47 protein-coding genes, 3 pseudogenes and 1 riboswitch (1 of these 51 running past the window's edge) are annotated in these 57,671 nt (G+C 70.3%); of the genes and pseudogenes, 28 read left to right on the top strand and 22 right to left on the bottom strand.

Translation table 11 applies throughout. The features are described from left to right. The 3 genes in view from nuoL to nuoN are tightly spaced (at most 5 nt apart) and all read left to right on the top strand, a layout consistent with a single transcriptional unit that may run on beyond the window. On the top strand, positions 1-1,644 hold the 3' portion of the coding sequence (gene nuoL, locus AAW13_RS07765; protein WP_046726438.1) for an NADH-quinone oxidoreductase subunit L. Its footprint begins 309 nt before the window's first position; 1,644 of the gene's 1,953 nt are visible here — the last part of the coding sequence; the start codon falls outside the window, past its left edge; its stop codon occupies positions 1,642-1,644. 5 nt (positions 1,645-1,649) lie between these two features. Further along, positions 1,650-3,221, top strand: a complete 1,572-nt coding sequence (locus AAW13_RS07760) for an NADH-quinone oxidoreductase subunit M (protein WP_046726437.1) — start codon at positions 1,650-1,652, stop codon at positions 3,219-3,221. Next, positions 3,218-4,867: an NADH-quinone oxidoreductase subunit NuoN gene (nuoN, locus tag AAW13_RS07755; protein ID WP_046726436.1), complete on the top strand. Its 1,650-nt coding sequence runs from the start codon at positions 3,218-3,220 to the stop codon at positions 4,865-4,867. Before AAW13_RS07760 ends, nuoN begins: the two co-directional genes overlap by 4 nt. A 114-nt stretch (positions 4,868-4,981) precedes the next feature. Here the strand turns inward: nuoN and AAW13_RS07750 are convergent, their stop codons facing one another. Next, the gene (locus AAW13_RS07750; protein ID WP_046726435.1) at positions 4,982-5,503 is read right to left on the bottom strand and encodes a hypothetical protein; all 522 of its coding nucleotides are present in this window, start codon (positions 5,501-5,503) and stop codon (positions 4,982-4,984) included. 316 nt (positions 5,504-5,819) lie between these two features. Here AAW13_RS07750 and recQ point away from each other — a divergent pair, with 316 nt between their 5' ends. Further along, a complete protein-coding gene (gene recQ / locus AAW13_RS07745; protein ID WP_206306174.1) occupies positions 5,820-7,841 on the top strand; it encodes a DNA helicase RecQ in 2,022 nt (673 codons plus the stop codon). A 114-nt stretch (positions 7,842-7,955) separates the two neighbouring features. On the opposite strand, the gene AAW13_RS07740 is transcribed toward recQ, so the two are convergent. From AAW13_RS07740 to fahA, 8 genes are all read right to left on the bottom strand, one after another. Next, positions 7,956-10,730, bottom strand: coding sequence for a fumarate reductase/succinate dehydrogenase flavoprotein subunit (locus AAW13_RS07740; protein ID WP_046726433.1), 2,775 nt, complete (start codon positions 10,728-10,730; stop codon positions 7,956-7,958). A gap of 11 nt (positions 10,731-10,741) precedes the next feature. Next, positions 10,742-11,530, bottom strand: a complete 789-nt coding sequence (locus tag AAW13_RS07735) for an ABC transporter ATP-binding protein (protein ID WP_046726432.1) — start codon at positions 11,528-11,530, stop codon at positions 10,742-10,744. Beyond that, on the bottom strand, positions 11,514-12,425 hold the full coding sequence (locus AAW13_RS07730; RefSeq protein ID WP_046726431.1) for an ABC transporter permease: 912 nt from the start codon (positions 12,423-12,425) through the stop codon (positions 11,514-11,516). Before AAW13_RS07730 ends, AAW13_RS07735 begins: the two co-directional genes overlap by 17 nt. Continuing rightward, positions 12,422-13,771 (bottom strand): ABC transporter substrate-binding protein, encoded by a 1,350-nt coding sequence (locus AAW13_RS07725; RefSeq protein ID WP_046726430.1) that lies wholly within the window; start codon positions 13,769-13,771, stop codon positions 12,422-12,424. Before AAW13_RS07725 ends, AAW13_RS07730 begins: the two co-directional genes overlap by 4 nt. A 16-nt stretch (positions 13,772-13,787) precedes the next feature. Then, positions 13,788-14,015 (bottom strand): 4Fe-4S dicluster domain-containing protein, encoded by a 228-nt coding sequence (locus AAW13_RS07720; protein WP_010986276.1) that lies wholly within the window; start codon positions 14,013-14,015, stop codon positions 13,788-13,790. Between the two features lie 31 nt (positions 14,016-14,046). Then, positions 14,047-14,838: a GntR family transcriptional regulator gene (locus AAW13_RS07715; protein WP_046726429.1), complete on the bottom strand. Its 792-nt coding sequence runs from the start codon at positions 14,836-14,838 to the stop codon at positions 14,047-14,049. 149 nt (positions 14,839-14,987) lie between these two features. After that, positions 14,988-15,926 carry a M56 family metallopeptidase gene (locus AAW13_RS07710; protein ID WP_046726428.1) on the bottom strand — a complete coding sequence of 313 codons (939 nt, stop codon included), beginning with the start codon at positions 15,924-15,926 and terminating at the stop codon, positions 14,988-14,990. Positions 15,927-16,295: 369 nt separating this feature from the next. Then, positions 16,296-17,507 (bottom strand): fumarylacetoacetase, encoded by a 1,212-nt coding sequence (gene fahA / locus AAW13_RS07705; protein ID WP_046726532.1) that lies wholly within the window; start codon positions 17,505-17,507, stop codon positions 16,296-16,298. Between the two features lie 275 nt (positions 17,508-17,782). On the opposite strand from fahA, the gene AAW13_RS07700 reads away from it, so the two are divergent. After that, complete coding sequence (locus tag AAW13_RS07700) at positions 17,783-19,027, top strand: carboxylate--amine ligase (protein ID WP_046726427.1); 1,245 nt, start codon at positions 17,783-17,785, stop codon at positions 19,025-19,027. A gap of 116 nt (positions 19,028-19,143) precedes the next feature. Here AAW13_RS07700 and AAW13_RS46580 read toward each other — a convergent pair whose 3' ends face one another. Then, positions 19,144-19,734, bottom strand: coding sequence for a hypothetical protein (locus AAW13_RS46580; protein WP_240528558.1), 591 nt, complete (start codon positions 19,732-19,734; stop codon positions 19,144-19,146). 145 nt (positions 19,735-19,879) lie between these two features. Here AAW13_RS46580 and AAW13_RS07690 point away from each other — a divergent pair, with 145 nt between their 5' ends. Next, a complete protein-coding gene (locus tag AAW13_RS07690) occupies positions 19,880-20,686 on the top strand; it encodes an HAD family hydrolase (RefSeq protein ID WP_046726426.1) in 807 nt (268 codons plus the stop codon). 13 nt (positions 20,687-20,699) lie between these two features. Here the strand turns inward: AAW13_RS07690 and AAW13_RS07685 are convergent, their stop codons facing one another. Continuing rightward, positions 20,700-21,182, bottom strand: a complete 483-nt coding sequence (locus AAW13_RS07685) for a transglycosylase SLT domain-containing protein (protein WP_046726425.1) — start codon at positions 21,180-21,182, stop codon at positions 20,700-20,702. Positions 21,183-21,185: 3 nt separating this feature from the next. Further along, a riboswitch (cyclic di-AMP (ydaO/yuaA leader) is annotated at positions 21,186-21,384 on the bottom strand. Between the two features lie 1,005 nt (positions 21,385-22,389). On the opposite strand from AAW13_RS07685, the gene AAW13_RS07680 reads away from it, so the two are divergent. The 5 genes from AAW13_RS07680 to AAW13_RS07660 all read left to right on the top strand — a co-directional run bounded on the left by AAW13_RS07680 (position 22,390) and on the right by AAW13_RS07660 (position 28,147). Further along, on the top strand, positions 22,390-23,400 hold the full coding sequence (locus AAW13_RS07680) for a polyprenyl synthetase family protein (protein ID WP_046726424.1): 1,011 nt from the start codon (positions 22,390-22,392) through the stop codon (positions 23,398-23,400). Between the two features lie 153 nt (positions 23,401-23,553). Beyond that, positions 23,554-24,483 (top strand): CHRD domain-containing protein, encoded by a 930-nt coding sequence (locus AAW13_RS07675; RefSeq protein WP_046726423.1) that lies wholly within the window; start codon positions 23,554-23,556, stop codon positions 24,481-24,483. A gap of 319 nt (positions 24,484-24,802) precedes the next feature. Beyond that, positions 24,803-26,053 (top strand): LolA family protein, encoded by a 1,251-nt coding sequence (locus AAW13_RS07670; protein WP_046726422.1) that lies wholly within the window; start codon positions 24,803-24,805, stop codon positions 26,051-26,053. Between the two features lie 131 nt (positions 26,054-26,184). Further along, positions 26,185-27,243 carry an ABC transporter ATP-binding protein gene (locus AAW13_RS07665; RefSeq protein WP_107483270.1) on the top strand — a complete coding sequence of 353 codons (1,059 nt, stop codon included), beginning with the start codon at positions 26,185-26,187 and terminating at the stop codon, positions 27,241-27,243. Further along, positions 27,230-28,147 carry an ABC transporter permease gene (locus AAW13_RS07660; RefSeq protein WP_046726421.1) on the top strand — a complete coding sequence of 306 codons (918 nt, stop codon included), beginning with the start codon at positions 27,230-27,232 and terminating at the stop codon, positions 28,145-28,147. Before AAW13_RS07665 ends, AAW13_RS07660 begins: the two co-directional genes overlap by 14 nt. Before the next feature lie 54 nt (positions 28,148-28,201). On the opposite strand, the gene AAW13_RS07655 is transcribed toward AAW13_RS07660, so the two are convergent. Next, positions 28,202-28,789 (bottom strand): flavodoxin family protein, encoded by a 588-nt coding sequence (locus AAW13_RS07655; protein WP_046726420.1) that lies wholly within the window; start codon positions 28,787-28,789, stop codon positions 28,202-28,204. Positions 28,790-29,097: 308 nt separating this feature from the next. On the opposite strand from AAW13_RS07655, the gene AAW13_RS07650 reads away from it, so the two are divergent. Further along, complete coding sequence (locus tag AAW13_RS07650) at positions 29,098-30,357, top strand: hypothetical protein (RefSeq protein ID WP_046726419.1); 1,260 nt, start codon at positions 29,098-29,100, stop codon at positions 30,355-30,357. Positions 30,358-30,468: 111 nt separating this feature from the next. On the opposite strand, the gene AAW13_RS07645 is transcribed toward AAW13_RS07650, so the two are convergent. The 3 genes from AAW13_RS07645 to AAW13_RS07635 form a co-directional block, all read right to left on the bottom strand. Beyond that, positions 30,469-30,933 (bottom strand): VOC family protein, encoded by a 465-nt coding sequence (locus AAW13_RS07645; RefSeq protein ID WP_046726418.1) that lies wholly within the window; start codon positions 30,931-30,933, stop codon positions 30,469-30,471. Between the two features lie 31 nt (positions 30,934-30,964). Next, positions 30,965-31,870, bottom strand: a complete 906-nt coding sequence (rarD, locus tag AAW13_RS07640; RefSeq protein ID WP_107483271.1) for an EamA family transporter RarD — start codon at positions 31,868-31,870, stop codon at positions 30,965-30,967. A 224-nt stretch (positions 31,871-32,094) separates the two neighbouring features. After that, positions 32,095-32,949, bottom strand: a complete 855-nt coding sequence (locus tag AAW13_RS07635; protein WP_046726417.1) for an SDR family oxidoreductase — start codon at positions 32,947-32,949, stop codon at positions 32,095-32,097. A gap of 92 nt (positions 32,950-33,041) precedes the next feature. Between AAW13_RS07635 and AAW13_RS07630 the strand changes: the two genes are divergently transcribed. Beyond that, positions 33,042-33,440: a winged helix-turn-helix transcriptional regulator gene (locus tag AAW13_RS07630; protein WP_046726416.1), complete on the top strand. Its 399-nt coding sequence runs from the start codon at positions 33,042-33,044 to the stop codon at positions 33,438-33,440. A 141-nt stretch (positions 33,441-33,581) separates the two neighbouring features. On the opposite strand, the gene AAW13_RS07625 is transcribed toward AAW13_RS07630, so the two are convergent. The 5 genes from AAW13_RS07625 to AAW13_RS07605 all read right to left on the bottom strand — a co-directional run bounded on the left by AAW13_RS07625 (position 33,582) and on the right by AAW13_RS07605 (position 40,377). Continuing rightward, complete coding sequence (locus AAW13_RS07625) at positions 33,582-34,652, bottom strand: 2-oxoacid:ferredoxin oxidoreductase subunit beta (RefSeq protein WP_046726415.1); 1,071 nt, start codon at positions 34,650-34,652, stop codon at positions 33,582-33,584. Further along, complete coding sequence (locus AAW13_RS07620; RefSeq protein WP_046726414.1) at positions 34,645-36,585, bottom strand: 2-oxoacid:acceptor oxidoreductase subunit alpha; 1,941 nt, start codon at positions 36,583-36,585, stop codon at positions 34,645-34,647. The genes AAW13_RS07625 and AAW13_RS07620 overlap by 8 nt, the downstream gene beginning before the upstream one ends. A gap of 199 nt (positions 36,586-36,784) precedes the next feature. Further along, positions 36,785-37,492, bottom strand: a complete 708-nt coding sequence (locus tag AAW13_RS07615; protein ID WP_276207586.1) for a response regulator transcription factor — start codon at positions 37,490-37,492, stop codon at positions 36,785-36,787. A gap of 127 nt (positions 37,493-37,619) precedes the next feature. Continuing rightward, positions 37,620-39,020 (bottom strand): sensor histidine kinase, encoded by a 1,401-nt coding sequence (locus AAW13_RS07610; RefSeq protein ID WP_046726413.1) that lies wholly within the window; start codon positions 39,018-39,020, stop codon positions 37,620-37,622. Positions 39,021-39,186: 166 nt separating this feature from the next. After that, positions 39,187-40,377 (bottom strand): sensor histidine kinase, encoded by a 1,191-nt coding sequence (locus AAW13_RS07605; protein WP_046726412.1) that lies wholly within the window; start codon positions 40,375-40,377, stop codon positions 39,187-39,189. Positions 40,378-40,629: 252 nt separating this feature from the next. Between AAW13_RS07605 and AAW13_RS07600 the strand changes: the two genes are divergently transcribed. The 12 genes and pseudogenes from AAW13_RS07600 to AAW13_RS47370 form a co-directional block, all read left to right on the top strand. Further along, positions 40,630-41,040, top strand: coding sequence for an NADH-quinone oxidoreductase subunit A (locus AAW13_RS07600; RefSeq protein WP_046726411.1), 411 nt, complete (start codon positions 40,630-40,632; stop codon positions 41,038-41,040). Beyond that, entirely contained in the window at positions 41,031-41,627 is a 597-nt protein-coding gene (locus tag AAW13_RS07595; protein ID WP_046726410.1) for an NADH-quinone oxidoreductase subunit B, read from the top strand. Before AAW13_RS07600 ends, AAW13_RS07595 begins: the two co-directional genes overlap by 10 nt. Next, entirely contained in the window at positions 41,624-43,396 is a 1,773-nt protein-coding gene (locus tag AAW13_RS07590; RefSeq protein ID WP_063777033.1) for an NADH-quinone oxidoreductase subunit C, read from the top strand. Before AAW13_RS07595 ends, AAW13_RS07590 begins: the two co-directional genes overlap by 4 nt. After that, entirely contained in the window at positions 43,393-44,361 is a 969-nt protein-coding gene (locus AAW13_RS07585) for a complex I subunit 1/NuoH family protein (protein ID WP_046726409.1), read from the top strand. Before AAW13_RS07590 ends, AAW13_RS07585 begins: the two co-directional genes overlap by 4 nt. Then, positions 44,361-44,933 (top strand): NuoI/complex I 23 kDa subunit family protein, encoded by a 573-nt coding sequence (locus tag AAW13_RS07580; RefSeq protein ID WP_046726408.1) that lies wholly within the window; start codon positions 44,361-44,363, stop codon positions 44,931-44,933. The genes AAW13_RS07585 and AAW13_RS07580 overlap by 1 nt, the downstream gene beginning before the upstream one ends. A gap of 5 nt (positions 44,934-44,938) precedes the next feature. After that, the gene (locus AAW13_RS07575; protein WP_046726526.1) at positions 44,939-45,571 is read left to right on the top strand and encodes an NADH-quinone oxidoreductase subunit J family protein; all 633 of its coding nucleotides are present in this window, start codon (positions 44,939-44,941) and stop codon (positions 45,569-45,571) included. Beyond that, positions 45,571-45,957: an NADH-quinone oxidoreductase subunit NuoK gene (nuoK, locus tag AAW13_RS07570; RefSeq protein WP_046726407.1), complete on the top strand. Its 387-nt coding sequence runs from the start codon at positions 45,571-45,573 to the stop codon at positions 45,955-45,957. The genes AAW13_RS07575 and nuoK overlap by 1 nt, the downstream gene beginning before the upstream one ends. Continuing rightward, positions 45,954-47,948, top strand: a complete 1,995-nt coding sequence (locus tag AAW13_RS07565) for an NADH-quinone oxidoreductase subunit 5 family protein (protein ID WP_046726406.1) — start codon at positions 45,954-45,956, stop codon at positions 47,946-47,948. Before nuoK ends, AAW13_RS07565 begins: the two co-directional genes overlap by 4 nt. 6 nt (positions 47,949-47,954) lie before the next feature. Then, positions 47,955-49,529, top strand: coding sequence for an NADH-quinone oxidoreductase subunit M (locus AAW13_RS07560; protein ID WP_046726405.1), 1,575 nt, complete (start codon positions 47,955-47,957; stop codon positions 49,527-49,529). Continuing rightward, positions 49,526-51,052: an NADH-quinone oxidoreductase subunit N gene (locus AAW13_RS07555; protein ID WP_046726404.1), complete on the top strand. Its 1,527-nt coding sequence runs from the start codon at positions 49,526-49,528 to the stop codon at positions 51,050-51,052. The genes AAW13_RS07560 and AAW13_RS07555 overlap by 4 nt, the downstream gene beginning before the upstream one ends. Positions 51,053-51,278: 226 nt before the next feature. Then, entirely contained in the window at positions 51,279-52,142 is an 864-nt protein-coding gene (gene htpX, locus AAW13_RS07550; protein WP_046726403.1) for a zinc metalloprotease HtpX, read from the top strand. Next, positions 52,139-52,297, top strand: a pseudogene (locus AAW13_RS47370) (YccF domain-containing protein); the annotation flags it as partial. The gene htpX and the pseudogene AAW13_RS47370, both read left to right, overlap by 4 nt. Here AAW13_RS47370 and AAW13_RS07540 read toward each other — a convergent pair. Further along, a complete protein-coding gene (locus AAW13_RS07540; RefSeq protein ID WP_240528557.1) occupies positions 52,233-54,149 on the bottom strand; it encodes a recombinase family protein in 1,917 nt (638 codons plus the stop codon). The pseudogene AAW13_RS47370 and the gene AAW13_RS07540 overlap by 65 nt on opposite strands. Before the next feature lie 252 nt (positions 54,150-54,401). Between AAW13_RS07540 and AAW13_RS44750 the strand changes: the two genes are divergently transcribed. Together AAW13_RS44750 and AAW13_RS07535 are read left to right on the top strand one after the other, a co-directional pair. Next, entirely contained in the window at positions 54,402-54,590 is a 189-nt protein-coding gene (locus AAW13_RS44750; protein WP_167391690.1) for an IS3 family transposase, read from the top strand. Next, positions 54,569-55,132: pseudogene (locus AAW13_RS07535) on the top strand (IS3 family transposase); the annotation flags it as partial. The gene AAW13_RS44750 and the pseudogene AAW13_RS07535, both read left to right, overlap by 22 nt. Positions 55,133-55,232: 100 nt before the next feature. On the opposite strand, the gene AAW13_RS07530 reads toward AAW13_RS07535, so the two are convergent. Then, the gene (locus AAW13_RS07530; RefSeq protein ID WP_046726401.1) at positions 55,233-55,727 is read right to left on the bottom strand and encodes an ATP-binding protein; all 495 of its coding nucleotides are present in this window, start codon (positions 55,725-55,727) and stop codon (positions 55,233-55,235) included. Between the two features lie 1,345 nt (positions 55,728-57,072). On the opposite strand from AAW13_RS07530, the pseudogene AAW13_RS07525 reads away from it, so the two are divergent. Then, positions 57,073-57,671, top strand: a pseudogene (locus tag AAW13_RS07525) (IS5 family transposase); the annotation flags it as partial.

Here is a 57,671-nt window from a genome sequence, read left to right as displayed (position 1 = left end):
CACGTGTACTCGATCGGGTACATGGAGCACGACGAGCGCCGCCGCCGCTTCTTCGGTTACCTCAACCTGTTCCTCGCGGCGATGCTGCTGCTCGTCCTCGCCGACAACTACCTGCTGCTGTACGTCGGCTGGGAGGGCGTCGGTCTCGCCTCCTACCTGCTGATCGGCTTCTGGCAGCACAAGCCCAGCGCGGCGACCGCGGCGAAGAAGGCCTTCCTGGTCAACCGCGTCGGCGACATGGGCCTGTCGATCGCGATCATGCTGATGTTCACGACGTTCGGCACCTTCGCCTTCGGGCCGGTGTTCAGCCACGTCGGCGACGCCTCCGAGGGCAAGCTCACCGCGATCGGCCTGATGCTGCTGCTCGCCGCGTGCGGCAAGTCCGCCCAGGTCCCGTTGCAGTCCTGGCTCGGGGACGCCATGGAGGGCCCCACCCCGGTCTCCGCCCTCATCCACGCGGCGACCATGGTGACCGCCGGCGTCTACCTGATCGTCCGCTCGGGCGACGTCTTCAACGCGGCCCCCGACGCCCAGCTCGTCGTCACCGTCGTCGGCGCCGTCACGCTGCTCTTCGGTGCGATCGTCGGTTGCGCCAAGGACGACATCAAGAAGGCGCTCGCCGGCTCGACCATGTCGCAGATCGGCTACATGGTCCTCGCCGCCGGCCTCGGCCCCATCGGCTACGTCTTCGCCATCATGCACCTGGTGACGCACGGCTTCTTCAAGGCCGGGCTCTTCCTCGGCGCCGGCTCCGTCATGCACGGCATGAACGACGAGGTCGACATGCGCAAGTACGGGGGCCTGCGCAAGTACATGCCGGTCACCTTCATCACCTTCGGCCTCGGCTACCTCGCGATCATCGGCTTCCCGGGCCTGTCCGGCTTCTTCTCCAAGGACAAGATCATCGAGGCGGCGTTCGCCAAGGGCGGCACCGAGGGCTGGATCCTCGGCGCCTGCGCCCTGCTGGGTGCCGCGATCACCGCCTTCTACATGACGCGCGTGATGCTGATGACGTTCTTCGGCGAGGAGCGCTGGCGCAACCAGCCCACCCGCTCCCCGCAGGCGCCCAGCGCCGAACCGGCCGCCGAACACCACGGCGAGCACGCGGAACCGCACCCGCACGAGTCCCCGAAGGTCATGACCATCCCCATGATCGTGCTGGCGGTCGGCTCCGTGTTCGGAGGTGCCTTCTTCAGCATCGGCGACCGCTTCCTGCACTGGCTGGAGCCGGTCACCGGCCACAGCGAGGGCGACTCCCCGCTCAGCGCGGCCACCGTCACCGGCGCCACCATGGTCTGCCTGGTCATCGGCGTCGGCATCGCCTACGTGCAGTACGGCCGCCGGCCCGTCCCGGCCGTCGCCCCGCGCGGCTCGCTGCTCACCCGCGCGGCCCGCCGCGACCTCCTCCAGGACGACTTCAACCACGTCGTCCTGGTCCGCGGCGGCGAACACCTCACACGCTCCCTGGTGTACGTCGACCACACCCTGGTCGACGGGGTCGTCAACGGCACGGCGGCGGGCTTCGGCGGACTCTCCGGCCGGCTGCGCAAGCTCCAGAACGGCTACGCGCGCTCGTACGCGGTCTCGATGTTCGGCGGCGCGGCCCTGCTGGTCGCCGCGACCCTGCTGATGAGGGCGGTCTGATACCGATGTCCTTTCCTCTGCTGACAGCGACGGCGGCCCTCCCGGCCGTCGGAGCGATCGCCACGGCCGCCGTACCGGCCGCCCGGCGCACCGCCGCCAAATGGCTCGCGCTGGTGGTCTCGCTGGCCACGCTGGTGCTGGCAGTCGTCGTCCTGGTCCGCTTCGACCCGGACGGCGCCCGCTACCAGCTCACCGAATCCCACCCCTGGATCGCGGACTTCGGGGTCAGGTACGACCTGGGTGTGGACGGCATCGCCGCCGTCCTCATCGCCCTGACCGCCCTGCTGATCCCGTTCATCGTCCTGGCGGGCTGGCACGACGCCGACCCGCTGGAGACCGGCAGCAAGCGGTGGCGGCCCACTCAGGGCTTCTTCGCCCTGATCCTGGCCGTCGAGGCGATGGTGATCATCTCCTTCGAGTCCACCGACGTCTTCCTGTTCTACATCTTCTTCGAAGCCATGCTGATCCCGATGTACTTCCTCATCGGCGGCTTCGGCGACCGCGCCCATGAGCACGGCGAGGAAGCGGCGTCCACGCAACGGTCGTACGCCGCCGTGAAGTTCCTCCTCTACAACCTGGTCGGCGGACTGATCATGCTGGCCGCGGTCATCGGCCTCTACGTGGTCGCCGGGAACTTCTCCCTCACGGAGATCGCCCAGGCCCGTGCGAACGGCTCGCTGCACATGGCGACCAGCACCGAACGCTGGCTGTTCCTCGGTTTCTTCTTCGCCTTCGCGGTGAAGGCGCCGCTGTGGCCGCTGCACACCTGGCTGCCCAACGCCATGCAGGAGTCCACGGCCCCCGTCGCCGTCCTCATCACCGCCGTGGTCGACAAGGTCGGCACGTTCGCGATGCTCCGCTACTGCCTCCAGCTGTTCCCGGAGGCGTCGAAGTGGGCGACACCCGTCATCCTCGTCCTCGCCGTGATCGGCATCATCTACGGCGCGCTGCTCGCCGTCGGCCAGCGCGACATCAAGCGCCTGGTCGCCTACGCGTCGATCTCGCACTTCGGCTTCATCATCCTGGGCATCTTCGCGATGACCAGCCAGGGCCAGTCCGGCGCCACCCTCTACATGGTCAACCACGGCATCTCCACGGCCGCCCTGATGCTGGTCGCCGGCTTCCTGATCTCCCGCCGCGGCTCGCGCCTCATCGCGGACTACGGCGGCGTGCAGAAGGTCGCCCCGGTGCTCGCCGGCACCTTCCTGATCGGCGGCCTGGCCACACTGTCCCTGCCGGGACTCGCCCCCTTCGTGAGTGAGTTCCTCGTCCTGGTCGGCACGTTCACGCGCTACCCGGCCATCGGGATCGTCGCCACCTTCGGCATCGTCCTCGCCGCGCTCTACACCCTCGTCCTCTACCAGCGGACGATGACGGGCCCGGTGAAACCGGAGGTCTCCGCAATGCCTGACCTGCGCGCGCGTGAACTCGTGGTCGTCGCCCCGCTGATCGTTCTGCTGATCTTCCTGGGCGTCTACCCGAAGCCCGTCACGGACATCGTCAACCCGGCGGTCAAGCAGACCATGTCGGACGTACACAAGACCGACCCCAAGCCCGAGGCGGAGGCGGCCAAGTGAGCGCAGCAGCCGTCCACAGCCTGTGGACAACCGCGGCCGACCCGATCACCAAGATCGACGCGCCGAAGATCGAGTACGGACAGTTGTCACCCACCCTGATCGTCGTCGGCGCGGCGATCGTCGGGGTGCTCATCGAAGCGTTCGTCCCGCGCAAATCCCGCTACTACGCACAGGTGTTCGTCTCCGCCGTAGCCCTGTGCGCGGGCTTCGCGGCCGTCGTCGCCCTCGCCGCGGACGGCTACGGCACCACGAAGGCGCACATCGCCGCCATGGGCGCGATCGCCGTCGACGGACCGTCCCTGTTCCTCCAGGGCACCATCCTGCTGGCCGGACTCGTCGGCCTGTTCACCTTCGCCGAACGCCGGCTCGACCCCGCCGCCCACGGCAACCGCGTCGACTCCTTCGCCGCCCAGGCCGCGTCGGTCCCCGGCAGCGACAGCGAACAGGCCGCCGTCAAAGCCGGGTTCACCACCACCGAGGTCTTCCCGCTGCTCCTCTTCGCGGTCGCCGGCATGCTGGTGTTCCCCTCGGCCAACGACCTGCTGACGCTCTTCGTGGCCCTGGAGGTCTTCTCCCTCCCGCTCTACCTGATGTGCGCCCTGGCCCGCCGCAAGCGCCTCATGTCACAGGAAGCCGCCGTCAAGTACTTCCTCCTCGGCGCCTTCGCCTCCGCGTTCACCCTGTTCGGCATCGCCCTGCTCTACGGCTACGCCGGCTCCGTGTCGTACGCCACCATCGCCCAGGTCGTCGACGGCACCGTCACCAACGTCGACCCCGCCCTCGCCGGCACCATGGGCAACGACTCGCTGCTCCTCATCGGCGCCGCGATGGTCGTCATGGGCCTGCTCTTCAAGGTCGGCGCCGTCCCCTTCCACATGTGGACGCCCGACGTCTACCAGGGCGCACCCACCCCGGTGACCGGCTTCATGGCCGCCGCCACCAAGGTCGCCGCGTTCGGCGCGCTGCTGCGCCTGCTGTACGTCGTGCTCCCCGGCATGCGCTGGGACTGGCGGCCGGTCATGTGGGGCGTCTCGATCATCACCATGCTGGGCGGCGCGATCGTCGCGATCACCCAGACCGACATCAAGCGACTCCTCGCCTACTCGTCGATCGCCCACGCCGGATTCATCCTCGCCGGTGTCATCGCGACCTCGAAGGACGGCGTGTCGTCCGTCCTCTTCTACCTCGCCGCGTACTCCTTCGTCACCATCGGCGCCTTCGCCGTGGTCACCCTGGTGCGCGACGCGGGCGGCGAGGCGACACACCTGTCCAAGTGGGCGGGGCTCGGCCGACGGTCGCCCCTGGTGGCCGCCGTCTTCGCCGTCTTCCTGCTGGCCTTCGCCGGCATCCCGCTGACCTCCGGCTTCGCCGGAAAGTTCGCCGTGTTCAAGGCGGCGGCCGAAGGCGGCGCGGTCCCACTGGTCGTCATCGGTGTGATCTCGTCGGCGATCGCCGCGTTCTTCTACATCCGCGTGATCGTCCTCATGTTCTTCAGCGAACCGAGGCCCGAAGGCCCCACCGTCGCCGTACCGTCACCGCTCACCATGGCCGCCATCGGCCTGGGCGTCGCCGTCACCCTCGTGCTCGGCGTGGCACCGCAGTACTTCCTGGACCTGGCCAACCAGGCGGGAGTCTTCGTGCGCTGACACATCCGGTACCACCGTGGGCCCCGGTTCCCCGCACAGGAACCGGGGCCCACGCGCGCGTGCCCGACCGACACCACGGTCGTACGCCGTCGGCCGGGCACCCGCCGGGCACGACTACGTGCACGCCACCGTCGGATTCCAGGGCGCGAACAACCCGCTCGGGTTGTCCTTCCAGATCCACGCCCGCAGCGTGTACACCGGACCCGTGACCCCCGGAACCGTCGTCGGCCCCCGGAACGTCTGACCGAACAGCGTCGGCGCGGTCGTGCCGGTGCCGGCCCGCACGATCCACTCCACCCCGACCAGCGCACGCCCGCCGTCACCGTCCGCCTCGTACAGCAGGCCCGCCGGCCCGGCCGGGTCCAGACCGCCGACGTTGTCGGACTTCACGTAGTGGTAGCCCGCGCCTCCCAAGCCGGTCCGGGCGTCGCAGCCGGCAGCCCGGGCGTACCCGTCCGTGACGGCGAACGGCTCGTACTCGTAGTCCGCCGTCGCCGTGTACACCGGAGTCAGATCCGTCCACCCGAACGGATCGGCGGCGGCCGGGACGGGCGCCGCGCCGGCGGGAACCGCGGCCAGAGCGAACGGCACGGCCAACGCCAGAGCGACGCCGCCGACGCGGGACCTGAGAGACATCCTGAAGCTCCTCGGGGCGGAAGAGGCACGCGGGCCGCGGCGCCTCCGTACGACGCGGGCCTCCCCGGTCCCGCCCGTGCAGCATCGCCCGCGCCGCCGCCGGGCCGCCACGCGGACGCGGCCAAAGGACTGAGGACACCGCCGGACCGGGCGGCCCCGGCTCCCCACAGCCGCTCCGGCATCGCACCCGTACCCGCTCCCGCGGCACCCCCGCCGCCCTTCCCGGGCGGCCGGCCTGTGGATAACTCCGGCGCTGTCGGTCCTGACCCCTATCGTGGAGGCAGTGGTCGAGGGACGACGTACGGGGGACACGACGATGGGCGGGACAGGCGGAACCGACGAGATGCCAGGGACGACCGAGACGCCGGAGGCGCCTCAGAGGCCCGGACCGGCGGACAGCGAGGCACTGGCCACGCTGCACCGGGTCTTCGGGTACGACGCCTTCCGAGGCGAACAGGAAGCGATCATCGAGCATGTGGTGGCGGGCGGCGACGCCGTCGTCCTCATGCCCACCGGCGGCGGAAAGTCGCTGTGCTACCAGATCCCCGCCCTGGTCAGACCAGGTACGGGCATCGTGGTCTCACCCCTCATCGCCCTCATGCAGGACCAGGTGGACGCCCTGCGCGCCCTCGGCGTGAACGCGGGGTTCATCAACTCCACCCAGGACTTCGACGAGCGACGCGTGGTCGAGGCCCAGTTCCTCGCCGGTGAACTCGACCTGCTCTACCTGGCGCCCGAACGGCTCCGCCTGGACTCCACGCTGGACCTGCTCGCCCGCGGCAAGATCGCCGTCTTCGCGATCGACGAGGCGCACTGCGTCTCCCAGTGGGGCCACGACTTCCGCCCCGACTACCTCGCCCTCTCCCTGCTCGGCGAGCGCTGGCCGGACGTCCCCCGCATCGCGCTCACGGCCACCGCCACCCGCGCCACCCACCAGGAGATCACCCAGCGGCTCCACATGCCGGCCGCCCGGCACTTCGAAGCCAGCTTCGACCGACCCAACATCCAGTACCGGATCGTCCCCAAGGCCGACCCGAAGAAACAGCTCCTCGCCTTCCTGCGCCAGGAACACGAAGGCGACGCCGGCATCGTCTACTGCCTCTCCCGCAAATCCGTCGAGACCACCGCGGAATTCCTCAGCCGCAACGGCATCGAGGCCGTGCCCTACCACGCCGGCCTCGACGCCGGCACCCGCGCCGCACACCAGTCCCGCTTCCTGCGCGAAGAAGGCCTGACCGTGGTCGCCACCATCGCCTTCGGCATGGGCATCGACAAACCCGACGTCCGCTTCGTCGCCCACCTCGACCTGCCCAAGTCCGTCGAGGGCTACTACCAGGAGACCGGCCGCGCCGGCCGCGACGGACTGCCCTCCACCGCCTGGATGGCCTACGGGCTCAACGACGTCATACAGCAGCGCAAACTCATCCAGTCCGGCGACGGCGACGAGGCCTTCCGCCGCCGCGCCCAGGCCCACCTCGACTCGATGCTCGCCCTGTGCGAGACCGCCCAGTGCCGCCGAGGGCAGCTCCTGAACTACTTCGGCCAGGCCCCCGACCCGGCGGGCTGCGGCAACTGCGACACCTGCCTCACCCCTCCGGAGACCTGGGACGGCACCGTCGCCGCCCAGAAAGTCCTCTCCACAGTGGTACGACTTCAGCGCGAACGCGGGCAGAAGTTCGGCGCCGTCCAGATCGTCGACATCCTGCTCGGCAAGCGCACCGCGAAGGTCATCCAGTTCGACCACGACCAGCTGTCCGTCTTCGGTATCGGCACCGACCTCGAAGAAGGCGAATGGCGCGGTGTCGTCCGGCAACTGCTCGCCCAGGGACTCCTCGCGGTCGAGGGCGAGTACGGCACGCTGGTGCTCACCGAGGCCAGCGGAGCCGTACTGCGACGGGAATGCGAAGTCCCGCTGCGCAAGGAACCGAAGAAGCCGGTGGTCTCGCGTGCCGCGTCCGCCGGGACGTCCGGATCCTCGAGCAAGGGCAAGGCGAAGGCAGCTGTGGCAGAGCTGCCCGAGAACCTGCTCCCCGCCTTCGAGGCACTCCGCGCCTGGCGCGCCGAGCAGGCCCGGGAACAGGGCGTACCGGCATACGTGATCTTCCACGACGCCACTCTGCGGGAGATCGTCAGCCGCTGGCCCGAGTCCGTCGCCGAACTCGCCACCGTCGGCGGTGTCGGCGAGAAGAAGCTGATGACGTACGGCGAAGGCGTACTCGGCGTGCTGGCCGCCCTGAACACGCCGGCGCCCCCGGCTCCCGCGGCGGCCGAAACCGGGGGCGACGACCACTGGCCCGAGATGGACGCGGAACCGGAGCCGGAAGACGACTGGATATAGGCCCGCGCCGGCCACCCAGGCCACGGACGCCGTGAAGGTCACGGGGGCCGCGGGTGCTGTGGACGCCGCGGATGGTGCGGACGCCGCGGACGGTGCGGATGCCGGCGGGGTGGCTTACAGGCCCCTCGCCGCATACGCCCTGACATCCGCGTCCGAGTCCGCCGTCGCCGTGGCCAGCGCCGCCCGGGCCGCCTCCTCGACGGCGGCATGCCGGGTCAGGGCGAGGACGGCCGCTTTACGGACGTCGGCGTTCGGGTCGGCGAGGGACTTCGCGAGGGCCGGCACCGCCACCCCGGCAGCGGCGGCGCCCAGCGCCTTGGCGGCGCCGACCCGTACCTGCCAGGCAGGGTCGGCCAAGGCGGCCACCGCCGTCTCGGCCGCCGGCACCGGACAGCCGACACCGGCGAAGGCTTCGTAGGCCGCGCCCCGGACCAGCACATCGGTATCGCCGGTGAGCGTGACGAGGGCGTCCAGGACACCGTCCCGCTGCGGGGCCGCTCCGGCCGCCCCCACCGTCCCGAGGGCCTTCGCCACCGTCACCCGCACCTCACGGGACGGGTCGGCCACGGCACGGGCCAACGCCTCGGCGGCGTCCACCGAGACCAGCGCCCGCACCGCCTCGATCCGCACCGCCGGATCCGCGTCGCGGAGGGACACGGCGAACAGGTCGGCGTCACCCAGACGCAGCGCCCGCAGCACGTCCAGCGCGGCGGCCCGGACGACAGGGTCCGCCACGGTCAGCGCGCCGGCGAGGGCGTCGCGCAGCGCGGGTTCGGCCGGGAGCGTCTCGACCAGTTCCCGAAGCGAGGCGGCGGCCGCCGAACGCACCCCGGCATCGGGATCGGCCAGCGCACCGGCCAGCGACTGCCCGGTCCCCGCCGGAGCCGTCTCCGTGAGCACCGAGACGGCGGTACGGCGGACAGAGGCGTCGTCGTCCGCCAAATAGGGCGCCAGAGCAGCCAGTTCGGGTTCCTCCTCGGCGAGGGCGAGGAGCTCCAGCAGACGCGGGGACGCCGGCTCCGCCCGGTCCGGCTCCACGGTCCGCGCGGCCAGGCCGGCCACCGGCCCGGTCGCCACCGGCGGCACGTCACGTGCGCCCGCCGTGGCCACGTCCAGCGCCCGCACCTCGCCGATGAACCGGGACGGACCGCCGACCGGGGTGAACTCCTCGACCGGCACCAGATACGGAGCCACGGGACGAGCCGTGAACTCCATCGCACCAGAGGGGGACTTGTGCAGATCGAGATGATGGAACCAGGAGGCGTCGTCACGCTCGGGGTGATCGATCCGGTCGTGGTAGAGACCCCAGCGGGACTCCGTACGGGCCAGGGAGGCACGAGCGGCCATCTCCGCGCAGTCGCGGATGAAACTGACCTCGGCACACCGCATCAGCTCGTGCGGGGTCCGAGCACCCATGGCGGCGATGTCGTCCCGCATCCGCTCGAAGGACTCCAGGGCGAGGGAGAGCCGGGCCCCGGACTTCGGCGGAGCCACGTAGTCGTTCACGAAGCGGCGCAACTTGTACTCGACCTGGGGCTGCGGCGGGCCGTCGGGATTGCGCAGCGGGCGGTAGATCAACTCGTGCGCCTCACGCACCTGGCCGGCCGGCAACTCCCCTGTGTACGCCGAGTACTGGGAGGCGTCCGCACCCGCGAGGTCACCGAAGACGAAGGCGCCGATCATGTAGTTGTGCGGGACGCAGGCCAGGTCACCGGCGGCGTACAGCCGGGGGACGGTCGTCCGGGCGTGGTCGTCGACCCGGACCCCGGAAGCGGAATGACCGCCGCACAGCCCGATCTCGGAGATGTGCATCTCGACGTCATGGGTCCGGTAGTCGTGCCCCCGCCCGGAATGGAAGGTGCCGCGGGTGGGCCGCTCGGTGGAGTGCAGGATCGACTCCAGAGCGGAGACCGACTCCTCGGGGAGATGGCTCAGCTTCAGGTAGACCGGACCACGGTCGGACGCCACCTCGGCGGCGAACTCCGCCATCATCTGCCCCGACCAGTAGTCGGAGTCGACGAACCGCTCACCGTGCCGGTTGACCTGGTAACCCCCGAACGGATTGGCGACGTACGCGCAGGCAGGCCCGTTGTAGTCCTTGATCAGGGGATTGATCTGAAAACACTCGATCCCCGTCAGTTCCGCCCCGGCGTGGTAGGCCATGGCGTAACCGTCACCGGCGTTGGTCGGGTTCTCGTACGTCCCGTACAGGTACCCGGAGGCGGGCAGCCCCAGCCGTCCGGCCGCACCGGTCGCAAGGATCACCGCCCCCGCGCGGACGACCACGAACGCCCCCGTCCGGGTGTTGAAACCCGCCGCGCCCACCGTGCGCCCACCCGCCGTCAGCACCCGAACCGGCATCACCCGGTTCTCGATACGGATCCGCTCCCGCATCTCACGACGCCGCAACTGCCGGTACAGGACCTTCTTGACATCCTTGCCTTCCGGCATCGGCAGTACGTACGAACCGGAGCGATGCACCTGGCGGACCGCGTACGCGCCATGCTCGTCCTTCTCGAACTTGACCCCGTACGACTCCAGGCGCTGGACCATGGCGAAGCCGCGCGTCGCCGTCTGCCGGACCGTGGACTGGTCGACGATCCCGTCGTTCGCGCGCGTGATCTCGGCGACGTAGTCGTCGGGCTCTGCCCGGCCCGGGACGACCGCGTTGTTGACACCGTCCATGCCCATGGCGAGCGCCCCGGAGTGCCGGACATGGGCCTTCTCCAGGAGCAGCACGCTCGCGCCGTGCTCGGCGGCGGTCAGGGCGGCCATGGTTCCGGCGGTGCCACCGCCGACGACAAGGACGTCGCAGATCAGCTCCTCGGCGTCGGCGACGGCGGGAACGTCCAGAGGGGCGGGCGCGGGGGCGTCAGCGGGGGTGGTCACCGGGATGCCTTTCAGATGCCGAACGAAGACAGGACGGTACGGCGCAGGGCCGCGCGAGCAGGGTCGTCGAGGGCGCCGCGCTCACGCGGACGCGGCACGTCCCGTACGGACGCCACCCGGCCGGCGGCGAGCAGGGCGACCCGGTCACCGAGGAACAGCGCCTCGTCCACGTCATGGGTGACGAAGACGACGGTCGCCCCCGTGCCGCGCAACACCTCCACCAGCAGGTCCTGCATGCCGGAACGGGTCTGGGCGTCCAGCGCCCCGAACGGCTCGTCCATGAGCACCGCCCGCGGCGAGCCGGCCAGCGCCCGCGCCAACTGCGCACGCTGGCGCTGCCCGCCGGACACCCGGTGCGGCAACTGCCCCGCCTGCTCGGACAGCCCGACCCGCGCCAGCCAGGACGCGGCCTGGGCACGGCGTTCGGAACGTGACACCCCCTTGATGGCGAGGGGCAGTTCCACATTGCCGCGCAGCGTGCGCCAGGGCAGCAGCGCGTCCTCCTGGAAGACCAGCGCCCGGTCGGCCGAAGGACCCGTCAACGGGCTCCCGTCCTGCGCGACCGTCCCGGCCAGCGGTGCCAACAGCCCCGCGAACGTGCGCAACAGCGTCGACTTGCCGCACCCCGAGGGCCCGACGACCGTGAGGATCTCGCCGGGGCGTACATCCAGCGCCACATCGTGCAGCACCGGGGCGTCCGGCCGGCCGAGCACGGCCGCGCCGAGCGTCAGGCGGGCACCACGTGCCACCTCCGGCGCCGAAGCGGCCGCCGCTACCGCGACCTCAGACGAAGTGCTCATCGCGCGCCTCCTGATCGGTGCCGTCGCGGTCCTGCTGCTCGGCATCGGACTGCTTCTGGGACTCGCCGTCGGCCTGCACCGCGACCGTGACGACGGCCGCGGGCACCACAGCGCGGGGACGGCCGCCGGGGACGTACGAGGTACGGGGCAGCCAGCGGGTCAGACGCCTGCCGAGGAGTTCGACGGCCGTCGAGGTGACCCAGCCGAGCACCCCGATCGTGACCATCCCGACGAACACCCCCGGGTAGTTGACGACCGTGTAGTCCTGCCAGGTGCGGTAGCCGACGCCGTACTGACCGGAGATCATCTCCGCGGAGATCACACAGATCCACGACACACCGATACCGACCGACAGCCCGCCGAAGATGCCGGGCAGCGCGCCCGGCAGCACCACCGAACCCAGGATCCGCCACCTCCCGCCGCCCATCGTGCGCACCGCCTCCTCCCACACCGGAGTGAGGGCGCGCACCGCGTGCCGGGTGGAGACCATCACGGGGAAGAAGGCCGCGGTGCAGGTGATGAAGACGATGCCCTGCTCATTGGAGGGGAACAGGAGGATCGCCACCGGCACCAGGGCGATCGCCGGGATCGGCCGGATCACCTCCAGGACGGGCCCGAGCAGGTCCTCGGCGAGCCGGGAACGGGCCACGAGCACACCGGTCGCCACCCCCAGCACGGCCGCCAGCGCGAAGCCGGTGAGGATACGGGTCAGGCTCTCGGTGAGGTTCGTCCAGTAGTCGGCGCCGGAGACCCGGTCGGCGAAGGCACGGGCGACGTCGGTGACCGTCGGGAACTGCGAGAAACGCAGCCACAGGTCGACCTTCAAGCTGGTCAGCGCCTGCCACAGCCCCAGGGCGGCGGCCAGCGACGCCGCCCGCAGGACATACCGGCTCACGACGCGGCCCGCCGCAACGCGTCGCTGTAACCGACGACCTGCGCACCGGCGTGCGCGCCGACGTACGCCTGCGCGGTTGCCTGCGTCACGAACGGCAGCAACTGCTCACCGTCGGCGACCCACACCGCCTTGTCGGCGAACCAGAGGGTGCCGGTGGTGGCGTCGGGAACATATGCGGCGCGGATGCCCCCGCTGTGCTTGCCGACGTACGCGAGCAGTTCCTTGGGGGAGCCGAAGCTGGTGGTCTTCTCGGCTCCCTTGGGCCATACCTCGCTCGCGGAGGCCGCGGGGCCGACGGCGAGCCGCTTGGTGTAGTCGGCACCGCCCAGAGCCTTCTTCACGTACTGGTCGTCGACGAACGAGTCCACGTCGACGTCACCGGTCAGCTTCGCCGCCTTCAGAACCGACACGTCCTCTTTCAACGCGGAGACGAGCGCCGGCTTCACCGCGGGGTCGAAGGTGGCGATGCCGTGGGCGCCGTTGTACAGGTAGACGACCTCGGCGGGCAGGCCGGTCGCCTTGGCGACCTTCTCCGCGGCGGTCACCGGGTGGGCGTTGAGGTAGTCGGTCGCCTCGGCCTGGGCCTTCAGGAAGGCCTCCAGGACGGTGGGCCGCTGCTTGGCGAACGCCTCGCGGGCGGTGACGCCGTGGAACGTGGGGAGGTTCAGCTCAGCGCCGTCGTACAGGGCCTTCGCCTTGCCCTGGTAGGCGAGCAGGCCCGGCCAGGCCACGAACTGGGACAGCGCGTCCACGCTGCCCGCCGACAGGGCCGACGCGCCCACCGCGGGCTGCTGGTTGAGCTTCGAGATGCCCTTGTCCGGGTCGATCCCGGCCCGCTGGAGGGCGCGTACGAGCGTGCCGTCGGCAGCCGAGCCGATACTCGTGGAGACCTTCTTGCCCTTGAGGTCCGTCAAGGACGTCAGTGTGGAGCCGGGCGCGGTGACCACCGTGTTGAGGCCACCGCGGAGGTTGTAGCCGGTGACGGAGACCAGGTGCGTGGGCTGACCGAGTTGCTTGCCGCGGGCCGCGTTCAGCAGCAGCGGGAAGTCACCCATCGAACCGATGTCGATCTTCCCGGCGGTCATCTGCGCGGTGATCGGGGCGCCCGTGGCGTAGTCCTGCCAGTCGACCTTGTACGTGTGACCGTCGTGGAGGGCGTCGAGCTGCCGCTCGAAGTAACCGAGGGAGCGCAGCAGGGTGCCGGCCGTGACGGTGTTGATGGTCTTGGACTGGTAGCCGACGGTGATGGTGACCGTGTTGCCGTCGCCGGCCTGGGCGCTGCCGCCGCAGGCCGACAGGGGCAGCAGAAGGAGGGCAGCGGCGACGGCGATCGCTTTGTGTTTCATCGGGGTTCTGGGCCTCTCACCGGAGCAGATAGGGCATGTTGACCGTCACGGCTCCGGTGGGACAGCGGGCCGCGCACGGGCCGCAGTACCAGCACTCGTCGACGTGCATGTAGGCCTTGCCGTTGCTCTCGTCGATGGCGAGGGAGTCCAGCGGGCACATGTCCACGCAGAGCGTGCAGCCGTCGATGCACTTGGACTCGTCGATGGTCACGGGCACATCGGCCCGCTGGGGCGCCAGAGGCATGGCTGTCTCCAGGAAACGGGTCAGCGAGGGGTCAGAGGGAGCGGCGCAGGAGGCCGCTCATGGTGATGCGGTCGCCGCGGAAGCGGATGAACTCGAGGTCGACGGGGCGGCCGTCGGCGAGGTGCGTGAGCCGTTCCAGCATCAGTACGGCCGCGCCGCGCGGGGCCTGGAGCACGGCGGCGGAGTGGGCGTCCGCGTTCACCGCTTCCAGGGTGATCTCGGCATGCCCCAGGGGCTGACCGGTGATCGATTCCAGGAGCCTGAAGACGTCGTTGTTCTCCAGGTCGGCACCGAGGAGCGCGGTGCCGATGTCCAGGGGGATGTAGGTGAGGTCGAGGGAGAGGGGGAGACCGTTCAGGTGGCGCAGGCGTTCGATGTAGAGGACGTCTGCGCCAGCCGGAACGCCGAGGCGTCCGGCGACGGGGGCGGGTGCCGGGGCGGGGCCCACGGTGCGGACCTCGTTGGTGACTTGGCCGTGCTCGTGGAGGGTTTCCGCGAGGCCCATCAGGCGGTCGAGTCCGTGCGGGTACTTCTGGGCGACGACCACGGTGCCCACGCCGGGGAGCCGGTCCACCAGGCCCTCCGCCCGGAGCAGGTCCAGAGCCTGACGGACGGTGTTGCGGGTGGCTCGGTAGTCGGTGGCGAGGGTGGTCTCGTGGGGAAGGGTGCCGTCCGGGCAGGCGCCGGTGAGGATCTGGTGACGCAGCAGGTCGGCGAGTTGCCTGGCCTGGTCCGCACGCAGCCGGCGACGCGCCCGGTGGGCGGCGACCGTGGTCGCGGCGCCCTGACCGGCGTGGTCTCGGATGCGGTCGGTGGGTGGCATGGCTGGAACCATACCGATGCGGTAGGGAATGGGGTGTTGCGGAAATGTTGCGCCACCTGAGGCCTCGTCGGACACGCCGTTGAGCTGCGGTTTTGTGGCGGTGTGAGGAAGATCTGCCACTGGGGCGCCGGTGTGCGCAGGAACATGTCCTAGCCGAGTGCCGTCAGCCCCGGTGCGAACGTGATCAGGAGGGGCAGCAGGGGGATCAGCGCGGCCACCGTCGTCGTCAGGGCCCGCTGGCGGCGCAGCAGCCGTGGAGGTGGCTCCAGGAGGCGGTCGACCCGCTCGCCCAGCAGCCGGCGGCTCGACGCGCAGGAGAGGACTCCGCGGTGCTGGTTGAGTTCGATCAGGGCCAGCGCGGTGGTGAGGTGGCCGCAGCGGCGGGACGCGGTGTCGTCGGCGGCCAGTTCGACCAGCCGGTGGGTCTGGTCGCAGAAGTGGGAGAAGAGCGGCACCCGCGGGAAGCCCGTGGCGAGAGCGCTGGACAGGTGGAGCAGCCAGTCGTGGTGGGCGCGGGCGTGTCCCCGTTCGTGGGTGAGGACCGCGTCCAGCTGGTGGTCGGTGAGGCGGTGCAGCGCTCCTGTCGTGACGACCAGCTGCGGCGGGTGCCCGGGCATCCACCAGGCGTCCGGGTACTCGTCCTCCAGCACCAGCATCGGCCCACGTGCCGCCGGCAGGCCCGCGGGCAGTTCCGGCGCCCGCTCGCGCAGGTGGGCGCGGGTACGGTCGCGGCCCCGGCGGGCCTCGACGAGCTCGCGGGCGAGCATCGCCGTCGTCCATGCCGCCCCGCACGCCAGCAGCACCGTCAGGACGACCGCCCACAGGGGCGCCACGGAGAGGTCGTACGCCGCGGTGACCGCCGGTGGCGCCGGGGCAAACACCCTGTCGCGCACGGTGTGGAAGACCGCCGCGGCACCCAGGACCAGCGCGGCCAGGCAGCACATCAGCACCGTGGCGACCAGGCACTGCCACACCCAGAGCGCGACCACCGGTTCGCGCTCCGGCCACAGGGCCCGCACCAGTGCACGCGGCACCGGAACCGCGGCCGTCAGAGCGACGGTGGTCAGCAGGAGCAGGCAGACGGTCATGCCGGGGCTCCGTTTCCTGATCGGAGAGGTGCGCGGGAGGCTGGGCGGGTGGTGCGGGGGGACAGGCCGTTGTGCGACAGGCTGCGTACGCCGGTGCGTTTCGTGGCCCGCGCGCCGCCGCCTCGCACCGTGCGCGTACGAGCGCGTCGCATGGTGCGTGTTACGCCAGTATGACGGTGAGAGGCGCCTGGAGTCAGGTGCCGACGAGGATCCGGGCTCGAGGATCCGCGCTCTCTCCTCCATCCGGGAATCGTCTCCATGGTCCCGCCACGCCCGCCGTACGCACCCGTCCTCGATGCCCCTTCCGCGCGCACCGTGCCACCGTGCCAGCGCGCCCCGCCGCCCCGGATCAGGTGCGCCGGCCGCCCGTCACCCCGCCACGATCCGCCCGCTGACGTCTCCGAGCCCGACCCGGCTCCCGCCCGGCCCCGGAGCCCACGCCGACAGGGTCACCACGTCACCGTCCTCCAGGTAGGTCCGCTTCCCGTCGGGGAGTTCGAGCGGGTCCTGTCCGTTCCAGGTCAGCTCCAGCAGCGAGCCGCGTTCCCCGGGCTCCGTGCCGCTCACCGTGCCGGAGCCGTACAGGTCGCCGGTGCGCAGCGAGGCGCCGTTGACGGTCAGGTGGGCGAGTTGCTGGGCGGCGGTCCAGTACATGGTGGAGAACGGTGGCTCGGACACCGTCTGCCCGTTGATGGCGATCGAGATCCGCAGGTCGTAGCCGGTGGGTTCCTCGGTGGAGTCGTCGAGGTACGGCAGCAGCGGATGCGTCCGCCGGGGCGGGGCCACCCGTGCCTCCTCCAGTGCCTCCAGCGGGGTGATCCACGCCGAGATCGAGGTGGCGAACGACTTGCCGAGGAACGGGCCGAGCGGGACGTACTCCCAGGCCTGGATGTCACGTGCCGACCAGTCGTTCAGGAGCGTGAGTCCGAACACGTGGTCCCGGAAGTCGCCCAGCGCGACGGGTTCGCCGTGCCGCGACGGCGCGCCGACGACGAAGCCCACCTCGGCCTCGATGTCCAGCCGTACCGACGGTCCGAACACCGGTGCCGGGTCCGAGGGCGCCTTCCGCTGGCCCGACGGTCGCACGACGTCCGTTCCCGACACCACGACCGTGCCCGCGCGGCCGTGGTAACCGATCGGCAGGTGCTTCCAGTTGGGGGTGAGCGGCTCGGCGGCGTCGGGGCGGAAGATGCGGCCGGCGTTCCGGGCGTGGTTCTCGGAGGCGTAGAAGTCGACGTAGTCGGCGACCTCGAAGGGCAGGTGGAGAGTCACCTCGGACAGCGGGTGGAAGAGGGGTTCGAGCGTCGCGCGGTGCGCGGGGACGCTCACCCACGCGGTCACTGCGCGCCGTACGTCCGACCAGGTGGTGCGGCCCGCCGCCAGCAGCGGGTTCAGGGTCGGGCGGGCGAGCAGGGAGGCGTACGGGGAGCCGAGGGCCAGGGCCGCGGCTCCGGCGTCCAGGACGTGGTCACCGAGCCGGACGCCGACCCTCCGGTCCGTGCTCCCAGAGGTCGAGAACACGCCATACGGAAGGTTGTGCGGGCCGAAGGGGTCACCCTCGGGGACCTCGAAGGGGGGCAAGGGGGGCATGGGGTGGCTGCCTCGCTCTCATCCGTGCCGCTTGGGATTGGCCATGTGGGGACACGGCCAGGGCGTTGCGCGGCATTCCATGTGGTCGCGCCACACGTTACGGGTGAGTTGGCTGTCGTGGCAGTGTCTAAAGAGTTCGCAATGTCCGAATAGACCTTGTCGGAGGGTGCAATTCCGGCTTAGCGTCCTTTGGGGGACACGGACGGGGTGGGTCCGGTCTGTAGGGGGGACACGTGGGGGGACCCGTGGCCAGGAATGCCGTCGGCGTGCCGTTCGAGGCGGACCGCGACGTGCCGGGCCTGATCGTCAAGTTCGGCGACTATCCGCTGCACCACGGCGGAGTCGGCGCGATTCGCAGTCTGGGGCGCCTCGGCGTGCCCATGTACGCGATCACGGAGGACGCGTACACACCGGCGGCCTCGTCCCGTTATCTGGAACGGGCGTTCGTGTGGCCTACGACAGGCGCCGAGGAACCGGACCGTCTCGTCGAGGGACTGCTGCGCGTCGGCCGCCGTATCGGCCGGCCGGCCGTGCTGATCCCCACCGACGAGGAGGCCGCCGTCCTGATCGCCGAGCATCAGGACGCACTCGGCGAGCGTTTCCTCTTCCCGCGCGTGGAGCCCGGGCTGCCGCGTCGGCTGGCCAGCAAGCAGGGGCTGCACGAACTGTGCGTGGAACACGGCATCCCCAGTCCGGAAGCAGCGTTCCCGCAGTCGTACGAGGAGATCGTCGACTTCGCGGAGAAGGCGCGCTTCCCGATCGTGGCCAAGAACCGAGAGGCGTTCGTCCGGCGCGAACGGCCCGCCGTCAACGGAACGACGCGGATCGCCACCCGGGAGGGTCTGCTCACCCTCGCCCGCGACTGGGGCACCCCTCCGGGCGTCATCCTCCAGGAGTACCTGCCGCGAGAGGAGGCGGAGGACTGGATCGTGCACGCCTACTTCGACGCCGACTCCACCCCGCGCGCCCTGTTCACCGGAGTGAAGGTCCGGTCGTGGCCGCCGCACGCGGGCATGACCGCGAACGCGTACGTCGTCGACAATCCGGAACTCGCCGACCTCGCCGCGCGTTTCATCAAGCAGATCGGCTTCACCGGCATCATCGACCTGGACCTGCGCTTCGACCGGCGTGACGGGCGCTACAAGCTGCTCGACTTCAACCCGCGCATGGGCGCCCAGTTCCGGCTCTTCGAAAGCGAGTCGGGTGTGGACGTGGTCCGTGCCATGCACCTGGACCTGACCGGACGCCGAGTTCCGGAGGGGGAACAGCGAGCCGGCCACCGGTACGTCGTGGAGAACATCGACCTGCCCGCCCTCCTGGCGTACCGCCGCAGCGGCTACACGACACCGCACGCGCCCGGGCGGCCGAGCGGGACCGAACTGGCCTGGTTCGCGGGTGACGACCCGATGCCGTTCGTCACGATGCTCGCGCGCTTCGTGCGACCGGGCGCGAAGCACCTCTACCAGCTCTGGCGCACCAACCGCCGGGGCTCCGGCACGATCACGAGGTAGCCCACCAGGAGGTAGCCCACCACGAGGCAGCCCGGCCACGTGGCAGCCCGGCCACAAGGCAGGGCCCCGCGTTCCCGAGAGGGACGCCGGGCCCTCCTCGGCCCGTCGCGGGTCGGCTACCCCTCTCCCTCGGCCCGCTGCCAGGCCAGGAACCTTTCGATCAGCGCGGGCGGGTTGGCCGCCTCGGTGGCCTCCACCTCCCACCCCGGGCAGTACATGTCGAACACCACCACCGGCAGCGGCCGGCCGAGGGCCCTCTCGATGCGGCCCCCGGCATGCAGATCACGGGCCAGCTGTATACACGCGTCCGCGAAGTGCAGCCCCAACAGTTCGTGCTTCGCGTCCAGTTCGGCGTCCTCGGCGCCCCCGTCGAACCAGAGTCCGAGCTCCCGCACCTCCTCGACGTACAACGCGCCCCCGGCCGGGTCCTCCGGGCAGTTGCCCAGCATCTCGAAGCCGTCGAGAAGCCAGTACGCGTAGTGCCAGCGCGCCTCGCCCGGATCCGCCAGACGTCTTTCGGCCTCGTACTGGCGCTCGGTGTTGTAACCGATCGCCACATACGGTCTGCGTTTGTCGTCGTCCACACGCCAGATACGGAACGACAGTGCGTAGATCTCGGTCCGCAGCTCCGCCGGGAACCGCTCCAGCACCCCGGTCGAGGCATCCAGGAGATACGCCCGCAGATCTCCCGTCCCGTCCGTCACCACGACCGCCCCCGTCAGCTCGGTGCCACCAGATCACCGTGAACGTAACCGGCCACACCGACAACGCCCCATCACCGAGGCGGCGGACGCCACTTGAGGCCGAAACGCACAGTGAGTCCCTGGGGCGTGCTGTCCGTATTCTCTGATCATGGTCGCACCCTCCCCGTACTCACTGATCGCCACCGACCTGGACGGCACGCTGCTGCGCGCCGACGACACCCTCTCGGACCGGTCGCTCGCCGCGCTCGCACGGGCCGGCCGGGCCGGCGCCACGCACCTCGTGGTGACGGGCCGCCCCGCGCCGAGAGTGCGCCCGCTCCTCGACGACCTCGGCTGCACGGGACTCGCGGTCTGCGGCCAGGGCGCGCAGGTGTACGACGCCGGCGCGCACCGTCTGCTGTGGTCGGTCACCCTGGACCGGGAGCTGGCGGAGACCGCGCTCGGCAAGATCGAGGCGGAGGTCGGCCAGGTGTACGCGGCGGTCGACCAGGACGGCGTGGACGGGCTCACGCTCATCGAACCGGGCTACCTGATGCCCCACCCCACGCTGCCCGCGCTGCGCGTCGACCGGCGTGACGACCTGTGGTGCGCGCCCATCAGCAAGGTGCTGCTGCGCCACCACGCCCTGTCCGACGACGAACTGGCGGCGACCGCCCGCGCGGTGGTGGGTTCGCTGGCGACGGTCACCATGTCGGGACCGGGGACCGTGGAACTCCAGCCGTGCGGGGTGACCAAGGCGACCGGTCTCGCGCTGGCCGCCGATCATCTGGGGCTGAGCCCCGACGGGGCCATCGCGTTCGGTGACATGCCCAACGACATCCCGATGTTCGACTGGGCCGCCCACGGGGTGGCGATGGCCAACGCGCACCCCGAACTCAGGGCGAGGGCGGACGAGATCACCACGTCGAACGAGGACGACGGCATCGCCGTCGTCCTCGAAAGACTCTTCGTCTGATACGGGGCGTCGGTCAGTACGCGCCGTAGACGTTGTCGATGGACCCGTACCGCGCGGCGGCGTAGTTGCACGCGGCGGTGATGTTCGCGACCGGGTCGTAGATGTCGAACGACGTGCCGGCCACGTGGTAGGCGTTGAACGTCGGGTCGATCACCTGGAGCAGGCCCTTGGAGGGGATGCCGGCGGCGGCGTTGGAGTCCCAGAGGTTGATGGCCCTCGGGTTGCCGGAGGACTCGCGGATCACGTTCCGGTAGATGCCGTTGTAGGAGCCCGGAATGCTCTTCTCGCGCATGATCGCGAGCGATTCGCGGATCCAGCCGTCGAGGTTGTTCGGGTACCCGGCGGGCGTCGTCGAGACCGTCGGGGTGGTGGCGGGAGTGGCGGCCGAGGCGGCGGTCGCGCCGATGAGCGGAAGGGCGAGCACGGCGGCGCCGGTACCGACGGCGGCGAGCGTGCGGGCGATGCGGGTGCGGCGGAGCTGGGCGGCAGCGGGCATGGCGTGGTTCCTCTCCGTCGCCTGCGAGGTGAGCTGTCGGGTTCGGGCCCGGGGAGTGCCCCGCCGCGCCGCCCGAAGGCGATGCGACTTCACCCCTAGCCGTTCCGGAAACGACGTCGGTCGATGACGTCGGCCGCCCGGTCCGGCGACTTACCTGGGTCCCCCGCTCCTGCCGTACGAATGAACTCGTCGATGGGTTACGACGGGCGGCGGCAGGATTCGGCGTCCGCCCGGCGAGCGGGAACGTATGCGAGAGCACATGTCCGGAACAAGGGGTGGATTCACACAACACACCGATTGACCTTTGTCTGAGGCGTATGGGGCACTTGATCCTTTGCGGTCGCCAAGCCCCAACTGGCGCACAGGGAAAGGAAAGGAAGGGGCGCCTCAGGGCGCTTGCGGCATATCGCCCCGAGTGACCTACTTCACGAAACAGCAATTGCGGTAAAACGGACATGAGGGATTCATGGAATGCGCCCGTGACGCCCCTTCGTGGCTTGCGAAGTGGTCCGGGGTGCACGGGATTTCAGAGATTGTCCAAATTGTCATATTAAATTTGGATTGGGATTCTCGGGGGCGATTCGACCGTTCCGGGATTGTTTGCGCCCTGCTCCTCTTGCCGCCTCGCGGGGCTCCGGACGGGGGTGCGTGCCATCGGCCGCACCTGGCTGACGTGTTGACGGATGCGTGCGTCAAGGCCGGGGGAGAGGCCGGGAGTTACGGCGCGGAACCGCGCGTGATTCTGGTCACCCGAAAGGGGGCGGGGGCGTCGCCGGAGGTGTGTCGGCCCGCCGCCTCGACGGGAGGCGGTGGGGTCGCCGTGCGCGCGCCCGTACGGGCGCCCGTGATGAGGGTGAGGGGGCAGGTGTGAGGTGCCCCCGTTCGGGCACGGGGTGTCCCGGCGGCTTCGGTGTGCGGCGAAGGGGGTACGCCCGGGCGGGTGACATCGGCCGAGGGGGGGGCGCGGGCGGGACACGACGTAAGCCGTGATCCGGGACAAGCGCCCGCGGTTCCTGTTAAGTCGGTGGATATCGGGTCGTATCAGCTGATCAAAAACATACCGGTCGTGATCCGATAGCGCCCGGGGTGTAACCGTGGGCGCTATCGGTGATCGAAACCTGACCGGATACGCTGACTTGAGTGAGGGCAGCGACCTATCGACAAACCGTGTAATCGCCAGTAGACACCAGCAGACAGGAGATCCCTCGTGACCGTCGTCGGGCCGTTCGGGCTGAGCGTGCGGGACCAGGCTCTGGAAGCCGATGTCCAGGCCGGATTGACGGCTGTCGAGGAAGGCTTGCTAGAGGCCACCAAGAGCGAGGTCCCGTTCATCACGGAGGCCGCACAGCATCTCGTGCGGGCCGGCGGGAAGCGGTTCCGGCCGCTGCTGGTGATGCTCGCCGCGCAGTTCGGTGACCCCTATGCGCCGGGTGTCGTGCCGTCGGCCGTCGTCGTCGAGCTGACCCACCTCGCCACCCTGTACCACGACGACGTCATGGACGAGGCCACCGTGCGGCGCGGTGTCGACAGCGCCAACACCCGCTGGGGCAACTCCGTCGCCGTCCTCACCGGCGACTTCCTGTTCGCCCGCGCCTCGCAGATCCTCGCCGACCTCGGGCCCGAGGCGGTCCGGGTCCAGGCCCTCGCGTTCGAGCGGCTGGTGACCGGCCAGATCCTGGAGACCGCGGGCCCGTCGGACGGGCGTGACCCGGTCGACCACTACCTCGACGTCCTCGGCGGCAAGACGGGCTCCCTGGTGGCTGTCTCCTGCCGCTTCGGCGCGATGATGTCCGGCGCCGACGAGACGGTCGTGGACGTCCTCACCCAGTACGGCGAACGGCTCGGCGTCGCCTTCCAGCTCGCCGACGACGTCCTGGACATCGCCTCCGACTCGCACGAGTCCGGGAAGACCCCCGGCACGGACCTCCGGGAGGGCGTCCCCACGCTGCCCGTGCTGCGGCTGCGGGAGCGGGCGGCCCGGCTTGGGCTGGCCGAGGACATCGCGCTGTGCGAGCTGCTGGACGCCGATCTGACGGACGACGCCCGGCATGCGCGCGCGCTGGCCGGGCTGCGGGCGAATCCGGCGCTGGAGGAGGCGCGGCGGGACGCCGTCCGGTACGCGGAGGAGGCGCGGGCCGCGCTGGCGCCGCTGCCGGAGTGCGACCCGAAGGCCGCGCTGGTGGAGATGTGCGACGCGGTGGTGCACCGGGCCGGCTAGGTCCGCGGGTCCCTCGGGTGAGTCCGCGAGTGGGCATTCCAAGGTGACCTACGTCACATTGTTGGACTGAGTCCAATCTGCGACTCGTTCCGTACCTCTCCCCAGAAGCTGACGCAGGGGGCGTCGGCTGACACAGGGGGAGAAATCGGAATCATGGTCGTCCATGCCACGCGCCGTACGAGTCTCGTCGTCGCCGTCACCGTGACCGCGCTCAGTGCTGCCGTCGTCCCGGCGGCAGCCGCCACCAGCCACCGTTCCGACCGTTCCACCGGCTCCGTCGTCCTCGCCGCCAGTCTGCGCGGCGCCGCCGAGGTGCCCGTCGCCGGCGCACCCGCCGTCGGGGACAAGGACGGCGCCGCACTGGAGTTCATCCAGGTCAAGGGGGACAAGGTGACCGTCGCCGTGACCTGGCGCGGCACCGGCAGGCCCACCGGTCTGCACATCCACCAGGGCGCCAAGGACACCAACGGCGGTGTCGTGATCGACTTCGGGAAGCTGCTGAAGAAGATCAAGGGCCATACCGTCACCGGCAGCGTCAAGGTCACCGACCGGGCCCTGCTCGGGCGCCTCACCGCCGACCCGGGCGCCTTCTACGCCAACCTGCACACCGCCGAGTTCCCCGGCGGAGCCGTCCGCGGCCAACTGCACGCTGTCACGACGGTCTCCGATCTGAAGGGCGGCGGTTTCCAGGCCTCCGTGGTCACCGGTCGGCAGATCTACGAGTGCAAGGCCGCCGACGGCGGCGGCTACGCCTTCGCCCAGCGTGACGTCAGCGCCAAGCTCGGCGGCGGCATCCGTCACTCCTTCGTCGCGCCGGACTCCGGCACCCCGCAGTGGGTGGCGCCCGACGGCAGCGCGGTCACCGGAGCGGTCCTGACCAAGACACCCAACGGCACCGGGAACATCCCCGAACTGGACCTCAGGGCCACCCCGTCCGGCAAGAAGCACGGGCTCCTCGCGCACACCGTCGAGATCCTGCGCCTGAACACCGCCGGCGGCGTCGCGCCGGCGGGCTCCTGCACCCCGGGCGCCGTCGTCGGTGTCCCGTACCGCGCGGACTACGTGTTCGTGCAGCACCGCTGACCCGCCCCGACAAGCAGTGCCCTGCGAGCCCGGACAGGCCCCGCAAGGTGGTCTGAGCAGCGAGACCGGACCCTCTCGCCCGGCTCACCGGAGGCGCCTTCCCCGTACGACCCCTACGGGTCGGGGGAGGCGCCCGCACCCTCGTATCATACCGCAGGCGTACGCGGAGTTGGCTCCCCGGTCTGACGCTTACCGGCCCCCGATTTGGTGAGATGGAAACCACGGAAATCACCACCACTCACCGATTCGGGTGAGAATGGCGGCTCAGGGTGGGACACGTGCGAGGACGGCCGCCGCCGACGACGGAGGTAAGGCACACATGGCACCGTACGAATCCGACGACAGCACGGAGACCGTGCAGGCCGACGACGAACGGCGCGCCGAGCGGCGCCGCAAGGCCACACGGTACGTCGTGCCGGTCGCGGTGATGGGCGTGGCCGCGGCCACGATCGGCCTGGTCCCGGCGCTCGCCGACTCCGGTGACCCCGACCTGCCGAAGATCACCGCGCAGGAACTCATCGACAAGATCGCCAAGTCGGACGTGCAGCAGCTGTCCGGCACCGTGAAGATCAGCACGGACCTCGGGCTGCCCGACCTCGGCGGCCTGGAGAACAGCCTGATGTCCGGCGCCGCCCAAGGCGGCGGGGGCGACTCCTCCGCCGACCCGACCGCCAAACTCACCGAGCTCGCCTCGGGCACGCACACCCTGCGCGTGGCCGCCGACGGCCCTGAGAAGCAGAAGGTCTCGCTCCTGGAGAGCGGCGCCGAGTACAGCCTCATCCACAACGGCACGGACGTCTGGGGCTACGACAGCAAGTCCAACGAGGTCTACCACTCCACCGCCGCCGACTCCGGCAAGGAGCAGCACGAAACCCCGGCCACGCCCAAGGACTTCGCCGACGAGGTCCTCAAATCGGTCGACGACACCACGTCGGTGAAGGTCGACGGCACCGCCCAGGTGGCCGGCCGGGACGCCTACCGCCTGGTCATCAAGCCCAAGCAGTCCGGTACGACGGTGGGCGCGATCAGCATCGCGGTGGACGCCAAGACCGGTACGCCGCTGAAGTTCACGCTCACCCCGTCGAGCGGCGGCGCGGCCGTCGTGGACGCCGGCTACACCCAGGTCAGCTTCGCCAAGCCGGCCGCGTCCACCTTCGACTTCACCCCGCCCAAGGGCGCCAAGGTCACCGAGGGCGACAAGGCCGACCGGACGGGCGGGTCCGACCGGCACGGCGACAGCGGCGAGAGCGGCAAGGGCAGCGGGACGCCCGGCAACGGCGCCCCCAAGGACCTGGCGAAGGACGGCTTCGACGTCCTCGGCAAGGGCTGGAACTCCATAGCCGTCCTCGACTCCGGCAGCAAGGGCGGCCTGCCCACGGGCTCCGCCTCCGGCAAGGCGGGCGACCTGAGCGGCTTCCTCGGCTCGCTCGGCGACCCGGTCTCCGGAAAGTTCGGCAAGGGCACCGTCTTCTCCACCCGGCTGATCAACGCGCTGATCACGGACGACGGCAAGGTGTACGTCGGCGCCGTGGACAAGGCGGCCCTGGTGAAGGCGGCGAACGCGGGCTAGCCCCTGGCGAGGGCGGCGAACGCGGGTTAGCCCCTGGTGAGGGCGGCGAACGCGGGCTCGCGAGGGGTCGGCACAGGGGCACAGGGTACGGCCGTACCCTGTGCCGCAGGCCAGGACGAATCGAGGAGCCGATGGACCGACCGTCCGCCACGGAGCGGCAGCCGGAGGACCCGGGCCCGGCCGACGACGTCCTGGGGGAGGCCGCTCCGGAGGGCGCCGCCTCCGAGGGCGACGCGTCGGGCGACGACGCCTCGGCGGGCGGGAGCGTCATCGCCACCCGCGGCCTCACCAAGCGCTACGGCGGCGGACAGCTCGCCGTGGACGGTCTCGACCTGACCGTCCCGGCGGGCAGCGTCTTCGGCTTCCTCGGTCCGAACGGCTCCGGCAAGACCACCACCATCCGCATGCTGATGGGCCTGATCACGCCGACCTCGGGCACCGCCCGGGTCCTGGGCCGCCCCATGCCGCGCGCCTCCCGTGCCGTCCTGCCGCAGGTCGGCGCCCTCATCGAGGGCCCCGCGCTGTACGGCTTCCTCTCCGGCCGGGACAACCTGCTCCGGTACGACGCCGCCGACCCGACCGCCGACCCGCGCACCCGGCGGGCGCGGGTCGGGGCAGCGCTGGACCGGGTGGGTCTGACGGCCGCCGCGGCGAAGAAGGCGCGAGCCTACTCCCTGGGCATGAAGCAGCGTCTGGGGCTGGCCGCCGCGCTGCTCCAGCCCCGGAAGCTGCTGGTCCTGGACGAGCCGACCAACGGTCTCGACCCGCAGGGCATGCGGGAGATCCGCTCCCTGGTGCGGGAACTCGCCGGAGACGGTACGACCGTGTTCCTCTCCTCCCACCTCCTCGACGAGATCGAGCAGGTCTGCACCCACGCGGCGGTGATGGCGCAGGGCCGGCTGATCACCCAGGGCGCGGTCGCCGACCTGGCGGCCGGGGCCCGCGGCCGGCTCGCGGTGACCACCCCGGACCCAGGGGAGGCGGTCCGCGTGCTCAAGGAGCAGGGCGTCACCGACGTGGTCGTGACGGAAGACCGGGTGACCGGCGAACCGCCCGAGCGCGACCTGGCCGAGGTGAACGCGGCGCTCGTCGCGGCGGGCGTCAGGGTCCGCGGCTTCACGGTCGAACGGGCCTCGCTGGAGGACGCCTTCGTGGCACTGACCGGAGAGGGCTTCGATGTCGCAGGCTGACGTGACGGCCGTACCGAACCCGGCCGTACCGAACCCGGCCGCACCGGATCCGGTCGTACGGCCGAACCCGCTGTGGACCCTCGGGCTGCTGCGCAGCGAACTGGTCACCACCCTGCGGCGGTGGCGGACCCTCGCGCTGCTGGGCGTGCTGGCCGCGGTGCCGATCCTGGTCGGCATCTCCGTGAAGATCGAGACGAGCGGCGACGGGCCGGGCGGCCGGGACGGCGGCGCGGGGCCCGCGTTCATCTCGCAGGTCACCAACAACGGGCTGTTCCTGGTGTTCACCGCGCTGGCCGCGACCCTGCCGTTCTTCCTGCCGATGGCCGTCGGAGTGGTGGCCGGCGACGCGATCGCGGGCGAGGCCAACGCGGGCACCCTGCGCTATCTCCTGGTCGCCCCCGCCGGCCGCACCCGCCTGCTGCTCGCCAAGTACGCGACGACGATGGCCTTCTGCCTGCTCGCCACCCTGGTGGTGGCGGGTTCCGCCCTCGCCGTGGGTGCGCTGCTGTTCCCCCTCGGTGACCTGACGACCATCTCGGGCACGCAGATCTCCTTCACCGAGGGACTCGGCCGCGCCCTGCTGATCGCGCTGGTGGTCGCCGCCTCACTGACCGGCATCGCCGCGCTCGGCCTGTTCGTCTCCACGCTCACCAACAGCGGTATCGCGGCGATGGCGACGACCGTCGGCCTGCTCATCACCGTCCAGATCCTCGACCAGATACCCCAGCTGCACGCACTCCAGCCGTACTTCTTCTCGCACTACTGGCTGTCCTTCGCCGATCTCGTGCGCGATCCCGTCTACTGGCACGACCTGATCAGGAACCTGGAACTGCAAGCCCTGTACGTGGCGGTGTTCGGTTCGGCGGCATGGGCGCGCTTCACGACGAAGGACATCGCCGCGTAGTCCGGGCGTACTCCGGCCGCCGCCGCACGCGCCACGGGGCGTCGGTGGCCGCACTCAGGCCGACGCGTGGGCGAACCGGGCCGGGGGAGCCTCCCCGGTGAAGAACTCCTTGGCCCGGGCCAGCGCCGCGGCGTCCCGGAGCACGTCACCGCGGGCGCTGCCGTTGCCGAGCAGCACACCGCCGAAGCGCATGCCCAGATAGGCGGCCGAGTTGTGGAGCAGGCCGGCGTACGGGTCCGCGACCGACGGCTCGTGGTCCGCCAGCGCGGCGACTCCCCACAGGGTGCGTCCCGCCATGGTCTGCTTGAAGTCGACGCCGGGCGTGCGCAGCCAGCCCGACCAGTAGTCCAGGTAGCGCTTGGTGAGGCCGGACACCGAGTACCAGTACACCGGCGAGGCGATCACGATGTCCGTCGCCGCGAGCGTGGCGTCGAGCAGCAGGCCGGCTGCGCTGTCCGAGGGCGCGCGCACATGGTCGCTGTCGCGTCGCAGGTCCACGAAGTCCGGCAGCGGATGCTCGGCGAGGCTGATCCACTGCTGCTCGACGTCGACGGGCAGTTGTTCGGCGGCTCGGCGGGCCAGGAGTTCGGTGTTGCCGTCCGAGCGGGCGCTGCCCAGCACGAACAGGAAACGGCGCGTCATGAGATCCCCCAGGTGAACAGCGTGCAGTGAATAGAGGCGTATGCATCTTATGTGCATGCATTGAATTAGGCCAGGGGTCAGGTGGTCAGCGGGCCAGCGGGCCAGGCGACCAGGGGTCGGGGCGCCAGGGGCCAGGCGGCCGGCGGGGCAGGGGGCAGGGGCCCAGGGGCCGGTGGCCACCACCGCATGGCGGCCCCTTCCTGATGCGAGGCTGTGACGTCGTGGTGACGCGTGAGCCGGGGCGAGCGGCCAGACTGGACGGTACGCACGGGTACGACCGGACGGTGACGCCGGGGGAATGAGGGCCGATGTCCCGACTCAGCCGCGAGACGAAGCGGGAAGCTCAGCAGGACGCCGAGCCGGCGGAACCGGTCGAGGTCCGTGTGACGGGCGGTGGCGCCACCGTGGACGGCGTACCGCTGTTCCCGGCACCCGGAGAGGAACCGCAGCAGACGGTGCTCAACCACCTCCAGCGCCTCGCCCGCGCCGGCGGCCGTCCCGTCCTCGCCACCGTCCATGACGCCCGTATCGGCTTTGTCGTCAGCCTCCGGGTAAACCTGGACGGCTCCAGCAGCTTCACCGGTGAGCCGGTGCGGATGGCCGTACCCGCGGAGCCGAACGCGGCCGTGCCGGTCCGGTCCGAGGCGTCGGAGCGGCGGCCCCAGGAGGACCGGCGGGCCGCTGGGCTGCGGGTCGTCGAGGAGCCGGCGATCGCACAGGCACCGCCGGCGTCGCCGCCCGCGTTCCCGCCACGAGTGGTGCCGGTGCCGGAGCCGGAGCGGTCGGCGCCGGTGCCGGAGCGGCCCGCGCCGGTGTCGGACCCGGTGGCCCTCGGCGCGGTCCGGCCGCCGACCGGGGTCTTCGGGCCGCCGCCCGCCATGGGCGGGACGTTCGTCCCGGCGGCCGTACCGGCCCAGGCGCTCAACGGGCCCCGGTCGGTGTCCCGCCCGGATACGCGTCCCCAGCCCCGCCCCGAGCCCCTCATCTCTCCCGAGGCCGTCCGCGCCCTCGACCCCGACCCCAGGCACACCCCGGCCCGCGGGTTCGACGCGGTCGCCGAGGAGGTGCTCGGGGACGAGCCGGTGACCGTGACCGTCGAGGGGGCCGCGCTGCTCACCGAGTCGGTGGCGCGCATCAACGAGGCCGTCCGGACGGGCCGTATCGAGAGGGCCGCCGAACTCGCGGAGCAGACGGTCGCCGAGGCCGCCGCCGCGTTCGGCGAGGAGCACACCGAAGTACTGCACCTGCGCGGACTGACCGCGTACATCGCCTACCTGGCGGGCGATCCGGAGCGCGCCTTCCATCTCTCCCTGGAGCTGGCCCGGCAGCACCGTCGGGCGGGCGACGGCGAGGGCGCGTACGGCAACGTGCGCAGCGCGGCCACCGCGTGGCGCGCGGTACGCGATCCGGAGTACGGACTCCGCCTCGGCCGTGACCTGATCGACCTGTGGAGCGGACTCACCACCGAGGAGGGCCCGGCGGCCGACGACGTGGAGGAACTGGACTCGGCCCGCGCCCGGATGACCCGCCTGACGGAACGCGCCCGCCGCGCGGCGGAGAACGCCTGAGCCGCCTCGGGGCCCCGCCGGGCCCGCCCCGGATCCGGCACGACATGCACGACATGCGCGACATACCGGCACGCACGCCCCGGCACCGCACCGCACAGCCCGGTGAGACCGCTACTGCACGCAGAACTCGTTGCCCTCCGGGTCGGCCATCACCGTCCACGCGCCGGCCGGCTCGGAGACGTGCCGCAGCACCGTCGCGCCCAGCGCCTCCAGGCGTGCCACCTCCTCCGACCGCGTCCCGTCCCCGGCGTGCAGGTCGATGTGGAGCCGGTTCTTGCCGGCCTTCGCCTCCGGCACCCGCTGGAACAGCAGCCGCCGCCCCAGCCCCGTCCCGCGCTCCTCGTCGTACGGGTCGTCCGGGTGCCGTACGGCGACGAGATCGCGGAAGGCGGCGCGGCCGTGGTACTCGACGGTGGCGGCACCGGGCAGCGCACCCGACTCCAGCAGGTGCTCGACGAGCGCGCTGTTGTCCTCGGCCACGTAGTGCAGCGCGGCGGCCCAGAAGTCGGCCTGCCCGTGCGGGTCACGGGCGTCGACGACGAGCTTCCAGTGCAGGGGTGCGGGCGTCTGCGTCATGCCGCCCACTTATAGCCGACGGCGCCGGGCCTCACACCGGACTCGCGGGACTCTCCGCCGCAGGTGCCGCGGGCCGTGGTAGGGCCGCTGCCGCCGCGAGCGCCCGCGCGGCACGGCGGGCGGTGCGCAGCGCGTCCCAGGTGAGCAGCGAGAGGGCGAGCCAGACGAGCGCGAAACCGGCCCAGCGTTCGACGGGCATGGCCTCATGGAAGTAGACGATGCCGAGCAGGAACTGGAAGACCGGCGCGAGGTACTGAAGGAGGCCCAGCGTGGAGAGCGGGACGCGGATCGCGGCGGCGCCGAAACAGACCAGCGGGACGGCGGTGACGATGCCGGTGGAGGCCAGCAGGGCCGCGTGCCCGGCGCCGTCGTCGAGGAAGCTGGAGTCGCCGTGGCCGGCCAGCCACAGCAGATAGCCGAGCGCGGGCAGGAACTGGATCGCGGTCTCCGCCGCGAGTGACTCCACGCCGCCGAGGTTGACCTTCTTCTTGACGAGACCGTAGGTGGCGAAGGAGAAGGCGAGGGTGAGGGAGATCCACGGCGGCTGCCCGTAGCCGACGGTCAGGACGACGACCGCGGCGAAGCCGACGCCCACCGCCGCCCACTGCGCGGGCCGCAGGCGCTCCTTCAGCAGCAGCACGCCCATGGCGATGGTGACCAGCGGGTTGATGAAGTAGCCGAGGGAGGCCTCCACCACGTGGCCGGCGTTCACGGCCCAGATGTAGACGCCCCAGTTGACGGTGATCACGGCGGCGGCGACCGCCACCAGGGCAAGTCGGCGCGGCTGGCGCAGCAGTTCGCCGGCCCAGGCCCAGCGTCGTACGAAGGCCAGGGCGGCGGCGACGAAGAGCAGGGACCACACCATGCGGTGGGCGAGGATCTCCACCGACCCGGCGGGCTTCAGCAGCGGCCAGAAGAGCGGGACCAGCCCCCACATCCCGTAGGCGGCGATGCCGTTGAGCAACCCCGTCCGCTGCTCACCCTTCGACTCGCCCTGTGATCCACCCTCGGATGTCTCGGCACCCTTCGATATCCCGGCCACCGGCCCTCCTCGTCCCCTGATTCATCGCATCTGGACGAAGGTAGCGCCGAGCGCCCCGGTCTGTCATGGCCGTATCGGTATACGGTCATGACAGACCGGGGCGAGGTCGTCGGGGCAGGTCAGCCCTTGAGTGCGGCGGCGACGGCCTCCGAGATCGGGGAGGTCGGGCGGCCGGCCAGCCGGGAGAGGTCACCGGAGTCGACGACGAGCTCGCCCTTGGCGATCGACGCGTCGACGTCGACCAGGATCCCCGCGAAGAACTCGGGCACGCCGGCGCCGGTGAGGATGCCCTGGAGCACCTCGCCGGGCACGGAGTTGTAGGCGATCTCCTTGCCGGTCTGCTCGGCGACCACGGCCGCGTACTCGGCGAAGCTCCAGGCGGTGTCGCCGCCCAGTTCGTACGTCTGGTTCTCGTGGCCCTCGCCGGTCAGCACGGCGACCGCGGCGGCCGCGTAGTCCGCGCGGGACGCCGAGGAGACCCGGCCCTCACCGGCGGCCGCGACGACCGCGTTGTGCTCCAGGACCGGTGCGAGGTTCTCGGTGTAGTTCTCGTGGTACCAGCCGTTGCGCAGCAGGGTGTACGGCAGACCGGAGGCGAGCAGCGCCTTTTCGGTGGTGCGGTGGTCGTCCACCAGGGTGGCCTTCAGGCTGCCCGGGGCGCTGGTGTACGCGAGCAGGGCCACACCGGCCGCCTTGGCCGCGTCGATGACGACCTGGTGCTGCGCGGGACGGCCCTTGTCGAACTCGTTGCCGGAGATCAGCAGCACCTTGTCGTCGGCGGCGAACAGGCCGTCGAAGGTCTCGGGGGTGTTGTAGTCCGCGACGGCGATCTTCACGCCCTTGGCCGCGAAGTCGGCGGCCTTGGTCTCGTCGCGCACGACGGCGGTGATCTGCTCGGCCGGGACCTTCTCCAGCAGCTGGTTCACGACGTGGCGGCCGAGGTGTCCGGTGGCTCCGGTGACGACGATGCTCATGGTGTGCGATCTCCTTGTGGGGTTCCGTTGTCACTAACCCTAGGAGGTGCGCTAACCAGAAGAAAGTACCCACTTTGAAGTAAGGTACTGGCATGGTCGTAAGCATCCCCGAAGGTGGTCCCGGCACCGGGAAGTACGTCGTCGCCGAGGCGATGTGCCCGTACCGGCTGGTCCTGGAGCACGTCACCAGCCGTTGGGGCGTCCTGGTCCTCATCGAACTCCTCGACCGCCCCTACCGCTTCAGCGAGCTGCGCCGCGCGATCGGCCGGGTCAGCGAGAAGATGCTGACCCAGACGCTCCAGACGCTGGAACGGGACGGTCTCGTCCACCGCGACGCCAAACCCGTCATCCCGCCCCGCGTCGACTACTCCCTCACCGACCTCGGCCGCGAGGCCGCCCAGCAGGTACGGGACCTGGCCCTGTGGACCGAGCGGCGGATGGCGGACGTGGAACGCGCGCGCGAGGCCTACGACGAGGCGAAGAAGGCCTGACGCACGAGCCGCGGCCGGAGAGGGCCTGACGCGCGAACCACAGCCGAAGGAGGCCTGACGCGTGAACCGCGGCCGGAGAAGGCCTGACGTGCGAGCGGGGTCCGGACGTGTCGTCCGGACCCCGCTCGCGGCCGCCTGCGGTCAGCCGACGACCGTCCAGGTGTCCCCGCCGGCCAGCAGCGCCGCGAGGTCGCCCTTGCCGTGCTGTGCGACGGCGGTGTCCAGCTGCTCGGACATCTGCACGTCGTAGACGGGCCTTTCCACCGCGCGGAAGACACCGACGGGCGTGTTGTGCAGGGTGTCCGGGTCGGCCAGCCGGGACAGCGCGAAGGCCGTGGTGGGGGAGGGGGAGTGGGCGTCGTGGACGAGGATCTCGGACTCGTTGTCCGCCGTCACGTCGACCACCCTCAGGTCACCGGTGAGCCGGTCCCGTACCACCCCGCGCGCGCGGTCCGCGCCGAAGCGGATGGGCTGCCCGTGCTCCAGGCGGATCATCGCCTCCTCGGCCGACTGCTTGTCCTTGAGGGCGTCGAAGGCCCCGTCGTTGAAGATGTTGCAGTTCTGGTAGATCTCGATCAGGGCCGTGCCCGGGTGCGCGGCGGCCGCGCGCAGCACCTCGGTGAGGTGCTTGCGGTCGGAGTCGATGGTGCGCGCGACGAAGGAGGCCTCGGCGCCGATCGCCAGGGACACCGGGTTGAACGGGGCGTCCAGCGAACCCATCGGTGTCGACTTGGTGATTTTCCCGACCTCCGAGGTCGGTGAGTACTGGCCTTTCGTCAACCCGTAGATGCGGTTGTTGAAGAGGAGGATCTTCAGGTTGACGTTGCGGCGCAGCGCGTGGATGAGGTGGTTGCCGCCGATGGACAGGGCGTCACCGTCACCCGTGACGACCCACACCGACAGATCCCGCCGACTGGTCGCCAGACCGGTCGCGATCGCCGGCGCCCGGCCGTGGATGGAGTGCATCCCGTAGGTGTTCATGTAGTACGGGAAACGGGACGAGCAGCCGATCCCGGAGACGAAGACGATGTTCTCCCTCGCCAGCCCCAGTTCCGGCATGAAGCCCTGTACGGCCGCCAGGATCGCGTAGTCACCGCAGCCCGGGCACCAGCGGACCTCCTGGTCCGACTTGAAGTCCTTCATGGACTGCCTGGCCTCGGCCTTGGGCACGAGCTGGAGCAGCCCTTCGGTGGCGTCCGTCACGTCAGTCATGGATGGCCTCCTTGAGCGCCGCGGCGAGCTGCTCGGCCTTGAACGGCATGCCGTTGACCTGGTTGTACGAATGCGCGTCCACCAGGTACCTCGCCCGGATGAGGGTGGCGAGCTGACCGAGGTTCATCTCGGGGATCACCACCTTGTCGTAGCTCTTGAGGACGGCGGCGAGGTTCTTCGGGAACGGGTTCAGGTGACGCAGGTGCGCCTGCGCGATCGCCTCACCGGCCGCGCGCAGCCGCCGTACCGCCGCAGTGATCGGTCCGTACGTGGAGCCCCAGCCCAGCACCAGGGTCCGCGCGCCGTCCGGGTCGTCGACCTCGACGTCGGGCACCTCGATACCGTCGATCTTGGCCTGCCGGGTGCGGACCATGAAGTCGTGGTTGGCGGGGTCGTACGAGATGTTGCCGGTGCCGTCCTGCTTCTCGATGCCGCCGATGCGGTGTTCGAGGCCGGGCGTGCCGGGGACCGCCCAGGGCCGGGCGAGGGTCTGCGGGTCGCGTTTGTACGGCCAGAAGACCTCGGTGCCGTCGTCGAGGGTGTGGTTGGGGCCGTCGGCGAACTGCACCCGCAGGTCGGGGAGCTCGGTGAGCTCCGGGATCCGCCAGGGCTCGCTGCCGTTGGCCAGGTAACCGTCGGACAGGAGCATCACGGGGGTGCGGTACGTCAGCGCGATCCTGGCCGCCTCCAGCGCCGCCTCGAAGCAGTCGGCGGGGGTCCGCGGGGCGATCACCGGGACCGGCGCCTCGCCGTTGCGGCCGTACATCGCCTGGAGCAGGTCCGCCTGCTCGGTCTTGGTCGGCAGACCGGTGGACGGCCCGCCGCGCTGGATGTCGACGACCAGCAGCGGCAGCTCCAGGGAGACCGCGAGTCCGACCGTCTCCGCCTTCAGGGCCACCCCGGGACCGGACGTCGTCGTCACCGCGAGCGCACCGCCGAACGCCGCCCCCAGCGCCGCCCCGATACCGGCGATCTCGTCCTCCGCCTGGAACGTCCGCACGCCGAAGTTCTTGTGCTTGGACAGCTCGTGCAGGATGTCGGAGGCCGGGGTGATCGGGTACGACCCGAGGAACAGCGGCAGATCCGCCTGCCGGCTCGCCGTGACCAGGCCGTAGGCCAGGGCCAGGTTCCCCGAGATGTTCCGGTAGGTGCCGACCGGGAACGCGGTGGTCGCCGGCGCGATCTCGTACGAGACCGCGAAGTCCTCGGTCGTCTCGCCGAAGTTCCAGCCCGCGCGGAAGGCCGCCAGGTTGGCTTTCATGACCTCGGGTTTGCGGGCGAACTTCTGCGCGAGGAACTTCTCCGTGCCCTCGGTGGGCCGGTGGTACATCCATGACAAGAGGCCGAGCGCGAACATGTTCTTGCTGCGCTCGGCCTCTTTGCGGGTGAGGTCGAATTCCTTCAGTGCCTCCACGGTCAGCGTGGTCAGCGGCACCGGGTGGAGGCTGTACCCGTCGAGCGAGCCGTCCTCCAGGGGCGAGGTGTCGTAGCCGACCTTCTGCATCGCCCGTTTGGTGAACTCGTCCGTGTTGACGATGATCTCCGCGCCGCGCGGCAGATCGCCGATGTTGGCTTTCAGCGCGGCCGGGTTCATCGCGACCAGCACGTTCGGCGCGTCCCCGGGGGTGAGGATGTCGTGGTCGGCGAAGTGCAGCTGGAAGGACGAAACCCCCGGCAGAGTGCCTGCGGGGGCCCGGATCTCGGCCGGGAAGTTCGGGAGGGTCGAGAGGTCGTTTCCGAAGGACGCGGTCTCCGACGTGAACCGGTCTCCGGTGAGTTGCATACCGTCACCCGAGTCCCCCGCGAACCGGATGATCACCCGGTCCAGGCGCCGGACGGATTTGACGCCGCCCGGCTTGCGCTGCTCTCCGACGACGGTTCCGTCGGCGGTTCCATCGGCCTGTTCCGTTGTCCTGCTGACCTGGCTGGTCACTGAACTGGACCTCCTTCGAGGCGGCTGTCCGGGCCTGGCCGTCCCACGGACCATCCCACCTTCAACCCTACGTCGGTTAGGGTCGCCTTCCCGTGTCCGCTCGCATGCTGGACGGCTCTTCGAGACGACCTGTCGCCCTGACTTGTCATGATTTTCCCTCCCCTGGGCTGCCTTCCGGTGCCGACACGGTGGCCGCCCGTCAGGAGTTCAGATAGGTGAGAACGGCCAGAACGCGCCGGTGGTCACCGTCGCTCGGGGAGAGGCCCAGCTTGAGGAAGATGTTGCTGACGTGCTTCTCGACGGCCCCGTCGCTCACGACCAGCTGCCGCGCGATAGCCGAGTTCGTCCGACCCTCGGCCATCAGCCCCAGCACCTCCCGCTCCCGCGGGGTCAGCCCGGCCAGCACGTCCTGCTTGCGGCTGCGCCCGAGCAACTGCGCCACGACCTCGGGATCGAGCGCCGTACCCCCCTCGGCGACCCGCACCACCGCGTCCACGAACTCCCGCACCTCGGCGACCCGGTCCTTCAGCAGATACCCCACGCCCCGGCTGGAACCGGCCAGCAGTTCGGTGGCGTAGCGCTCCTCGACGTACTGCGACAGCACCAGCACCCCGAGCCCCGGATGCGCCTTCCGCAGCCGTACGGCCGCCCGCACCCCTTCGTCGGTGTGCGTCGGCGGCATCCGTACGTCCGCCACCACGACGTCCGGCAGCGCCTCCTGCGCGTCCAGCTCGGCGATGGTCTTGACCAGCGCCTCCGCGTCTCCGACGCCCGCGACCACGTCATGTCCGCGGTCGGTCAACAGCCGGGTCAGCCCCTCCCTGAGCAGCACGGAATCCTCGGCGATGACCACCCGCACCCTGTCCTCCACGATCTCCCGGCCCCCCACACCCCGTCCGGCGTACATGCCTGCCCTGTCCGAAAGTCCAGCATTCCAGCATTCGGATCGGAGTGCGTGCGAGTAAGGGGAGGTCGCTGGCCAAAACAGGCCGCCACTCGAGTGCGGGGGCGGCGGCCGTCACCCCCAGGGTCCTTCAGCGCCGCCAGGGCAGCTCCGCCGTCACCCGGGTGGGGCCGCCGGCCGGCGAGTCCACCACCAGGATCCCGTCGACCGCGTCCAGCCGCTCGGCCAGCCCCGCCAGCCCCGACCCGCCGGACGTGTCGGCGCCGCCCACCCCGTCGTCCACGACCTGAAGCATCAGCCGGTCCTCACTGCGCCACACGTCCACCGACGCCTCGCGCGCACGCGCGTGCTTGCTGACGTTCTGGAGCAGCTCCGACACCGTGAAGTACGCGATCCCCTCGATCGCCGCCGCCGGCCGCTCCACCAGGTCGACCTCCACCCGCACCGGCACCGTGCACCGCGAGGCCACCGAGGACAGTGCCGCGTCCAGGCCCCGGTCGGTCAGCACCGCCGGATGGATGCCCCGGGCCAGGTCCCGCAGCTCCTGCAACGCGGTCTTCACCTCACCGTGCGCCTCGTCCACCATGCGCGCCGCGACCTGCGGATCCTCCCGCAGCTTCTCCTTCGCCAGCCCCAGGTCCATGGCCAGTGCCACCAGCCGCGCCTGCGCCCCGTCGTGCAGGTCCCGCTCGATCCTTCGCAGGTCGGCGGCGGCCGTGTCCACGACCACCCCGCGGTCCGACTCCAGCTCCACCACCCGCGACGCCAGCCGTGACGGCCCCAGCAGCCCGTGCACCATCACCCGGTCCACCATCGTCAGCGCCCGTACGATCCACGGCGTGGCCAGCGTGAACAGCAGCCCCACCAGCGCCGTCACGGTGATCTCGAACGGGTTGTCGAGATAGACGCTGTGGTGCGCGTCGCCGTACAGCTGGATCCCGCCCTGCCCGGCGTACACCGGGAAGACCCAGAACCACAGCGGATACGTCAGCAGGGCCCAGCCGTACGCCCAGAGGTTGAGCGCGACGACGAACGAGAACATCGACCACGGGAACTGCAAAACCGCGTACAGCAGATGACGCCAGGACGTGCCGCTCTTCAGCACCGCGCCCATCCAGGCGAAGAACCCCGGCTTGCGCATCCGCACCGGTTCCGGGTCCGCCACCCGCAGTTTCAGCAGCCCGCGCGCGCGTGCCCGCTCCAGTGCTCCGAAACCCCGGCACCCGGCGAGGGCCACCGCCAGCAGCGGAATCCCGACGAAGGTCACCAGCAGCCCCACACCCAGGGACAGCATCGTCACGGTCCACACGAACAGGGCGACACCGATCGGAAAGCCCAGCAGCACATAGCCGAACTCACGCCAGCTGCGCGCCTCGAACGGCGCCCGCAGGACGGCGGGCACCCGACGCCGACGTCCGCCGTAGGGCTCGCTGTCGCCATACGACCCATACGACCCATACGACCCGTGCGACCCGTGCGACCCGTTCTGCGAGTAGTCGTACCCGTGTCCCTGCCCGTACTCCGTGGCCATCGCCGCCGTCCCGTCCTGTCCTGTTCCAGTCACATCGGCCCTGTCCTGCCGTACCTCCACCCTGCTGTGCCTCGCACGCGCGGACCATGGAGTCCGTCGGCGTCTCGGACGGGGGGTTTTCCCCACCCCACGCGTCCTCCCCACGCGTCCGCCCCGCCCGTCCGACCTAGGACCGGTCGCGCCAGGGCAACTCGGCGGTGACCGTCGTCGGACCGCCTTCCGGGGAGTCGACGACGAACAGGCCGTCGACCGCGCCCAGCCGGTCCGCGAGCCCTCGCATCCCGGTGCCGCGGTCCAGGCTCGCCCCGCCGCGACCGTCGTCCCACACCTGGATCAGCAGCCGGTCCTCGGTCCGCCACACGTCGACCGCGGCGCTGCGCGCACCGCTGTGCTTACTGATGTTCTGAAGCAGCTCGGAGACGGTGAAGTAGGCGATGCCCTCGATCGCGGGCGCCGGCCTGGCCGGCAGGTCCGCGGTCACCTGCACCGGCACCGTGCACCGCGAGGCCACCGAGGACAGCGCCGCGTCCAGGCCCCGGTCGGTCAGCACCGCCGGATGGATGCCCCGGGCCAGGTCCCGCAGCTCCTGGAGGGCCAGCTTCACCTCACCGTGCGCCTCCTCGACCATCACGGCGGCCGCGTCCGGATCCTCCAGCAGCTTCTCCTTCGCCAGGCCCAGCCCCATCGCCAGGTTGACGAGGCGGGCCTGCGCGCCGTCGTGCAGATCCCGTTCGATCCGGCGGAGATCGGCGGCGGCCGTGTCCACGACCACCCCCCGGTCGGACTCCAGTTCGGCGATCCGGCGCTCCAGCTCGTCGGACGGCGACAGCAGACCGCGGACCATCGCCCGGTCCACGTTCGCGAGCCCGCGCGCGATGAACGGCAGCACCGGCCACAGCACGAACAGCGAGGTCAGCGTCACGCAGAAGGTGAGGACGCCCCAGGGCAGCCGGATGAAGTCGTACAGCAGCGTCCGCCAGCCCACCGGATCCTTCAGCGTCATCCAGAGCCGCTGCGAGCCCCCACCGCGCTTGCCCCACGGCATCGGCGTCGGCTCGTCCACCCGCACCCCGAGCAGCCCGCGCGCGCGTGCCCGTTCCAGCTTCCCCAGCTGCCGGGCGCCCAGCAGGGTGGCGGCGAGCAGCGGAATGCCGATCACCGTGAGCGTCAGGATGCCGCTCACCCACAGCGTCGTCGTCACGTACACGAAGCCGAACAACGACATCGGCAGGTTCAGCAGAAGGTGCGCGATCTCCTTCCAGGTGTGACCGTCGTAGGCGAAGCGCACGGGCGGCAGCCGCTCACGGTCGTCTCCGCCGTCGACGGAGCTGAGGGATCGGGGTACGGGTGCGGTCATGTGCGCCAGCGTGCCGTGTGCCGTGACGCCGCGCCATGGAGTTCGCCGCCCGGGTCACCCTGGGGAAAACCCCACCAGTGGGCTCCCGCATCATGTCCCACCGTGTGACGGCCTGCTTACCGTGTCTTTATCAGGGCCTAGACTCCCGTGCGTACAGATCGTCGAATCGGGAGTCGGCCGAGGTCACGGACCGAGGTCGGGACGACGGGCCGGGCCGGGCGCGCTGCCTGTCGAGGGAGTGAGGGACGGACGATGCGGGAGACGGTGGGTGGCGAACCGACCGTGGCCGTCGCGGCGGGCTACTTCGCGTCCTACTCGGTCGTGGGGCTGCTGACCGTTGTCGGCGTGCTCTTCGTCGCCGTCGCCTTCGGGGCCGGCCGGCTGCTGCGCCCGGTGGTCCCCACCCCCGAGAAACTCCTCACCTACGAGTGCGGCGTCGACCCCGTCGGCGAGGGCTGGGCCCACACCCAGGTCCGCTACTACGTCTACGCCTTCCTCTACGTCATCTTCGCCGTCGACTCGATCTTCCTGTTCCCCTGGGCGACGGTCTTCGCCGCCCCCGGCTACGGTGCGGCCACGCTCGTGGAGATGTTCATCTTCCTCGGCTTCCTCACCGTCGGCCTGCTGTACGCATACAAGAAGGGCGTCCTGACATGGACGTGATGCCGGAGCCCGTCCCGCTGCCGGAGCCGCAGAGGCTGGGCGCCCTCGCCCGCCTCGCCCCCGAGCCGATGAAGGTCGTCCTCAACTGGGGCCGCCGCTACTCGCTCTGGGTCTTCAACTTCGGCCTCGCCTGCTGCGCGATCGAGTTCATCGCCGCGTCGATGGCCCGCCACGACTTCATCCGCCTCGGCGTGATCCCCTTCGCGCCGGGTCCCCGCCAGGCCGACCTGATGGTGGTCTCGGGCACGGTCACGGACAAGATGGCCCCGGCGGTCAAGCGCCTGTACGAGCAGATGCCCGAACCGAAGTACGTCATCTCCTTCGGCGCCTGCTCGAACTGCGGCGGGCCGTACTGGGACTCCTACTCCGTCACCAAGGGCGTCGACCAGATCATCCCCGTCGACGTCTACGTCCCCGGCTGCCCGCCGCGTCCCGAGGCCCTCCTCCAGGGCATCCTGAAACTCCAGGAGAAGATCGCGGCGGAGTCCCTCCGCGAGCGCTACGGCACCCAGCGCCCCTCTGCCGCGGCCCTCCAGAGCGGCCTGGTGCGCCCCCCGGCCCCGGCGGAGGAGGGGGACGCGCGATGACCGCCCCGACCGGCTGGCTGCCGGCCCCCGTAGAGGAGCTCTTCGGCCCCGACGCGACAGCGGAGGAGTCGTACGGGGTGCTGACGGTCGACGTCCCGCCGTCCTCCTGGCTCGCCGCCCTGGAAGTCGCCCGTAGGACCCTCTCCTGCACCTACTTCGACTGGCTGAGCGCGGTCGACGAACCCGGCACCGGCTTCCGCGTCTCCGCCCACGTCGTCGCGCTCGCCCCGGTCCGCCGCCTTCTGCTGCGTACGACGGTGCCGCACACCGCCCCCGAACTCCCGTCCGCCGTCGACGTCTACGCGGGCGCCCGCTGGCACGAACGCGAGACCCACGAGATGTTCGGCGTCCGCTTCACCGGCCACCCCGGCCTCGACCACCTCCTCCTCCCGGAAACCTTCGAGGGCCACCCCCTGCGCAAGGACTTCGTCCTGGCCGCCCGGGTCGCCAAGGCATGGCCCGGCGCCAAGGAACCGGGCGAGTCCGACCACGGCGGCCCGAAGCGCCGCCAGATGCTTCCCCCGGGCGTCCCCGACCCCAATGAGTGGGGCCCCCTCAAGGGCCAGCTCCCGCCCGCCCCCGCCCGCCCGGCCCGTACCGCCGGCACCCGCCCGGCCGCCGCTGCCGGCGACCGCCCGGTACGACGCGCACGCACCGCGGCCCAGGGCTCGGCGAGCCAGGCGGCGGAGACGCCCGAGGCCGCGGGCTCCCGTGCTCCGGAGGCAGCGCAGCCCGAACCCGGGCCGACGACCACCCCACGCCGCTCCCGCACCGCCAGCGCCGGCTCCGCTTCCCAGCGGGCGGCTTCCACGGAGCAACCACCGACGTCTCCACGCCGGACACGCACGGCAAGCGCCGGATCCGCTTCCCAACGCCACGCTCCCACGGAGGAGACGACTCCGGAGCGTCCCGGCGCCGGGCGGACCGAGGCCGGGGGGGCTGGGGCCGAGGCCGGACGGACCGAGGCCGAGAGGGCCGGGGCCGAGGCCGCCGGGCAGACCGAGGCTGAGCAGACCGCGGTCGAGCGTCGCGAGGCCGGAGTGGAATCGACCGGCGCGGAACAGGCCGGAGCGGAGCAGGCCGGGGTGGAACCGACCGGGGCGGAACAGGCCGGGTTGGGACAAACCGGGTCGGAACAGACCACGGCCGAGCAGGCTGCCGTGGGAGAGGCCGTCTCGGGCGAGGCCGCTCAGGCGGCGGGGGGCCGGGAGGCGGGAACGCCGTCGGCTCATCGGGGTCCGCGTCGGGCGCGTACCGCCTCGAGCGGTTCCGCCTCGCAGCGCGCGGCGGAGACGGCGGCGGCGCCGGAAACGGCCACCCAGCCGCGGCCCTCGCGCAGCGCGGACGCGCCGTGGCACCACGCTCGCCCCGCTTTCGACGAGCCCGGACCGGCCGAGCGGCGCCCGGCGCCGACCGAGCCGAACGAATCGCCTGGGCCGACCGGGACCGAACCCGGAGCAGAAACCGGGGCCGAACCCGCGACCGAGAAGTCTCCGGTCTCGGACAGCTCGGCTTCTGAAGGCCCGGCTCCTGAGGGCCCAACCGGTGAACGCGCGGCCCCCGAAGCGACCGAAGCGACCGAAGCGTCAGAAGCGTCAGAAGCGGCCGACGCCTCCGAAGCGGTCGAAGCCTCCGCACCCGACTCCCCTCCTGACCTCGACGCCCCCGACAAGGTCACGCCAGACCAGGCCATCCACGAGCAGGCCGCCCCCGACAACGCCGATCCCGAACAACCGCCCCGTGACGACCGCCCAGGAGGCTCGCAGTGAACGACGCTCTGGACGTCGCCTTGCGACTCCTCGTCGTGTTCGTCGTCTTCCTTACCTTCCCCCTGATCGTCGGTCAGACCGAGCACAAGGTGATGGCCCACATGCAGGGCCGCCTCGGCCCGATGTACGCCGGCGGCTTCCACGGCTGGGCCCAGCTGATCGCCGACGGCGTGAAGTTCGCGCAGAAGGAGGACGTGGTCCCGGCGGGCGCGGACCGCCGTGTCTTCCAACTGGCGCCCGCGGTGGCCCTCCTCCCGTATCTCCTCGTACTGCTGGCCATCCCCATCGGACCCGGCGAGGGCGCCGTCGGCCAGGCCCTGGACGCGGGTGTGTTCTTCGTGCTGGCCGTCATGGGCGTCGGCGTCCTCGGCTCGCTCATGGCCGGCTGGGCCAGCGCCAACAAGTTCTCCCTCCTCGGCGGCCTGCGCACCGCCGCTCAGCTCCTCGCCTACGAACTCCCGATGCTGCTCGCCGCCGCCTCCGTGGCGATGGCGGCCGGCACGGTCTCCCTGCCGGGCATCGTCGGTGCCTTCCACTGGTGGTGGCTGCCCTGGCAGATCACCGGCGGACTGGTGTTCTTCGTCGCCGGGCTCGCTGAGCTCCAGCGGCCGCCGTTCGACATGCCCGTCGCCGACTCGGAGATCATCTTCGGCGCGTACACCGAGTACACCGGTCTGCGCTTCGCCCTGTTCCTGCTCGCCGAGTACGCCGGGATCGTCGTCCTGTGCGGTCTGACCACCGTGCTCTTCCTGGGTGGCTGGCACGGGCCGTGGGGCGCCGATGGTCTCGGCTGGCTGTGGACCCTGCTGAAGACGGCCCTCCTCGCCTTCGTCGTGATCTGGCTCCGCGTCACCTACCCCCGCCTGCGCGAGGACCAGCTGCAAAAGTTCTCCTGGACCCTGCTCGTCCCCCTTTCTCTCGCTCAGATCGCCCTCACCGGCATCGTCAAGGTGGTGATCTCCTAGTGGCCCCCATCCCCGGCTCCGGCCTCGCCAAGGGCCTGGCCGTCACCCTGCGCACGATGACCCGGAAGTCGGTCACCGAGCAGTACCCGGACGCGCTTCCCGACCTCCCGCCCCGTACCCGGGGCGTGATCGGCCTGTTCGAGGAGAACTGCACGGTCTGCATGCTCTGCGCCCGTGAGTGCCCCGACTGGTGCATCTACATCGACTCCCACAAGGAGACCGTCCCGGCGGCGGCCCCCGGTGGCCGGGAACGCAGCCGCAACGTGCTGGACCGCTTCGCCATCGACTTCTCCCTGTGCATGTACTGCGGTATCTGCATCGAGGTCTGTCCTTTCGACGCTCTGTTCTGGTCCCCCGAGTTCGAGTACGCCGAGACCGACATCCACGAGCTCACCCATGAGCGGGACAAGCTCCGTGAGTGGATGTGGACGGTCCCCGCACCGCCCGCCCTCGACCCCGGTGCGGAGGAACCGAAGGAGATCGCGGCCGCCCGCAAGACCGCCGAGAAGCTCGCCGCCGCGCAGCGGGAGCCGTCCGCCTACCGCGCCGAACCGGGGGAGGGGGAGTCGTGACCGCCATGACCCAAGCGCCGCACGGCTTCCTCTCTCCGACCGGCGTGGAGGTCGCCTTCCTCCTCGTCGGCCTGGTCACCTTCGGCGCCGCGCTCGTCACGGTGACCACGCGCCAGCTGGTGCACGCCGCTCTGTGGCTGGTGGTCGCCCTTGGGGGGCTCGCCGTCGAATACCTGCTTCTCACCGCCGAGTTCATCGCCTGGGTGCAGGTGCTCATCTATGTGGGTTCCGTCGTCGTCCTCCTTCTCTTCGGTCTGATGCTCACCAAGGCCCCGATCGGCCGCTCCCCGGACGCCGACTCCGGCAACCGCTGGTTCGCGCTGGCCGTCGCCGTGTGCGCGGCGGCCGCTCTGGTCTGGGTGGTCGTCGACGCCTTCCGTACCACCTGGATCGACCTGGGGGGCGCCGCCGCCGGCTCGACGAAGGTCACCGGTGCGAGCCTCTTCCAGAACTGGGTCCTGCCCTTCGAGGCCCTTTCCGTCCTCCTCCTCGCGGCCCTGGTCGGGGCGATCGTCCTGTCCCGGAAGGCCAATGCGGATCCGACCCCGCCTCCTGTGAACGGCCGAGCGGTCACGCAGAGTTCCCCCTCGGTCACGAATCGCGGAATTCACCCGATCGAGCAGGAAGGCGCCCGCTGATGCACCTCGCCGATCCCGCCGTTCTCTCCGCCCTCCTCTTCTGCACCGGCCTGTACGGCGTCCTCGCCCGCCGCAACGCGATCCTGGTCCTGATGTCGGTCGAGCTGATGCTCAACGCCGTCAACCTCAACCTCGTCGCCTTCGACGTCTGGCTGAGCAAGGCCGCCCGGGACACCCTGCACTCCGGCCAGGCCCTGACCCTGTTCACCATCGCCATCGCCGCCGCCGAGATCGGCATCGGCCTGGCGATCGTCCTCGCCGTCCACCGCAACCGCGGCACCGCCGACATCGACCGGCTCCGCGACACCGCCGAAGGCCACGAGGACGGCACGGCCGGCACGCCCACGGACGCGGCGGCCGACGAGAAGGCTGAGGCCACCGCGTGACCACGACCACCCTCGCCGTCCTCGTCCCTCTCCTGCCGTTCCTCGGCGCCGTGACCGGCCTGCTCCTGGGGCGCACGGCCCCCGGGTTCGTCCGCCCGCTCGCGGTCCTGCCGACGCTCGCCGCACTGGCCCTGGCCTGCACGGTCGCCGTCGACCAGGGCGGCGGCCGGGCCATCGAGACGCACACCGAACTCACCCCGACCGGTTCGGTCCCGATCGAACTCGCCCTGTACATCGACGGCTTCGCCGCCCTGGTAGCCGTCCTGGTCGCCTTCGTCGCCACCTGCGTACAGATCTACTCGACCGGCTACCTCCGCGACGACCCGCGCTACCCCTCGTATGCCGCCCTCGTATCCCTGTTCACCTCCGCGATGCTGCTGGTCGTCTACTCCGGCGACCTGATCGTGCTGCTGGTCGGCTGGGAAGTCATGGGCATCTGCTCCTACTTCCTTGTCGGCCACTACTGGGAGACCCCCGAGGCGCGTGCCGCCTCCATCAAGGCATTCCTGGTCACCAAACTCGGCGACGTGCCGTTCCTGATCGGCCTGTTCGCGCTGGCCACCGACGCCGGATCGTTCCGCGTCACCACCGTCCTCTCCACGGTCGCGCACGGCGGCCTGCACCACCCGGCCCTGGTCGGGCTGCTCCTCCTGTGCGGCGTGGCGGGCAAGTCGGCGCAGTTCCCGCTGCACACCTGGCTCCCCGACGCGATGGCGGGCCCGACCCCCGTCTCCGCGCTGATTCACGCCGCGACGATGGTCGCCGCCGGTGTCTACTTCGTGGCCCGTCTCCTTCCGGTCTTCGAGGCCAGCGCGGCCGTGATGGTCGTCCTCGCGGTGATGGGCGCCGTCACGATGGTGGGTTCTGGTCTCGCCGCCCTCGCCCAGGACGACATCAAACGCGTCCTCGCCTACTCGACGATCGGGCAGCTCGGCTACATGACCGGCGCCCTCGCCGTCGGCGACCGTGGTGCCGCCGTGTTCCACCTCCTGTCCCACGGCGCCTTCAAGGCGTTGTTGTTCCTCGCGGCCGGCGTGGTCATCCATGCCGCCGGCACCAACTCGCTCGCCGTCATGTCCCGCACGTCCGGCCTGCGGGACCGCGTCCCGGACGCCTACTGGACGATGACCGTGGCCCTGCTCGCGCTCGCCGCGATCCCGCCCTTCAGCGGCTTCTTCTCCAAGGAGTCCGTCCTCGGCGCCGCCGAGCACGCGACGACCGGTCACGCCGAGCACGTCCCCGGCAGCGCCGGCTGGATCGTCCTCGTGGCGGGCCTGGTCACCGCGCTGCTCACCGCCGCGTACGCGACCCGGCTGTGGCTGCTGGCCTTCCGAGGCCAGGGAGCCGAGGCCCCGGACCACGGCAGGCAGCCGCTGTCCATGACGGTGGTGCTGTGGGTGCTGGCCGTTCCGTCCCTCGCCTTCGGTGGCTTCGCCTACCGTTCACTGCCCGGCTGGTTCGACGGCCGTGCCCTCGCCCCCACCCTCACCACCTCGGTCCTCGGCACCGGCCTCGCGCTAATCGGCGGACTCCTCATCTACGGTGCCTGGCTGCGCACCCGGACGGCGGCGGCGCGGGTTCCGCTGGGCGCCGTCGCCGCCCACCCCGAGGGCGATGCGGCCCTGGTCGAGGCCGAGGCCATCGCCGCCCACGCTCCGGCGTTCGGCGACGTAGCCTACGCACCCGACCCGGCCGACCCCGGCCGGGCCCTGCTCGGCCCGCTGCACCGGCACGCGGCCGAGGGCTTCCACCTGGACGCCCTGTACGACGTGCTGTTCGTCCGCCCGGTCCTGGCCGCCGCGAGCCTCGTCCGGTTCCTCGACCGTGAGGTCGTCGACACCTACGTCCGCGGAGCGGGAGCCCTGCCCCGCCTGCTTGGCGCCGCCGTCCGGCGGGCCCAGACCGGCAACGTCCAGACCTATGTGAGCGCGCTGCTCGCCGGCACCGTCGTCCTGGCGGTCGCCGTCCTCCTCGTCGCCACGGGAGCGTGAGCAGGCGTGATCGATATCAGTGAATCCGTGATGCAGTTCCTTCTGGCATTGATCGTCGTCGGCCCGCTTCTGGGCGCCGTCGCCGCTCTGCTGCCCGCCCCGCCCGGACTGAAGGGCACGTCACCCGAGCAGGCCGTGCTCCGGCACGGTGTGACCGTCACCGGCGCGATCCTGCTCGCCGCGATCGTCCTCGCACTCGGCTTCGACCACGGCCATCCGTCGAGGATGCAGGCCACGACCGACATCAGCTGGATCCCCGCACTCGACGTGCGCATCCACCTCGGCATCGACGGCATCTCCCTCCCCCTCGTGGTCCTGACCGCGCTGCTGACCTTCCTCTGCGCGCTGTACTCGTACTTCAACATGCCCGCGGGCCCGTCCCCGAAGGCCTTCGTCGCGCTGCTGCTCGTCCTGGAGTCCGGCACCCTCGCGACCTTCGCCGTCCTCGACCTGCTGCTCTTCTTCCTCGCGTTCGAGACCGTGCTCATCCCGATGTACTTCCTCATCGCCCGCTGGGGCGGTGAGGGACGGACCCGGGCCGCCTGGAGGTTCATCCTCTTCACTCTGCTCGGGTCCGTCGTCATGCTGCTCGGCCTGCTCCTGATCGGAATCAAGGCGGGCACGTTCGACATGGTGGCACTCGCCACTGACAACGGCCGGTCACTGACCGCATCCGTGCAGGTCATCGCCGTTCTGGCGATCGGGATCGGACTTGCGGTGAAGACCCCGATGTGGCCCCTGCACAGCTGGCTGCCGGACGCCCACACCGCCGCGCCGACCGTCGGCTCGGTGATGCTGGCCGGTGTCCTGCTGAAGATGGGAACGTACGGGTTCGTCCGCATCCTGCTACCGGTCGCGCCGGACGGCTTCCGCACCTTCGCGCCCTACCTCGCCGCCCTCGCCGTCGTCGGGATCATCTACGGGTCCCTGGCCTGCCTGAACCTGGCCAAACGGGGTGCACGGGGCGACCTCAAACGGCTGATCGCGTACTCCTCCGTCGGCCACATGGGCTTCGTCCTGCTCGGCATCGCCACCATGACCCCGACCGGCGTCAACGGCGCCCTGTTCGCCAACATCGCCCACGGGCTCATCACCGGCCTGCTGTTCTTCCTGGTCGGCGGCCTGAAGGACCGCACCGGAACCACCGACCTGGACACCCTCTCCGAGAGCACCGGCGCCGCGCTGTACGGCAAGGCGCCGCGCCTCGGCGGGCTGCTGGCGTTCGCCGCCGTCGCCTCGCTCGGACTGCCCGGACTCGCCGGGTTCTGGGGCGAGATGCTGGCCCTGTTCGGTGCGTTCGAGCCAGCCGCCGGACTCAGCCGCCCGGCCTTCCTGACCTTCATGGCGATCGCCGCCTTCGGCACCCTGCTGATCGCCGCCTACATGCTGGCCGTGGTCCGCCGCGTCTGCATGGGCGCCGTACCGCAGGACGCGCCGCGGCTCGCCGACGTCCGCACGTACGAGTTCGCGGCCTGGACCCCCCTCGTCGTCCTCACCGTCGTCGCCGGACTGTGGCCCAGGGCCCTGCTCGGCCTGACCGACCCGGCCGTGCAGCAGCTCCTCGCAGGAGGCACCCGATGAGCGCCCTGGCCGCCCAGCCCCTGGCCGCGAACCTCGTCCAGTCCGTCGACTGGCTCGCCATCGCCCCGCCCACCCTCACCGCGGTCGTCGGTCTCGCCGTCCTGATCGCCGACCTGTTCGTGCCCGAAACGAGGAAACCGCTCCTCGGCTGGGTGTCGGTCGCCGGACTCGCAGCGGCCGCCGCCCTGTTGCTCCCGCTTCTGGACCACGATCGCAGCACCTTCTGCCTGAACGGCGCCCCGCGCGCGTGCAGCTACACCGCGGACCGGTTCACCCTGGTCGTGCAGTTCCTGGTCCTCGGCGGCGCCCTGCTCACCGCCCTGCTGTCCCTCACGGCTCTCAAGGACGGCCGGAGCCGCTACCCCCAGGGCGAGTTCTGGTTCCTGCTGCTCTCCTCGGCCGCGGGTGCCGCCCTGCTGCCCGCCTCCCGGGACCTCGCCACCCTGATCGTCGCCCTGGAGGTCGCCTCCCTGCCCGCCTTCGCCCTCGTCGGCATCCGGCACGGCGACAGACGGTCCTCCGAAGCGGCCCTGAAGTTCTTCCTGTCCTCGGTGACCGCGACCGCCGTCAGCCTCATGGGCGTCAGCTTCGTGTACGTCACCACCGGCAGCCTCTACCTCACCCAGGTCGCCGACCGTATCCAGCACGTCGACGGACAACTGCACACCCTCGCCCAGACGGGTGTCGTCCTCACCCTTGTGGGCTTCGCGTTCAAGACAGCCGCCGTGCCGTTCCACTTCTGGGTGCCCGACACCTACGTCGGCGCCCCGCTCCCGATCGCCTCCTACCTGTCGGTCGTCGGCAAGGCCGTCGGCTTCTCCGGCCTGATCCTGGTCACCGTCGTCGCCTTCCCGTCGTACGCCGACGTCTGGGGACCCGCGCTCGCCGTCCTGGCCGCCCTCACCATGACCGTGGGCAACGTCGCGGCCCTGCGCCAGCAGGCCACGCGCGCGTACAGCGCGGTACGACTGCTCGCCTGGTCGTCGGTGGGCCAGGCCGGCTACCTGCTGGTGCCGATCGCCGCCGCCGGATACACCGAGGACGCCCGGAAGACCGTCGGCTCCACCGTCGCCTACGCCCTCATGTACGCGGCCGTCAACCTCGGCGCCTTCGCGGTGGCCGCCCTGGTGGCGCGCACACGGCACCTGAACCGCGTCTCCGACTACCGCGGCCTGTACGCCAGCAACCCGCTCACCGCGCTGCTCCTGGCGTTCTTCCTGCTGTGCCTGGCCGGACTCCCGCCCGGCGTCATCGGACTGTTCGCGAAGGTCACCGTCTTCTCGACGGCCGTCGACGCGGGCCTCGGCTGGCTGGCCGTCGTCATGGCAGTCAACGTCGTGATCGCCCTCTACTACTACCTCCAGTGGGCGACCCTGCTGTTCCGCGCCCCTGAGGGCGAACCGGCCCAGCACGCCCTCCCGGCCCCCCTCACGGCCGCGCTCGCCCTCACCGGCGCCCTCGGCATCGCACTGTCCGGAGCACCGCAGCTGGTGCTGCGCTTCGCAGGCACCGGCCTGTTCTGACGCCCTCACGCGCGCGTGAGGGCGTGCCCGCGCATGGCGCGCCGTGCCTCACCCGGACGGCTCACGCGGCGCACAGCGGGCACAAGGGAACTAGTGGCCGCCGCCTGGCGTTGACCAGTGCGGGAGGGTCCACTGGACGTGGCACCACGACACCGGTGGCATCGCAGACCGGAAGGCAGCAGCGCAGGCAAAGGGTTCCCCTGCCGCACGACTTGGAGGGCGTACCGTGCACCGCCGGCACAACGGGCTCAGGACCGCAGTTCTCCTCGGGGGACTGTCGGCACTCATCATCGTCATCGGCAGCTTCTTCGGCCGGACGGGTCTGATCATCGCGGTCCTCGTCGCCCTCGGCACGAACGCGTACGCGTACTGGAACAGCGACAAGCTCGCGCTACGCGCGATGCGCGCGCGCCCGGTGAGCGAGTTCGAGGCCCCAGCCCTGTACCGGATGGTCCGGGAGCTCTCCACCCAGGCCCGGCAGCCCATGCCCCGCCTGTACATCTCCCCGACGGAGGCGCCGAACGCCTTCGCGACCGGCCGCAACCCACGCAACGCCGCCGTGTGCTGCACCGAAGGCATCATGCGCATCCTGGACGAACGTGAACTGCGCGGGGTCATCGGCCACGAACTGAGTCACGTCTACAACCGCGACATCCTCATCTCGTCGGTGGCCGGCGCCCTCGCCTCCGTGATCATGTTCCTGGTCAACTTCGCCTGGCTGATCCCCGTCGGCCGTTCGGACGACGACGACGGCCCCGGCTTCCTCGGCCTGCTGCTGATCATGATCCTCGGCCCGCTCGCCGCCTCCCTCATCCAGCTCGCCATCAGCCGCTCCCGGGAGTACGAGGCGGATGCCTCCGGAGCCCAGCTCACCGGCGACCCGCTCGCCCTGGCCAGCGCGTTGCGCAAGCTGGAGGCCGGCACCAAGCAGCTTCCGCTTCCTCCGGAGCCCCGGATCGAGACCGCGAGCCATATGATGATCGCGAACCCCTTCCGCCCGGGGCAGGGACTGTCGAAGATGTTCTCGACGCATCCGCCGATGGCGGAACGGATCGCCCGGCTAGAGAAGATGGCAGGTCGCCCTCAGTGAAGACCATCCTGAACGTCATTTGGCTCGTCCTGAGCGGCTTCTGGCTGTTCCTCGGGTACCTTCTCGCTGGCGTGATCCTCTGCATCACGATCATCGGCATCCCGTTCGGGATCGTCCCTCAGGGTGCAGCATCGCGCTCGGGTCGACTCGCCCTTCGATGATCATCGGCGGTAGGAGCTGAGGTTCGGGAAGAGGAGTCTGCTCCACGTCCGACAGCGCCGCGTTCACGCGGGTCCACGTGTCATCGGATGTCCAGGCGTTGAAGTGCTTCGAGGCCTGGATTGTGGCGCCGGTGTCCTTGATCACTTCAGGCCACGATTTGCCGGTACGTGCCTTGTAGAAGATGGCGTCCAAGGATCGGCGGACGGTGCCCCTGCGGCCCTTGGGCAGTAGGGGAGCGACCCTGGCCCATTCCTCGTCGGAGAGGCCGGCGACCGGGATTCCGAGACCACTGGTTGCGTACCAGGCCCGCACGGTGCACGGGACACCGCCACGTCGATCGTCCGGGACGGGCCCTGTGATCGTGACCTTCAGTTCCAGGATGGACAAGATGGCCGCTTGTTGCTCCGGGGCCATGTTCGGGAACGACTCCTTCGCCATGGCAGCCAGGGCGATCAGATCACGCGCACGCTGGTCCGACTCCTCCATCTCGGTCAGCCATTCGGCCGCTTCATCACGCAGATTCTGAAGCTGCTGGAGTTCCTCGTTCAGCACGGCCGTGGCTGTCTCGATGGCATCAGCTGACTTGCTCTGTTTGGCGGTGGCCACGATGACGGCGGCAATCGATGCGTTCATGCCCTCGATCTGCCGGTCAAGGTCGGCGATCCGGTCGCCCAGGGCGGCGGTGTCGCCTTCCGCCATCCCGATCCACTCGGCAGCCAGCGTCTGAAGTTTTTCGGTGTCGCTCGCGATTTCAGTGACGCGGGTCCAGACATGCGCCTCAAGAGCGTCAGCGTCGATGCGAGAGCAGCCGCATGACTTCTGGCTGAGATCCTTGGGCGCGATTCCGGTGCACCGGTAGAACCGGGCGTACTCACCGTCGATTTCGTTGCTCATCCCTGAGTACGTCCGCTGGCAGAGGCTCATGATTCGGCCGCTCAGCGGATAGAAGGAGAGTTGCCCGCTACTGTGCTTTGCGGTCTCGTCAACCTTGCGCCGTAGCTCAGCGCTCTGTTCCTCGGTCAGGATCCGAGGAAGCTCGATCCTGATCGAGTTACCCCATAGGGGGGTGCCGTCCTCGTCGGTCTTGGCATGCTTCCCGCGAAAGACGAGCACGGCATCAAGCACAGGCGTCGACATCACTCGATCACGGAGGTTGTCACGCGTCCAGGACTTGCCCGTGCGGGATTTGGTCCCCTCTGAGTTCAGACGGATCGTGGCTTTGCGGAGGTTGAGGCCCTCGCGGACGACCAGGTCGTACACGCGCTTGATGACCTTCGCCTCATCCTCGTCGACCACCAGGTACGAGCCGGGAGTTCCCTTGTTGGCGATGCGATAGCCGTAGGGAGGGCGCCCACCGATGTGCGCGGCCGGCGTGAGTTCTGCCTTCTCCTGCAACCCGCCCTGGGTGCGGTCTCGGATCGTCTCCCACTCGGTCTCTGCGTAGTCGGCATCGCGGCGCATCTTCTTGCGCCCCTCGGCCGTCGTGTTGTCGTAGTCGTCGGCGACCACGGCGACGTAAACGCCGATGTCTTCGAGGGCCCACACCCAACGCCAGAAGGCGCGGCCCTTACGACCGATCACACGGCCGTCCGGCACCACCACAATGTCGAACGGGCGCGGAGTCTGCTGAGCGTCATCCATGAGGCGTTTGAGATCACCTCGGGCAGCAGCTTCCAGGGACCCCGAGACTCCCTCGTCCTTGTAGGTCCCGGCATGCGCCCACTGCTTAAGCGCGATGTGCCTTGTTGTCTTGCGGCTTTGCCTGGCTACGCCGTAGCCCTTCTTCTGCTCCTCGGTCGAGACGCGGAGGTAGTCGACGGCACGCAGCGAGCGTGTGCCGACCACCCGAGCAGTGGTCCCGATGGGTGAGCGCAGGGCTGTGCTTTTATTGGACACGTCGACTCCCAATCAGTCGGCCAGCCCCGGGGCGGTGCCAGCCGCTGCCGGGGCGTCTGTCTCTAACTCCACTTTACTGCCACATACTGACGTCTCATCAGGTCTTCGGTTATTTCGTAGGCGCCTGGTTCGGGGTCCGAAGAGGGGCCTTGACCCCTGATCTTGGACACACGAGACAGGCTCGCTGCCCGGATACGGGCCGTGCACCGGGAATCGGACGGCACCTACGGCGTCCCCAGGATCACTGCCGAGCTCCGCGAGGACGGTGATCGCGTCAACCACAAGCGGGTCGCGCGCGTGATGCGGAGCATCAATCTCGCAGGCGTGCGGCTGCGTCGCCGCCACCGCACCACGGTCCCGGACCCGTCCGCGGCGAAGGCCCGGACCTGATCGGCCGCGACTTCACCGCGGCCGAGCCGAACACGAAGTACGTGGGTGACATCACGTATCTCCCCGTGGACGGCGGGAAGTTCCTCTACCTGGCCACCGTCATCGACCTCGCCTCGCGCCGCCTCGTCGGCTGGGCGATCGCCGATCATATGCGGACCGATCTCGTCACCGACGCTCTGATCGCCGCTGAACGCACCCGCGACAGCCTGACCGGGGCGATCATGCATGTCGATCACGGGGCCCAGTACACGAGCCGGGCCTTCGCCGACGCCTGCCGCAGAGCCGGCGTCCGCCAGTCCATGAGCGCGATCGGCTCCAGCGCTGACAACGCACTCGCGGAATCGTTCAACGCAACGTTCAAACGCGAAACACTCCAGGGCCGCAAGCACTGGTCGAGCGAGCGCGAGGCCCGCCTCGACGCGTTCCGCCGGCTCCACCGCTACAACACAAGACGCCGTCACTCCCGCCTCGGACACCGCAGCCCCATCGCCTACGAAACAGCACTCCGAGAAGCACCAACTACCCCGACCCAAGCCGCATAAGCCGTGTCCAGGATTCGGGGTCAAGCCCCGATCTGCCTCCGGCCCCTGACTGCCGCCCCGCTGGCGCGGATGGGGCGCTGGATCGGCAGCCTGGAGATCATCAGGACGAGCCGAGTCCGACTGTGTCGTCACGATCGAAGCGGCACCAGACCGTTTTGCCGCCGCCTGGTTTCGGCGTCCACCACACCGCCGTCGCCATCCGCTGGGCGAGCATCAGTCCACGGCCGCTGTCGGCCAGGACCGCCTCCGAGAACTCCGTCACCAACTCGGGCGAGTAGAAGTCGCCCATGGGCAGCAGCGGGGGCGTGGAGTCCTCGTCCGCAACCCCGAAGAACAGCCACTTCGGGTAGAGCTTGAAGGTCACGTCGATGCGCCGAGCGCCACCGGCATGGGCCCGGCAGCGATCCGGCACAGCGTGATTCACCACGTTGCCGACCAGCTCCGTGACGAGCAGCCGTGCGTCATACATGACGTCGTCCGGAACCGCGCCACGAAGAAACACGGACGTCGTGTCACGCGCGATGCGTCCCGTGCTGTTGCACTCGGCGAAGAGCGTCAGCGTCAGAAAGTGTCCGACGGACGGATCCGGCGCCACGAACCAGTGCGCATACGCGTCTCAAGACTGATTCCTTGAAGACCGAGGCCCTAGAAAAGTTTGAAGCTCTGGTCAAGATGCCTATCAGGAATCCGGCCAGGGTCATCTTTGCAACAACACAGCCTGTCTCAGACGAGTTCAAGAAGCGAATGAATGAAGTGCCGAATGCAGAGCTGATGGTTCGCAGTAACTTGTACGACGACTAGGGCGGGAACTCTCCGCCTTGGCCCGCGAACGCGTCACCGAGCCGAACTTCCGCCCGCATCGCCCAAGGCGCGACAGGGCTGTTGGACGAGCCGTGCACGCACAGCCAGAGACTGCACGTGCCGCCCTCTGTGCGGACCAGCCGTAGCTCGCCGGCATTTGCGTACTTCGGCAGAACCGGTACCTCCCCCGCCGAGGCGTCGCCGACGAAGAATGCCGGCTCGGATGGGGGAACGAGTCGAATTTGTCCGTCTGTTTCAGACGCGAACTCGCCTCCTGGGCCTTTCGTGCCCTTGCCGGAAATACCGACGGCGCCTTCACCGCGGACTCCATGGCCATTTGCACTCGCGCCATTGGACTCCGTCGCTCGTGCTGCTCATGCCGTGGACGCCGTACAACGAGACGGACGTACCAAGAACACCCTGCCCAGACTTGCTGTTGCCAGTGACAGCGGCCGACGTCTGGCTTACGCCAATCAGCTCAGTAGTAGTCATGGCTCACCCTGCTGTCGCTACGTGATCACGGCGCTTCCACGCTAAGCGGACTCCGCCCAATCCGACAATTGAAGCACTCCACCCGGGGGGTGCCGATGATTTGGCAGGGTGCTGTCCTTGCACGGGTACCGGCTGGCCATCCCGATCGGGGGCGCGTTGCATATGGTCGGGGGAGGACACCACCGAAGCGTCGCGTGAAGCGAAGTCACGGGGTGGCGTAAACGGTTTTAGCTTCGTCCCGTAGTTCCAGCGGCTGCGTCGTGGACGGCCTCGTCCATGCGCCACCACGTGTCAACGGAACCGTGGTTCAACAACCGGACGTTGAAGTCAAGGGGGAACTTCTGCCACTGCCGGTTCCTGATGCAGGACGTATCTCCGGCAAGCGGTTCGCAAAAAGGTTTGTTAGCGAGGCTTGACGCGGATCAAGCCGTTGTTCCTCTCGCGGGCGGCAGTCAGCCGTAGGAACGACGGCTTGTCCCACGTCACGCGGTCGCGCTTCCACTAGTAGCGAGCGGACACAGCCCGCGGCCGATGCAGGAGGAACCGGGTCATCGCCATCTACCACGTTGTGACCGGCCTTGTGGTGCACCAATCAAACCGTGGACTCTAGGCAGTTTCGTTTGGATCAGTCGGTCGTTGGTCCGGGTGTGCCGTTAACAGATGCGCAGTGGGCGCGGATCGAGCCGTTACTCCCGGACCGGACGCCGCAGCGGGGTGGTCGCTGGCGGGATCACCGGGAGGTGATCGACGCCATCGCGTTCAAGTTCCAGACCGGAACGCAGTGGGTCCACCTGCCGGAGAAGTACGGCAACTGGCGTGGCGTCTACAACCGGCTGCGGATGTGGGCCCTCGACGGCACCTGGGAGCGCGTCTTCACCGCGCTGATGGCCCAGGCCGACGCCGATGAGGACCTGGCTTGGGCCGTGTCGGTGGACTCCACGATCGTGCGGGCTCATCAGCACGCGGCCGGAGCCCGTAAAAAGGGGCCCCGGCCGACGAACCGGCCGACCACGCCATCGGCCGGTCCCGGGGCGGGCTGACCACGAAGATCCACCTCGCAGCCGACGGCCGCTGCCGGCCCCTCGCGTTCGTCCTCACTGCCGGACAGGCCGGTGATGCCCCCGCCTTCACCGACGTCATGGCCCGCCTGCGCGTTCCCCGGCGACACGGTCGTCCGCGCACCCGACCGGACGTGGTCCTGGCGGACAAGGCCTTTTCGTCCCGCGCGATCCGCGACCACCTGCGC

It is taken from the genome of Streptomyces humi (assembly GCF_001005085.2).
Taxonomy (GTDB): domain Bacteria; phylum Actinomycetota; class Actinomycetes; order Streptomycetales; family Streptomycetaceae; genus Streptomyces; species Streptomyces humi.
This window is presented reverse-complemented; position numbering and strand designations above follow the sequence as displayed.

Excerpts from the sequence above, each read along its gene's own strand:
- AAW13_RS07760 (WP_046726437.1), top strand. The coding sequence starts at position 1,650 with ATGTCCTTTCCTCTGCTGACAGCGACGGCGGCCCTCCCGGCCGTCGGA.
- AAW13_RS07750 (WP_046726435.1), bottom strand. The coding sequence starts at position 5,503 with ATGTCTCTCAGGTCCCGCGTCGGCGGCGTCGCTCTGGCGTTGGCCGTG.
- recQ (WP_206306174.1), top strand. The coding sequence starts at position 5,820 with ATGGGCGGGACAGGCGGAACCGACGAGATGCCAGGGACGACCGAGACG.
- AAW13_RS07735 (WP_046726432.1), bottom strand. The coding sequence starts at position 11,530 with ATGAGCACTTCGTCTGAGGTCGCGGTAGCGGCGGCCGCTTCGGCGCCG.
- AAW13_RS07725 (WP_046726430.1), bottom strand. The coding sequence starts at position 13,771 with ATGAAACACAAAGCGATCGCCGTCGCCGCTGCCCTCCTTCTGCTGCCC.
- AAW13_RS07720 (WP_010986276.1), bottom strand. The coding sequence starts at position 14,015 with ATGCCTCTGGCGCCCCAGCGGGCCGATGTGCCCGTGACCATCGACGAG.
- AAW13_RS07715 (WP_046726429.1), bottom strand. The coding sequence starts at position 14,838 with ATGCCACCCACCGACCGCATCCGAGACCACGCCGGTCAGGGCGCCGCG.
- AAW13_RS07710 (WP_046726428.1), bottom strand. The coding sequence starts at position 15,926 with ATGACCGTCTGCCTGCTCCTGCTGACCACCGTCGCTCTGACGGCCGCG.
- AAW13_RS07690 (WP_046726426.1), top strand. The coding sequence starts at position 19,880 with ATGGTCGCACCCTCCCCGTACTCACTGATCGCCACCGACCTGGACGGC.
- AAW13_RS07685 (WP_046726425.1), bottom strand. The coding sequence starts at position 21,182 with ATGCCCGCTGCCGCCCAGCTCCGCCGCACCCGCATCGCCCGCACGCTC.
- AAW13_RS07675 (WP_046726423.1), top strand. The coding sequence starts at position 23,554 with ATGGTCGTCCATGCCACGCGCCGTACGAGTCTCGTCGTCGCCGTCACC.
- AAW13_RS07670 (WP_046726422.1), top strand. The coding sequence starts at position 24,803 with ATGGCACCGTACGAATCCGACGACAGCACGGAGACCGTGCAGGCCGAC.
- AAW13_RS07665 (WP_107483270.1), top strand. The coding sequence starts at position 26,185 with ATGGACCGACCGTCCGCCACGGAGCGGCAGCCGGAGGACCCGGGCCCG.
- AAW13_RS07660 (WP_046726421.1), top strand. The coding sequence starts at position 27,230 with ATGTCGCAGGCTGACGTGACGGCCGTACCGAACCCGGCCGTACCGAAC.
- AAW13_RS07655 (WP_046726420.1), bottom strand. The coding sequence starts at position 28,789 with ATGACGCGCCGTTTCCTGTTCGTGCTGGGCAGCGCCCGCTCGGACGGC.
- AAW13_RS07650 (WP_046726419.1), top strand. The coding sequence starts at position 29,098 with ATGTCCCGACTCAGCCGCGAGACGAAGCGGGAAGCTCAGCAGGACGCC.
- AAW13_RS07645 (WP_046726418.1), bottom strand. The coding sequence starts at position 30,933 with ATGACGCAGACGCCCGCACCCCTGCACTGGAAGCTCGTCGTCGACGCC.
- rarD (WP_107483271.1), bottom strand. The coding sequence starts at position 31,870 with ATGTGGGGGCTGGTCCCGCTCTTCTGGCCGCTGCTGAAGCCCGCCGGG.
- AAW13_RS07635 (WP_046726417.1), bottom strand. The coding sequence starts at position 32,949 with ATGAGCATCGTCGTCACCGGAGCCACCGGACACCTCGGCCGCCACGTC.
- AAW13_RS07630 (WP_046726416.1), top strand. The coding sequence starts at position 33,042 with ATGGTCGTAAGCATCCCCGAAGGTGGTCCCGGCACCGGGAAGTACGTC.
- AAW13_RS07625 (WP_046726415.1), bottom strand. The coding sequence starts at position 34,652 with ATGACTGACGTGACGGACGCCACCGAAGGGCTGCTCCAGCTCGTGCCC.
- AAW13_RS07615 (WP_276207586.1), bottom strand. The coding sequence starts at position 37,492 with ATGTACGCCGGACGGGGTGTGGGGGGCCGGGAGATCGTGGAGGACAGG.
- AAW13_RS07610 (WP_046726413.1), bottom strand. The coding sequence starts at position 39,020 with ATGGCCACGGAGTACGGGCAGGGACACGGGTACGACTACTCGCAGAAC.
- AAW13_RS07605 (WP_046726412.1), bottom strand. The coding sequence starts at position 40,377 with ATGACCGCACCCGTACCCCGATCCCTCAGCTCCGTCGACGGCGGAGAC.
- AAW13_RS07600 (WP_046726411.1), top strand. The coding sequence starts at position 40,630 with ATGCGGGAGACGGTGGGTGGCGAACCGACCGTGGCCGTCGCGGCGGGC.
- AAW13_RS07595 (WP_046726410.1), top strand. The coding sequence starts at position 41,031 with ATGGACGTGATGCCGGAGCCCGTCCCGCTGCCGGAGCCGCAGAGGCTG.
- AAW13_RS07590 (WP_063777033.1), top strand. The coding sequence starts at position 41,624 with ATGACCGCCCCGACCGGCTGGCTGCCGGCCCCCGTAGAGGAGCTCTTC.
- AAW13_RS07575 (WP_046726526.1), top strand. The coding sequence starts at position 44,939 with ATGACCCAAGCGCCGCACGGCTTCCTCTCTCCGACCGGCGTGGAGGTC.
- nuoK (WP_046726407.1), top strand. The coding sequence starts at position 45,571 with ATGCACCTCGCCGATCCCGCCGTTCTCTCCGCCCTCCTCTTCTGCACC.
- AAW13_RS07555 (WP_046726404.1), top strand. The coding sequence starts at position 49,526 with ATGAGCGCCCTGGCCGCCCAGCCCCTGGCCGCGAACCTCGTCCAGTCC.